At 48.2% G+C, this 57,671-nt stretch carries 39 protein-coding genes (1 of these 39 cut by a window edge); 31 read left to right on the top strand and 8 right to left on the bottom strand.

What is annotated here, in order from left to right:
• Nucleotides 1-278: the 3' end of a PDZ domain-containing protein gene (locus AC0VZ8_RS31085; protein WP_475485358.1), read on the top strand. The gene continues 1,045 nt to the left of window position 1, outside the view; only the last 278 of its 1,323 coding nucleotides appear in the window; its start codon lies beyond the left edge, outside the window; the stop codon is at nucleotides 276-278.
• A gap of 72 nt (nucleotides 279-350) precedes the next feature.
• On the opposite strand, the gene AC0VZ8_RS31080 is transcribed toward AC0VZ8_RS31085, so the two are convergent.
• Nucleotides 351-1,001: a response regulator gene (locus AC0VZ8_RS31080; RefSeq protein ID WP_475485357.1), complete on the bottom strand. Its 651-nt coding sequence runs from the start codon at nucleotides 999-1,001 to the stop codon at nucleotides 351-353.
• A 48-nt stretch (nucleotides 1,002-1,049) separates the two neighbouring features.
• Nucleotides 1,050-2,210 carry a sensor histidine kinase gene (locus AC0VZ8_RS31075; protein ID WP_475485356.1) on the bottom strand — a complete coding sequence of 387 codons (1,161 nt, stop codon included), beginning with the start codon at nucleotides 2,208-2,210 and terminating at the stop codon, nucleotides 1,050-1,052.
• A 190-nt stretch (nucleotides 2,211-2,400) separates the two neighbouring features.
• Here AC0VZ8_RS31075 and AC0VZ8_RS31070 point away from each other — a divergent pair, with 190 nt between their 5' ends.
• Genes AC0VZ8_RS31070 through AC0VZ8_RS31060 form a run of 3 tightly spaced genes read left to right on the top strand, consistent with a single transcriptional unit; the run spans nucleotide 2,401 to nucleotide 5,733 of the window.
• Nucleotides 2,401-3,348, top strand: coding sequence for an ABC transporter ATP-binding protein (locus AC0VZ8_RS31070; protein ID WP_475487790.1), 948 nt, complete (start codon nucleotides 2,401-2,403; stop codon nucleotides 3,346-3,348).
• Between the two features lie 47 nt (nucleotides 3,349-3,395).
• Nucleotides 3,396-4,577, top strand: a complete 1,182-nt coding sequence (locus AC0VZ8_RS31065) for an ABC transporter permease (RefSeq protein WP_475485355.1) — start codon at nucleotides 3,396-3,398, stop codon at nucleotides 4,575-4,577.
• Nucleotides 4,570-5,733 carry an ABC transporter permease gene (locus AC0VZ8_RS31060; RefSeq protein ID WP_475485354.1) on the top strand — a complete coding sequence of 388 codons (1,164 nt, stop codon included), beginning with the start codon at nucleotides 4,570-4,572 and terminating at the stop codon, nucleotides 5,731-5,733. Before AC0VZ8_RS31065 ends, AC0VZ8_RS31060 begins: the two co-directional genes overlap by 8 nt.
• A 207-nt stretch (nucleotides 5,734-5,940) precedes the next feature.
• Here AC0VZ8_RS31060 and AC0VZ8_RS31055 read toward each other — a convergent pair whose 3' ends face one another.
• Together AC0VZ8_RS31055 and AC0VZ8_RS31050 are read right to left on the bottom strand one after the other, a co-directional pair.
• Nucleotides 5,941-6,759, bottom strand: a complete 819-nt coding sequence (locus tag AC0VZ8_RS31055) for a flagellar motor protein MotB (RefSeq protein ID WP_475485353.1) — start codon at nucleotides 6,757-6,759, stop codon at nucleotides 5,941-5,943.
• A complete protein-coding gene (locus AC0VZ8_RS31050; RefSeq protein WP_475485352.1) occupies nucleotides 6,743-7,537 on the bottom strand; it encodes a flagellar motor protein in 795 nt (264 codons plus the stop codon). Before AC0VZ8_RS31050 ends, AC0VZ8_RS31055 begins: the two co-directional genes overlap by 17 nt.
• Nucleotides 7,538-7,839: 302 nt before the next feature.
• Here AC0VZ8_RS31050 and uvrB point away from each other — a divergent pair, with 302 nt between their 5' ends.
• From uvrB to AC0VZ8_RS31015, 7 genes are all read left to right on the top strand, one after another.
• Entirely contained in the window at nucleotides 7,840-9,831 is a 1,992-nt protein-coding gene (gene uvrB / locus AC0VZ8_RS31045) for an excinuclease ABC subunit UvrB (protein ID WP_071219763.1), read from the top strand.
• A gap of 102 nt (nucleotides 9,832-9,933) precedes the next feature.
• Nucleotides 9,934-12,801, top strand: coding sequence for an excinuclease ABC subunit UvrA (gene uvrA, locus AC0VZ8_RS31040; RefSeq protein WP_260069275.1), 2,868 nt, complete (start codon nucleotides 9,934-9,936; stop codon nucleotides 12,799-12,801).
• A 257-nt stretch (nucleotides 12,802-13,058) separates the two neighbouring features.
• Nucleotides 13,059-14,561, top strand: coding sequence for an S-layer homology domain-containing protein (locus tag AC0VZ8_RS31035; protein ID WP_475485351.1), 1,503 nt, complete (start codon nucleotides 13,059-13,061; stop codon nucleotides 14,559-14,561).
• A 248-nt stretch (nucleotides 14,562-14,809) separates the two neighbouring features.
• Nucleotides 14,810-15,019: a hypothetical protein gene (locus tag AC0VZ8_RS31030; protein WP_071219760.1), complete on the top strand. Its 210-nt coding sequence runs from the start codon at nucleotides 14,810-14,812 to the stop codon at nucleotides 15,017-15,019.
• 250 nt (nucleotides 15,020-15,269) lie between these two features.
• On the top strand, nucleotides 15,270-16,346 hold the full coding sequence (locus tag AC0VZ8_RS31025) for a S1C family serine protease (protein WP_260069273.1): 1,077 nt from the start codon (nucleotides 15,270-15,272) through the stop codon (nucleotides 16,344-16,346).
• Nucleotides 16,346-18,280: a copper amine oxidase N-terminal domain-containing protein gene (locus AC0VZ8_RS31020; protein WP_475485350.1), complete on the top strand. Its 1,935-nt coding sequence runs from the start codon at nucleotides 16,346-16,348 to the stop codon at nucleotides 18,278-18,280. Before AC0VZ8_RS31025 ends, AC0VZ8_RS31020 begins: the two co-directional genes overlap by 1 nt.
• Nucleotides 18,281-18,589: 309 nt before the next feature.
• A complete protein-coding gene (locus AC0VZ8_RS31015) occupies nucleotides 18,590-20,548 on the top strand; it encodes a GTP-binding protein (RefSeq protein ID WP_475485349.1) in 1,959 nt (652 codons plus the stop codon).
• A 345-nt stretch (nucleotides 20,549-20,893) separates the two neighbouring features.
• Here AC0VZ8_RS31015 and AC0VZ8_RS31010 read toward each other — a convergent pair whose 3' ends face one another.
• Nucleotides 20,894-22,102: an MFS transporter gene (locus tag AC0VZ8_RS31010; RefSeq protein WP_475485348.1), complete on the bottom strand. Its 1,209-nt coding sequence runs from the start codon at nucleotides 22,100-22,102 to the stop codon at nucleotides 20,894-20,896.
• Nucleotides 22,103-22,697: 595 nt separating this feature from the next.
• Between AC0VZ8_RS31010 and AC0VZ8_RS31005 the strand changes: the two genes are divergently transcribed.
• The gene (locus tag AC0VZ8_RS31005; RefSeq protein ID WP_475485347.1) at nucleotides 22,698-23,795 is read left to right on the top strand and encodes a DNA alkylation repair protein; all 1,098 of its coding nucleotides are present in this window, start codon (nucleotides 22,698-22,700) and stop codon (nucleotides 23,793-23,795) included.
• Nucleotides 23,796-24,426: 631 nt separating this feature from the next.
• Entirely contained in the window at nucleotides 24,427-26,940 is a 2,514-nt protein-coding gene (locus tag AC0VZ8_RS31000) for a U32 family peptidase (RefSeq protein WP_475485346.1), read from the top strand.
• A gap of 56 nt (nucleotides 26,941-26,996) precedes the next feature.
• On the opposite strand, the gene AC0VZ8_RS30995 is transcribed toward AC0VZ8_RS31000, so the two are convergent.
• Nucleotides 26,997-28,043, bottom strand: coding sequence for an acyltransferase family protein (locus AC0VZ8_RS30995; protein WP_475485345.1), 1,047 nt, complete (start codon nucleotides 28,041-28,043; stop codon nucleotides 26,997-26,999).
• A 299-nt stretch (nucleotides 28,044-28,342) separates the two neighbouring features.
• Between AC0VZ8_RS30995 and galU the strand changes: the two genes are divergently transcribed.
• On the top strand, nucleotides 28,343-29,215 hold the full coding sequence (galU, locus tag AC0VZ8_RS30990) for a UTP--glucose-1-phosphate uridylyltransferase GalU (RefSeq protein ID WP_475485344.1): 873 nt from the start codon (nucleotides 28,343-28,345) through the stop codon (nucleotides 29,213-29,215).
• Between the two features lie 75 nt (nucleotides 29,216-29,290).
• On the opposite strand, the gene AC0VZ8_RS30985 is transcribed toward galU, so the two are convergent.
• Nucleotides 29,291-31,750: a Wzy polymerase domain-containing protein gene (locus tag AC0VZ8_RS30985; protein WP_475487789.1), complete on the bottom strand. Its 2,460-nt coding sequence runs from the start codon at nucleotides 31,748-31,750 to the stop codon at nucleotides 29,291-29,293.
• Nucleotides 31,751-31,878: 128 nt separating this feature from the next.
• Between AC0VZ8_RS30985 and AC0VZ8_RS30980 the strand changes: the two genes are divergently transcribed.
• The 17 genes from AC0VZ8_RS30980 (at nucleotide 31,879) to AC0VZ8_RS30900 (ending at nucleotide 56,099) form a co-directional block, all read left to right on the top strand.
• On the top strand, nucleotides 31,879-32,682 hold the full coding sequence (locus tag AC0VZ8_RS30980; RefSeq protein ID WP_475485343.1) for an ABC transporter permease: 804 nt from the start codon (nucleotides 31,879-31,881) through the stop codon (nucleotides 32,680-32,682).
• Between the two features lie 11 nt (nucleotides 32,683-32,693).
• Nucleotides 32,694-33,950: an ABC transporter ATP-binding protein gene (locus AC0VZ8_RS30975; RefSeq protein WP_475485342.1), complete on the top strand. Its 1,257-nt coding sequence runs from the start codon at nucleotides 32,694-32,696 to the stop codon at nucleotides 33,948-33,950.
• 30 nt (nucleotides 33,951-33,980) lie between these two features.
• Nucleotides 33,981-36,164 (top strand): methyltransferase domain-containing protein, encoded by a 2,184-nt coding sequence (locus AC0VZ8_RS30970; RefSeq protein ID WP_475485341.1) that lies wholly within the window; start codon nucleotides 33,981-33,983, stop codon nucleotides 36,162-36,164.
• Nucleotides 36,165-36,217: 53 nt separating this feature from the next.
• Nucleotides 36,218-37,324, top strand: a complete 1,107-nt coding sequence (locus AC0VZ8_RS30965) for a glycosyltransferase family protein (RefSeq protein ID WP_475485340.1) — start codon at nucleotides 36,218-36,220, stop codon at nucleotides 37,322-37,324.
• A 26-nt stretch (nucleotides 37,325-37,350) separates the two neighbouring features.
• Nucleotides 37,351-38,070, top strand: a complete 720-nt coding sequence (locus tag AC0VZ8_RS30960; RefSeq protein WP_475485339.1) for a sugar phosphate nucleotidyltransferase — start codon at nucleotides 37,351-37,353, stop codon at nucleotides 38,068-38,070.
• A 28-nt stretch (nucleotides 38,071-38,098) separates the two neighbouring features.
• Nucleotides 38,099-38,647 (top strand): dTDP-4-dehydrorhamnose 3,5-epimerase, encoded by a 549-nt coding sequence (rfbC, locus tag AC0VZ8_RS30955; RefSeq protein WP_475485338.1) that lies wholly within the window; start codon nucleotides 38,099-38,101, stop codon nucleotides 38,645-38,647.
• 9 nt (nucleotides 38,648-38,656) lie between these two features.
• Complete coding sequence (rfbB, locus tag AC0VZ8_RS30950; RefSeq protein ID WP_475485337.1) at nucleotides 38,657-39,679, top strand: dTDP-glucose 4,6-dehydratase; 1,023 nt, start codon at nucleotides 38,657-38,659, stop codon at nucleotides 39,677-39,679.
• Nucleotides 39,676-40,539 (top strand): dTDP-4-dehydrorhamnose reductase, encoded by an 864-nt coding sequence (gene rfbD, locus AC0VZ8_RS30945; protein WP_475485336.1) that lies wholly within the window; start codon nucleotides 39,676-39,678, stop codon nucleotides 40,537-40,539. Before rfbB ends, rfbD begins: the two co-directional genes overlap by 4 nt.
• Before the next feature lie 78 nt (nucleotides 40,540-40,617).
• On the top strand, nucleotides 40,618-41,541 hold the full coding sequence (locus AC0VZ8_RS30940; protein ID WP_475485335.1) for a glycosyltransferase family 2 protein: 924 nt from the start codon (nucleotides 40,618-40,620) through the stop codon (nucleotides 41,539-41,541).
• A gap of 88 nt (nucleotides 41,542-41,629) precedes the next feature.
• Nucleotides 41,630-42,529 (top strand): glycosyltransferase family 2 protein, encoded by a 900-nt coding sequence (locus AC0VZ8_RS30935; protein ID WP_475485334.1) that lies wholly within the window; start codon nucleotides 41,630-41,632, stop codon nucleotides 42,527-42,529.
• On the top strand, nucleotides 42,526-43,926 hold the full coding sequence (locus tag AC0VZ8_RS30930; RefSeq protein ID WP_475485333.1) for an undecaprenyl-phosphate glucose phosphotransferase: 1,401 nt from the start codon (nucleotides 42,526-42,528) through the stop codon (nucleotides 43,924-43,926). The genes AC0VZ8_RS30935 and AC0VZ8_RS30930 overlap by 4 nt, the downstream gene beginning before the upstream one ends.
• Nucleotides 43,927-44,044: 118 nt before the next feature.
• Entirely contained in the window at nucleotides 44,045-44,917 is an 873-nt protein-coding gene (locus AC0VZ8_RS30925; RefSeq protein ID WP_475485332.1) for a phosphatidylinositol-specific phospholipase C/glycerophosphodiester phosphodiesterase family protein, read from the top strand.
• A 423-nt stretch (nucleotides 44,918-45,340) separates the two neighbouring features.
• Nucleotides 45,341-46,030, top strand: coding sequence for a heptaprenylglyceryl phosphate synthase (gene pcrB, locus AC0VZ8_RS30920; protein WP_260069247.1), 690 nt, complete (start codon nucleotides 45,341-45,343; stop codon nucleotides 46,028-46,030).
• 282 nt (nucleotides 46,031-46,312) lie between these two features.
• Nucleotides 46,313-48,643 carry a DNA helicase PcrA gene (pcrA, locus tag AC0VZ8_RS30915; protein ID WP_475485331.1) on the top strand — a complete coding sequence of 777 codons (2,331 nt, stop codon included), beginning with the start codon at nucleotides 46,313-46,315 and terminating at the stop codon, nucleotides 48,641-48,643.
• Between the two features lie 136 nt (nucleotides 48,644-48,779).
• The gene (gene ligA, locus AC0VZ8_RS30910; RefSeq protein WP_475485330.1) at nucleotides 48,780-50,795 is read left to right on the top strand and encodes an NAD-dependent DNA ligase LigA; all 2,016 of its coding nucleotides are present in this window, start codon (nucleotides 48,780-48,782) and stop codon (nucleotides 50,793-50,795) included.
• 360 nt (nucleotides 50,796-51,155) lie between these two features.
• Nucleotides 51,156-55,658, top strand: coding sequence for a S8 family serine peptidase (locus AC0VZ8_RS30905; RefSeq protein ID WP_475485329.1), 4,503 nt, complete (start codon nucleotides 51,156-51,158; stop codon nucleotides 55,656-55,658).
• A gap of 249 nt (nucleotides 55,659-55,907) precedes the next feature.
• Entirely contained in the window at nucleotides 55,908-56,099 is a 192-nt protein-coding gene (locus AC0VZ8_RS30900) for a hypothetical protein (RefSeq protein WP_260069243.1), read from the top strand.
• 63 nt (nucleotides 56,100-56,162) lie between these two features.
• Here the strand turns inward: AC0VZ8_RS30900 and AC0VZ8_RS30895 are convergent, their stop codons facing one another.
• Nucleotides 56,163-57,419, bottom strand: coding sequence for an MFS transporter (locus tag AC0VZ8_RS30895; RefSeq protein ID WP_475485328.1), 1,257 nt, complete (start codon nucleotides 57,417-57,419; stop codon nucleotides 56,163-56,165).
• Nucleotides 57,420-57,671 lie beyond the last annotated feature (252 nt).

Genomic DNA, 57,671 nt, shown 5'->3' with positions numbered 1-57,671 from the left:
TGCATAGCGCCCTTCGTCAGAATTCGGCCTTCTGTAAGCTGGAGGTTCAGAATCATCAAGGGGAGAGCAAGTTCCTGCAGCGTGCGATTTACGCGGGGGATCATCATCAGCTGGGAGCTATCGTGGCGCCTGATCCGAGAGATGGTATAGCGGTGAGATTGAAGCCGGTAAGCTTGATCACGCTGCTGGCGAATAAACTTCATATTCGCAGCAAGCGGAGTTCTTCCGGCAGCACAACGACCGGCGGTTCCGAAGAAACAGGTTTCCATTCTTCATGATACTGGAAGCGGGCCTTTGTCCTATATCGGACAGTGACCCGCTTTTTTGGTTGCAAAATGCTGTATATGGAGTTAGCCCTGCACTTTTTTTAAATAAAAAATGGCGATTTGCGTTCGGTCCCGAAGATTGAGCTTTCCCAAGATTTCGGTGACATAGTTTTTGACGGTACCTTCACTTAAATAAAGCTGTCCGGCAATTTCCTTATTGGACAGACCTTCCGCAATAAGGACGACAACCTTTTTCTCGGTCGGGGTCAGTCCGAATTGTTCCAGCTCAGCAGATTTAGGGGCGGGCTGCGCCGTTGGACGAAGCATGCCGGTCAGCTTGCGCGCGATATCGGGATGAATCAGCATGTTTCCGTCATTCACTGTTTTAATCCCCTGGATGATCCGGTCCGGCGGAATGTTCTTCAGCAGATAACCGCTGGCCCCGTTCCGCAGAGCTTCGACAATATATTCATCATCATCGAAGGTGGTCAGCATAAGCACTCGTACATCCGAGTGACGTTCACGAATCCGCCGCGTTCCCTCTACGCCGTCACATACCGGCATGCGAATGTCCATGAGCACGACATCGACAGGAAGTCCCTCCTCCAACAAAGCCAGCGCTTCCTCTCCGTGCTCTGCGACAGCCGATACTGCGATATCCGGGTCCATCCCCACCAGCAGTTTCAAGCTTTCCCGAATGAACGGATCATCATCTACAATTAAAACAGATATCATGGATGTCCACGACCTTTTCGATAAAATAAGATACTGCGTCTTGTTAAATTACATAATTTCACGCTTCCGGTAGACAGGCAGCCGGGTGATGACGGTAAAAGGCACGGTTCTCCGTACCTCCAGCGTTCCACCCACCACTTGGGTTCGTTCGAGCATGCCACTCATTCCGATACCTTGACGGTTCGGTGAAGCTTCGTCGCCTGCCGGGTTGTGGACTGCACCGTCGTTGGAAACCTCCATCCGGACGTCCTGTTCCCCGTAATGCAGGATGATCTGGACCCGTTTAGCCTCGCCATGGCGGATGGCGTTCGTGATAGCTTCACGGGCATTTTTGTATAACACCACCTGTTGACTGGGATAGAGCGGATAGGGAAAACCCTGTAATATAAGCTCGGTCTCGATCCCGGTCTGCCTGCCTGTCTCCTCCAGGAGCCGATCGAGGGAATAGTCGTCTGTAATCCGCCGGACCGGATTCATCTGTTTCACGGCCGTTCGCATCTGCTCCATGCTCTCTCCCAGCTGGTCACGGATTTGACGGAGCATATCCATGCCGCGCGCGGAATCATGCGGAACGGTGAGGAGGGCTGCTTCCATCATCATTTTAACGCGAATCAGCCGGTGGCCGATGTCGTCATGCAGCTGGCGGGAGATCCGGTTGCGCTCCTCTGCCTGCGCCGCACTCTCTACCTGATGAGCGAATTGCAGCAATTGTCTGCCGGCCTCGTCCTGCTGGAAATGCAGTCTTTTCAGCTCGTCGTATAACTGAATATGATCCGCTTCCTTCTGCTTCATTTCATGGATGTGGTTGAACGTTACCGTCATGAACAGAAACAACAGATTGGCGGTCGTCAACAGCAGCGCATCGTAATCGATAATAGCCATGTTGAGCAGCAGGAGGTGACCGAACGCCGCCCATAGCCTGCCTGGCCGCTCGAACAAGGGCAAATAAACACATAGGGTGGAGATGGATAGGAACACCATCATGAAGCCGTATTGATGGCATAGCCACAGAGATAGTGAAATTTCCAGCAGAGCGGCTGCCTTCAGATAAGTAGGCGATGGCAAAAAGCGGCTTAGCACCGAAATCGCCAGAAACAGCAATATGTACACCATGTATGCCCCGTAATCATCGAGCTGCTGCAAAAAGATGTCCGCGGCGGCCGGAAGGAGAATGAAGCCATACCTTAGATAGGTGAGTGGGGATGTCACGTGCGATCAAACCCTTTTCCTTAGTGAAATCAAACCGTTCAAACCATTGGCATCATTATATCACATGGATGTTTTCAGTAAGGAGATGACTTTCGTCACCCTATAAAGTGACTTCTTCTACCTTAAAAATCCGGCGATTCCAGATAGAATAAAAATCAACAAATGGATACGAGAGATTTGAGAAATGGAGATGGTGAAGATGGCGGTCTTTCTGCAGATGAAGGATGTCGTGAAACGATATGGAAACAAGCTGTCGGTGGATCATATGAACCTGGAAGTGAACGAAGGGGAAATCTTTGGGCTTCTGGGACCGAATGGGGCGGGCAAAAGCACGTCCATCAATATGATCTGTGGACTCCTTCCCAAGGATCAGGGCAGCATCAAGGTGGACGGCATCTCGATTGAAGAGCAGCCGCTGGAAGTGAAGCGGAGAATCGGGTTGGTGCCGCAGGATCTGGCTCTGTACGAAGAGATGTCGGCTTGGGACAATGTTGCTTTTTTTGCAAAATTATACGGACTGCGCGGCCATCTTCTGAAGGAACGAGTGGAAGAGGCGCTGGAGTTTGTCGGCCTGCAGGATCGGGCGAAGGAAAAGCCGTCCACCTTCTCCGGGGGGATGAAACGAAGACTGAATATTGCATGCTCGATCACGCACCGTCCGAAGCTGATCATTATGGATGAGCCTACGGTAGGGATTGATCCACAGTCCCGGAATCATATCCTGGAATCCGTGAAGACGCTGAACCGCATGGGCTCTACCGTTATTTATACTAGTCATTACATGGAGGAAGTTGCTGCGATCAGTGATCGGGTGGCCATTATGGATCAAGGCCATGTTATCGCCTGCGGGACGCAGCAGGAGCTTCGGGCACGCGTTGCGCATGAGGAAAAAATCATTCTTACTGCCGATGGGGTCACACCGGAAATGGTGGAGGAGCTAACCATTCACCCGCGCGTTCGGCGCGTCACGCAGAATGATAATGAGATCGAAGTTTATGTCCCGTCAGCTCAGGATGAGCTGCAGGATATTTTGTTCATCTGCAGTAAACACCATACGACGCTTCGCTCCCTGCAGTGCGAGGAGCCGGGGCTTGAAACGCTGTTTCTCAGCTTGACCGGGCGCACGCTTCGCGATTGATCATAAGGGACACGTGCAGAGGAATCCATGAAGGAGGAATACCGAAGATGAATACGATGATTATCGCCTGGTTTGAGCTGAAGCGGATGGCTACCAGCCGAACGGTGCTGATCAACCAGTTTTTGCTGCCGCTCATCCTTATTTTTATATTGGGAAACGCGCTCTCGGGCTGGTTCGGCAACGATCAGGAATTTAAACAGCCATCGGTCAGAGTGGGATTTGTGTTGGATGCTGCGGATGGAGGCCAGTTGCCGGGGAGTATTCAGGCTCTAACCGGCTCGCCGGAGATCCAGGAGATTCTCGTTCATGAGATGGCAGCCAGCCGTGAAGAGGTTGAAGGAAAGCAGCGCAGGGGCGAGGTCGATTACGCGGTGGTGATCCCCGCATCCTTTGATGAACGGATGGGCCAGGGGGCGGACGTGAAGCTTGAATTGCTGCCCGGAAGAGACCGTAATCTCAACCTGGTAGCAGACACGATCTTTAAGACCTTTATCGCAGATGCCAATCACAAACAGGCTGAGGTTATCGTTATGGGCGGAGATCAAGTTCTTGCGGCTCAAGCGGCAGCATCTGTGGAAACCTCGTCTGGCCCGAACGTAACCATCGGGAAACTGGGCGAGAAAGGAGCCACATATTCAGCAGCCCAATACTACGCTGCCTCCATGCTGATTATGTTTCTGTTGTATTCGGGTCTGATGGCAAGCAGCAGCCTGCTGGGAGAGCGGGAAAGCAGGACCCTGTATCGCCTGCAAAGCGCACCCGTCACCCCCGGAACCGTATTTGCCGGTAAAATTATCGGCTGCAGTCTGATCACGCTTGTACAGGCAGCAGCCATTGTGCTTGGTTCCATGTGGCTGTACGGCGTGAAATGGGGGCCCCACCCCCTGCTGCTTATCGTTGTCTGCGTATTAATCACATTATCGTCCATGACCATTGCCACGTTTATCACCCTGGTCTCCTCAACGGCGGCAGGAGCCAGGGGGCTGATGCAGGCGATTATTATCGCCATGACATTTGTGAGCGGGGGATTCATGCCGCTTCCCGTGGAGTTTTTCCAAAAGATCGCTTCCTTCACCGTCAACCATTGGGCCATGCAGAGCATGCTGCGGATGATGCTGAACAGCGACGTGCACTTGATCGTCACCTGCCTCGGCATGCTGGCGGCGATTACCGCAGCTCTGTCAGCTGCAGCCATGATTACGTACAGAAAGGTGGGATACCATGCATAGCCTAACCATTGCCTGGCATATGGTGCGACGCACGCTGGGGCGAAAAAGAGGCTGGATCGTCTACCTGCTGGTTCCTTGCGTGGTCGTTACCTTGACGGTGTTTCTCTTGGGGCAGACCTCGGCTGCAAGCATCCTGGTCTCATATGTGAATGAAGATGAAGGCCCGGCAGGTCAGTATCTGATGAATGAGCTGGAGCGCAGCGGCCAATACGTACTCAAGGAGTCCGAATCCGAGAATACGCTGAGAGAAGACTTGGTGGAGAATAAAAGCACCGTAGGCGTTTATATACCGGAGGGCTTCAGCGATGGGTTGATTGAAGGACAGCAGCCGCTGGTTCAGATATACGAGGTCTCAACTTCGGAGGCTTCGGTGATGATACGAATGACGGCAGACTCTGCGGTCACACGTCTGAGCGGCACAGCTGCTTTGATCCGGGTAACCTCGGAGCCGGATGTTGACCGAATGCTGATGCTGCAAGATGTGCTCAAGCAATCCGCAATGAATCGGGTGGATACGGAGGTCACGGATTTGAATCTGTACGCCAAGCCAGGCCTATCCAACGTAACGGGTTTTACCCTGATGTTCATGATGACCCTCATCTCCAGCGTGGTCTCGATGATGATCGATGACCGCAGGCAGCGAACGCTGTCCCGCATGTACACGGCACCAGTGCGTGCCTATCAGATTGCTTTAGGCAATTTTCTGGGCAGCTTGGTGGTCGGCTCGCTGCAGGTGATCATCGTGCTTGTGCTGAGCCGGTATGTGCTCCGTTACGATTACGGAGTTCCTTTATTACTGCACTTCCTTATTCTGATGGCCTTTATGCTGGTATCGTTAGGCGTGGCAAGCACGGTGGCCGGGTTGATCCGGAACGGGCAGAATGCGGCCATGATCAATTCCATGATCGTCACGCCGACCTGTATGCTGGGCGGGTGCTTCTGGCCGCTTGCCATCATGCCGGAGTTCATGCAGAAAATCGCCAACTTCATCCCGCAAAAATGGGCCATTGAGGCGGTTGAGATAGCGGCCACCGGTGGCACCTTATCCGATATCGCCCTGCCGCTGGCCGTTCTCGGCTTGATGGCGATCATTCTGCTTGCCGTCGGTTCTGCTATCCTGCGGCCAAGCGAGAGCGGAGTTGGGCACGGCGCATAAACGGGTATGCTGGATACCGCATGGCTCTTAGGAAAGTTGTCAGTGATCGAATCATTTTTTTGAAAAAAAACGAAAGCGCCCGGCCAGATCTGAATGCATGTCCATTCAGTCTGCCGGGCGCTTATTTACTATAGGTGACGATGGGATAAGGGTTTTCGTGAGGCAAGGCAGGGCAGGGAGGCGGGTTTTGCCGCATGACGCCTCTTCCTACTCCTTAAGCTGTCGTAGAACGGTAATTTCAACCCGCCGATTCTTCTGCTTGCCTTCGGCAGTCGCATTATCCGCGGCTGGTCTTGTATCGGCATAGCCTGCGTATTGGAAGCCTTCCGGGTCCAGCTTGCTGTTATCGAGGAAGAACCGCAGCACCGACATCGCCCGGGCACCGGAGAGCTCCCAGTTGTCCTTGTAGCTGGAGTGGCGGCCGATCGGCACATTGTCCGTATGCCCCTCGATGCTCACCGTGGTGTTTAAATCGCTGAACAGGCTGGCTAATTTGCCCAGAACCGGAGCGGCTCCGGGTTTAAGCTCGGCCTTGCCGACATCGAACAGGAAGCGGTCGCTCAGCGTAATGGCAATCCCTTGCGGCTCGTCCGCGATGAAGATATCCTCTTCGAGCTGGTTGTCCTTCACGTATTGCTGAATGAGCCCCATAAAATTCGCCAGCTCCTCCTCCTGGGCACGGAAAGCGAGCTCCCGCTCGGTTAGCGGTTCCGCCGCCGTATCCTTATCCTCGTTGCCCTCCTCTTCGGCAGCAGGCTTCGGCGGAGGATTCTTATGGTTCTCCGTATCGGCTGTGCCGCTAATGCCGGAGCCCATCTCCAGGATGCTGTCTCCGCTCTGGAAGGTGGCCTGCAGGGATTGGGTGACGAGTTTGTATTTTTCCGTATCGAGCCGGCTCATGGCATACATCACCACAAAAAAGATCAGGAGCAGCGTAATCAGGTCGGCATAGGTGATCATCCAGCGTTCGCGCTGGTCGCCTTCCGCCTGCTTGCGATGACGGCGCCGTCTATTCGGCTGTCTCATGCGCGATCCCCCTTGAGGACGGAATGTCCGTGGTGCCTGCGGAAGCGAAGGAGGCTAGCTTTTTACGAACCAACAGCGGGTGTTCTCCGTTCTGAACAGCCATAATTCCTTCGAGCAGCAGCTCCATATTTGCAATTTCTTCTTCGGAACGTGCTTTAATCTTCGACGCAATGGGCAAAAAGATAATATTGGCACTCGCGACACCGTATAAAGTGGCGGTAAACGCGACTGCGATCGAAGGTCCGAGACCGGTTGGGTCTTGCAGACTGCCCAGCACGTGGATCAATCCCATGACGGTACCGATGATCCCCATGGTAGGAGCATATCCCCCGGCGGACTCGAAAATTTTGGCATATCCTTCGTGCTTCTGCTCGGCGGCATTGATATCGAGCTCCAGGATTTGACGAACCATTTCCGGGTCGTTGCCGTCCACGACCATCTGCATGCCTTCCCGCAGGAACGGGTCCTCGTGATCGGCCGAGATGCGCTCCAGCGCCAGCACCCCGTCTCTTCTGGCTGTAACCGACATATTGACAATGGCGTCAATCAGCTCGTCCGACGAACGGTTGCTGCGACCGAAGGCCAGCTTGAGGGCAGCCGGGATGGTACGGAGCCGGGTAGCGGGGAAACTGACGATGACGGCGGCGATGGTGCCGCCGAATACGATAAGCGCCGCCGCACCTTGCAGCAGGCCGCTCAGATGCCCGCCTTCCCATAAAAACCCTCCGATCAACGCGGCCAAGCCGGCGAGAATGCCAAGAATAATCGTAATATCCATAACGCTGTATCATCTCCTTAAGGAAGTTAATTAACAATCATCGGTTCGCCTCAAGCTTGTCCAACATGGATTCCGGAGCAGCCGGACGGAAGGAAGCTGAGGCTTGGAACATTCGTGCTGGAACTTATTAAAATTTAATTAAACTGTTTGCATCAAAAAAACGTAAAGGGTATAATGAGACGGGAACAAATATTCTTATTCCTTACGTAGACACCACTAATTTCCCATAGTATATCATCGGGAAGTTTCGACATATCTTTTAGCATGAATTTCATTTTAGAGTATGAGGGTGATGAAGGGCAATGAGCGATTTAGTTGTCAGTACCAAATCCTTTGAGATCCAGTCTGAATTCCAGCCGCAGGGCGATCAGCCCACGGCTATTGATGCGTTGGTCGAAGGACTCCGCCAAGGGAAAAAACATCAGACGCTGCTAGGTGCAACAGGAACGGGGAAGACGTTTACGATCGCGCAGACAATCGCCAAAGTAAACCGTCCCACACTCGTTATTGCGCATAACAAGACGCTGGCTGCACAGCTGGCCAGTGAGTTTAAGGAATTCTTCCCGAACAACTCCGTGGATTATTTTGTGAGTTATTACGATTACTATCAGCCGGAAGCTTATATCCCTTCCTCCGATACGTATATCGAGAAGGACTCCAGCATTAATGAAGAGATTGATAAGCTCCGCCACTCTGCAACGAGTTCGCTGTTTGAACGGCGCGATGTCATCATTGTGGCGAGCGTATCTTGCATATATGGCTTGGGTTCGCCGCATGAATACGGCGAAATGCTGCTATCGCTCCGGGTAGGCATGGAGAAGCCGCGGAATGAGATTTTGTCGCGGCTGGTTGATATCCAGTATCAGCGGAACGATATCAACTTCGTTCGCGGTACCTTCCGCGTTCGCGGGGATGTCATCGAGATTTTTCCTGCCTCGAAGGGGGAACAGGCCGTTCGCGTCGAGCTGTTCGGAGACGAGATCGAGCGGATCACGGAGATCGACGTCTTGACGGGCGAACTGGTTGGAGAACGCGAGCATATCGCCATTTTCCCGGCGTCTCACTTCGTTACCCGTGAAGAGACGATGCGGGTCGCGCTCGTGAACATTGAACGCGAATTGGAAGAACGCCTTGAACTGCTGCGCTCGGAAGGCAAGCTGCTGGAAGCGCAGCGCTTGGAGCAGCGTACCCGTTACGACATCGAGATGATGAAGGAAGTCGGATTCTGCTCCGGCATCGAGAACTACTCCGGCCCTCTGACCTTCCGGGAGCCTGGTGCTACGCCATATACGCTCCTTGACTACTTCCCGGACGATATGCTGTTTGTCATTGATGAATCGCACGTTACGCTCCCGCAAATCCGCGCGATGTATAACGGTGACCGGGCACGGAAAACCGTGCTGGTCGATCACGGCTTCCGCCTGCCATCCGCGCTGGATAACCGGCCGCTGAAGTTCGAGGAGTTCGAGGAGAAAGTGAACCAGATCATCTACGTGTCGGCCACGCCGGGACCGTATGAGATGGAGCACTGCGATACGATGGTTGAACAGATCATCCGGCCGACAGGCCTGCTTGATCCGATCATCGATGTGCGTCCGACTGAAGGGCAGATCGATGACCTGATTAGCGAGATCCATGACCGGGTGGAACGTGACGAGCGTGTGCTCGTGACGACCCTGACGAAGAAAATGTCAGAGGATCTGACCGATTATCTGAAGGAAATTGGAATCAAGGTTCGTTACATGCACTCCGATATCAAGACGTTGGAACGGATGCAGATTCTGCGCGATCTGCGGCTTGGTACATTCCACGTGCTGGTGGGTATTAACCTTCTACGGGAGGGTCTTGACCTTCCGGAGGTTTCCTTGGTAGCGATTCTGGATGCGGACAAGGAAGGCTTCCTCCGTTCGGACCGCTCGCTCATTCAGACGATCGGCCGGGCAGCCCGGAACTCGGAAGGTAAAGTTATCATGTACGGCGATAAGATCACCGATTCGATGGATCGGGCGATCAAGGAAACCGAGCGCCGCCGCAGCATCCAGGTTGCCTACAACGAGAAGCACGGCATAACGCCGCAAACGATCCGCAAGAAGATCCGCGATGTCATCGAAGCAACCAAGGTTGCGGAGGGCAAGGCGGATTATCTGGTGGGCGAAGGACAGAAGATGTCGAAGAAAGATCGTCAGAAACTGATCCAGCGTCTCGAGGCCGAAATGAAGGAAGCAGCGAAGAATTTGCAGTTCGAGCGTGCGGCCGAGCTTCGTGATGCGCTGCTGGAGCTGCAAGCCGAATAAATTTGGAGAGATGAATGACAGGGGGGACGGCCTAAGTGGTCGTTCTCTTTGTGAAAATATAAGCACCACATGCATGCCATATGGAGTAGGAGATGATATCGTTTGGCAAGTGAAAATATTGTGATCAAAGGCGCACGTGCACACAATCTGAAAAATATCGACGTCACGATACCGCGTGACAAGTTCGTCGTTCTTACGGGGCTTAGCGGCTCGGGCAAATCCTCTCTCGCATTCGATACGATTTATGCCGAGGGTCAGCGACGTTACGTGGAATCCTTGTCCGCTTATGCACGCCAGTTCCTCGGACAGATGGAGAAACCGGATGTCGATTCCATTGAAGGCCTATCGCCGGCGATATCAATTGACCAGAAAACGACGAGCCGCAACCCGCGCTCTACGGTAGGTACCGTAACGGAAATCTATGATTATCTGCGTCTGCTGTTTGCCCGGGTGGGACACCCGCACTGTCCGGAGCATGGCGTGGAGATTACCTCCCAGACGGTCGAGCAAATGGTAGACCGCATAATGCAGTATCCCGAGAAGACGAGACTGCAAATTCTCGCGCCTGTCATTTCCGGGCGCAAGGGCGAGCATAAGAATCTGTTTGCCGATATTGCGAAACAGGGCTTCGTTCGGGTGCGCGTCGATGGAGAGCTGCGCGATCTGTCGGAAAGCATTGAACTGGAGAAGAACAAAAAGCATACGATCGAGGTGGTTGTGGACCGGATCGTAGTTAAGGAAGATATAGAGGCACGTCTGGCCGATTCGATCGAGACGGCACTGAACCTGTCAGGCGGTCAGCTCCTGGTTGATATCATGGGTCAGGAGGAGCTGCGGTTCAGCTCCAACTTTGCTTGCCCGATCTGCGGCTTCAGCATGGAAGAACTGACGCCGAGGATGTTCTCCTTCAATACTCCATTCGGCGCTTGTCCGGATTGCGACGGACTTGGCGTCGAGATGATTGTGGATCCGGAGCTGCTTGTACCGGATACGAGCAAAAGCGTGGAGGAAGGCGCCTTTGCTGCATGGAGCGGGGGCACGTCGACTTATTATCCGCAGTTTCTCAAATCGGTCTGCGCGCATTTCGGCATTCCGCTGGACAAGCCGGTCAGTACCTTTAGTCAGGAACAGATGAATAAACTGTTGTACGGCACGGGCAATGAGAAGGTTCACTTCCGTTATGAGAATGACTTCGGTCAGCGCAAGGAAGCGCATGTGACCTTCGAGGGCATCATTCCGAATCTGGAACGTCGCTATCGCGATACCAGTTCCGAGGGTATTCGCGAATACATCGAAGGATATATGAGCAGCAAGCCATGCGATGTTTGTAAAGGTCATCGTCTCCGGAAGGAAAGCCTGGCGGTTACGATCAATGACCGCAACATGGCCTATGTCACCAGCCTGTCGATCGGAGAATCCCTGAAATTCTTCGATCACCTGGAGCTTAGCGAGAAAGAAAAGCAGATTGCCAATCTCATTCTGAAGGAGATTCACAGCCGTTTGGGCTTCCTGGTCAATGTAGGCCTGGATTACCTGACTCTCAGTCGTTCGGCGGGAACGCTGTCGGGTGGGGAAGCGCAGCGGATCCGGTTAGCTACGCAGATCGGCTCCAGCCTGATGGGCGTTCTTTACATTCTGGACGAGCCCAGCATCGGGCTGCATCAGCGGGATAATGACCGCCTGATTTCGACGCTGGAGCATATGCGGAATCTGGGCAATACGCTCATTGTGGTCGAGCATGACGAAGACACCATGATGGCCGCGGACTATATCATCGACATCGGCCCAGGCGCAGGCATTCATGGCGGCCAGGTCATCGCGGAGGGAACCCCGAAGGAGATTATGAACGACCCTAACTCTCTGACGGGCCAGTACCTGAGCGGCCGCAAGTTCATTCCGGTCAGCAGCAAGCGCCGCAAGACCGATGGACGCTGGCTCGAGATTAAAGGTGCGAAAGAGAACAATTTGAAGAATATCAACGTGAAAATTCCGATTGGCGTCTTTACGGCGGTAACCGGTGTGTCCGGTTCAGGCAAGTCGACACTGGTCAACGAGATCCTCTACAAGACGCTCGCTCGTGACTTGAACAGAGCCAAAGTCCGTCCGGGGCAATACCGCGAGATGAAGGGTCTGGAACATATCGAGAAGGTCATTGACATCGACCAGTCACCGATTGGACGTACACCACGCTCCAACCCGGCGACTTACACGGGCGTCTTCGACGATATCCGGGATATCTATTCCCAGACGAATGAAGCGAAGATTCGTGGATACAAGAAGGGCCGCTTCAGCTTTAACGTGAAGGGCGGTCGCTGCGAGGCCTGCCGTGGAGACGGCATTATCAAGATTGAGATGCACTTCCTGCCGGATATCTACGTGCCTTGCGAAGTGTGTAAGGGCAAGCGTTACAACCGCGAAACGCTGGAAGTTAAATATAAAGGCAAGAATATCGCTGAAGTACTGGAGATGACCGTAGAGAATGCAACGGATTTCTTCCAGAACATTCCGAAGATTCACCGGAAGATGCAGACGCTGATGGATGTCGGTCTGGGTTATATTACTTTAGGTCAGCCTGCCACCACGCTGTCCGGTGGTGAAGCCCAGCGCGTGAAGCTGGCTTCCGAGCTGTATCGCCGCAGCACAGGCAAAACGATGTATATTCTGGATGAACCGACCACCGGCCTGCATGTGGACGATATCGACCGTTTGCTCGTTGTCCTTCATCGCCTGGTGGAATCCGGGGAATCCGTCCTTGTCATTGAGCACAATCTGGATGTCATTAAGACAGCAGACTATCTAATCGACCTGGGTCCGGAAGGCGGCAGCGGCGGTGGTACCATTATCGCTACCGGAACGCCTGAGGATTTGGTGAAGGTACCCGAGTCTTATACAGGGAAGTACCTGAAGCCAATCCTGGAACGCGATACGAAGCGAACTAAGGAATTGCACAAGGTGGAAGCGGCACGTTAATAGCTGCTCCCTTGCTTCTGCAAGGGAGACCGCATGAATTGGCAGTGTCTTAGACGAATCTGTCCCATGCTGGAAGTGAACTGTGAAGCACACACCTTATTGCATTTCATATTCAGCAGATGAACAAGGTTAGCGTAATAATGGAGTCCCCCGTGCATGAATGGGGGCTCTTTTTTTATTTTCATATCATCCTCCAATATCTTCGCATTCCAGGATATGGTATGATCTTGATGATTGCGAAAAATTGGAGGGATTGTATGAAGAGGATCACCTGTTCCGTTCTGATAGCTCTGGCAGCAAGTGCTTTATACATAAACTCATCCGATAGCGTTCAAGCAGATGATGGTATACCCATACCCGTCTCAGATAGGGGGCGCTTCGATTCACAGGAAGTCATTCACAGGTTAACCGAAGGAGAACTCCAGCCTGCTGACGGTAGAGCGGATCTCCATTCGAAAGTGGGCATCAGCCGGCAGGATTTTGTCATAATGATTGTCAATGCTCTAAACCTGAGCGCGGCTGAACCGCCGGAAGTGGCTACCTTCAAGGATGTACCTAACGATCACTATGCTTTCTCCGCCATCGAAGGTGCGGTTCATGCAGGGCTGGTGAAAGGGGTAGGGAACGGTAGGTTTGGAGTTGGACAATCGCTGACACGTCAGGATATGGCTGTGCTGTATCAAAGAGCTCTGCAAGGGATTACTGATAATGAAAACTCGGACGAGGAAGCCAAGCAGCTGGAGTTATATGAGGGCTCCTTCAGCCCTTATGCTAGGGAAGCTATCGAACTGGCCATGGAGTTAGGCCTCTTTCAGGAATCCGCGGCCGATGCTTGGAATCCCAAGGGCATCGTTACTCAGGAAGAAGCGGCTTTGCTTACCGTGAAGTGGTTGAAAGCCGTGGAGCACATCAGCTCCAATACTGCGGAGGATGAGGTAGAGACACTACCAGAAAGTTCTCACCCGGTCATCCATGGTATCGTAACCTCATCATCGGGATCAACATCCACAACGCCTTCCGTTCCCGGAACAGCACAGTCCCATGCGGGGACAGAGAACTTGGCATCTCAGCCGGATTTGCCGACAACGGCACCAACTGCTCCGACGGATCTGAAGTTCCGATATGAGAAGGGGCAGATTCAATTAACCTGGACAGAGCGGCAAGGGGAAACCTACAATATCTATTTCAGCGAGAAGTCCGGGACGGGTTATACATTATTGTCAGACGGAGCGAATGTGGAGACAGGCAGTTACGCAACATCCGATGTGCGTTTTCAGGAGACGGCTTACTATGTGGTCGAGGCAGTGAACAGTTTCGGCAAGAGTGGTTATTCTAACGAAGTTTCGAGCCGTCCGAATAAAATATCCGGTCTTCAGGCCATCCTAAATGAGGAAGATGAATCCATTGGTTTAACCTGGACAGATGTGCAGGAAGGCGTAATCTATCATGTATACTACATAGGACCTGACGGAGTACTGTATCGTTTGAATGAGGAACCGTTAGTGAGCCGTGCATATCTTATTCCGAACCGTAATATGTTAGTAGGTCCGTCCGGCCGGTATGCGATCCATGTCGTTGCTGTGAACGAATTAAATGTAAGCAGCGAATCGTCCAATGAGGTTGCGCTGGAGGTCAAGAAGGACCCAGAGGATCGGATTACGATCACAGATCCTTCCGTCGCGCTGCCAAGTGAAGACTTGGAGGAGGAAACGGCAACAGAGCAGGTATCGACTCCTGAGGAGTATGAGGCACAGGAGTGAATGTTTTCCTGTTCGGAGTACTTGGATATACGAAGCAGCCTATGCCTGAATCCATTACGCAAGCTTGATTTAACCTCTGCCGTGATGAAAGTCATGCTAATATCTGAAAATTTGGTTAAAAATGAGAAAATTCTATGACTTTTTTTGATTTTTAGGGGCGGAGGGCTTGCATCTGGACGGGCACATGGATAACATAGAAGAAGATATGTAAATTTGCCCGAGAAGAAACCCACGAGGAGGTACGTTTCATGATCCTTGCAGCAGCATCGGATGCGAGCGCGACATTTAAGACATTTGATATTTTCATGATCCTGTTTACGATTCTGATCTTTGTTGGTGTGGTTCGCTTGTTGATGGCCCGCCAAAAAAATAAATTCGCAATCGCTTTCGGTCTCGTCAGCTTATTTGTGTTCTTGTACTCTGACTATGCCATGATTACAGGATGGTTTAACAATTAGGTTGTCTTAAGTACCTTATTTAAAGCGGCTTCATATGACGAATGTAATGAAATACATACAAACAAGACGCCCGTCTGCTGTTCGCAGTGTGGAGGCGTCTTTTTGTTTCTTCGGGGAAAAGTTACACGGTCCGCAGGAAAACCGTAAAAGAAATAGGTCTAGAAGCAATGGCTACAAATGGAAAAACATGATAAATTGAGGAGTACAGGTTGGTTGGGTAGAGGATGGAACCGGGGGAGGAACAAAAGAATTGAAGAATATACAATGGCAAAAACGATCGACGGCTTTACTGCTGGGGGCCATCATTATGGCAGGAAGCGGGAATGCGGTTATGCATACAGACGTTGCGGCTGCAGCAAGCGCTAAGCCCAAGAGTACATATGAACAACATGCGGTGCCTCAGGTTATCAGCCGGATGTCGCCATCGGTTGTTGGCATTATCGGAAAGGCAGCACAAGGAAGCAGCGAAGTGGATGACAGATACAACCTGGCGCACGGTACGGGGGTGATCTGGAAGTCAGACGGCTGGATTGTTACGAACGCTCATGTAGTGGACGGGCTTACCGGAATCACGGTCGTGACGTCAGACGGCAAATCCTATAAAGCCAAGGGCGTATACAGCGATCCTATGAGTGATATTGCCTTAGTCAAAATAAACGCCAAGTCTCTGAAGCCGGCCAAATTTGCCGCATCCGCGCAAAATGCGCTGGTTGGAGAAACGGTGGTTGCCATTGGTACGCCAATCTCTTTCTCGTTACGAAACTCGGCATCCGTAGGTGTGGTAAGCGGCCTGAACCGGAGCGTCGACGGCTCTTATCGCCTGATTCAAACCGATACCGCCATTAACCCGGGCAACAGCGGAGGGCCGCTTGTCAATCTGAAAGGCGAGGTCATTGGCATCAACAGCAAGAAGTTTGCCGCCGTTGGCATTGAAAATATGGGCTTTTCCATTCCTGCGGAAACGGTTCATTATATTGTGGATCATTTATTGGAATACGGCGAGGTTCGAAGAGCCAGCCTTGGGTTGGAACTGGAAGAAAGCTGGTCCGCCATTGTGGGTCTGCCTTCAGACGATCCATTGACCGTTACGAAGGTGCTGTCCGAGCAAGCCCGAAAAGCTGGAATCCAAGAAGATGACGTGTTATATGCAATTAACGGAAAGCGCATCTATTCCGTCGTGGATATCAACGAACGGTTAAAGCCCTTCATCCCAGGCCAGCAGGTTCAGCTGCTGATGCAGCGGGATGGAGATATTGTAAATGTAAAACTGACGCTCAGCCAGGATGGTAATCAAGCTGCTTCGTCAAGCGTTGGGGAGGCCGAGTAATGGTGAAGAGAGTAAGAACGGAGTCAAGCCAGCGTTTGCGGCAGATGACAGCTGGTACCTTATCGGCTTTGATGCTATTCACGTCATTATCCCTTCCCGTATGGGGAGATGACGTTGTGCCGGAGAAGCGTATCCTGACCGTGCAAAGCGGCAGCAGCTCAGCTTCGGTCAATGGCACCTCCTATACGATTGCCAAGCCGCAGCTGAAGCAGGGCGTATTGATGGTGCCGCTGGGCGTGTTTAAAAAAGCGTTTGGCAGCGAGATCAAGCTGGAGGGCGAGAACCGGGTTCGACTGCTGCAAGGACCGCATACGGTTGTGCTCGTTATCGACAACAAGACTGCCTGGATTGATGGGAAAAAGGTACAGCTGCCGGTAGAACCGACGATGGTGTCCGGAACGCTGATGGTACCGCTGCGTCCGGTTGCCGCGGGGATTGGCGCCAAGGTAAGCTCCTCCCAAGGCAAGCTGTCCATCAGCCTCATGGTCACGGATAAGGAAGAGAAGCATGACGAGGGCGAAATCAACAATACGACTGGGAAGACTCGAATCGGAAATAGCTACTATGAATGGAGTATGAATTATCCTTCCTGGATGATCGTTGGGAGAGGAACGGACGACGAGAGCGGTGCGGCTTTCAACGATGCTACGGGCCGCTATTATCTTGAGGTTCATGCCTCCTCCCAGAAAGTAAAGCTGAGTCCGGACGATCTGTTAGAACGGCTCCTGAAAGAACTGAACGATTCCGGAGATGTTGTGCTTCACCAAGAGACGGTCGCAAGCGGAGCTGTGCCGTATGCCAGAGTCATTTCCCGCGATATCGACGGCGTCCTATGGGAAGGCCGGCAGTATTATGCCAATGACCGCGTCTATGAGCTGTATTTTGCCGATGCGGAAGCGGTTCACTATAAGGATATGGACAAACATGCGAGCTTGCTGGGTTCTTTCAGAACGACCTACCAGGCGGGAGACAAATCATTAAAAGACGTCTCTTCCATCGTCGGTGGGCTCCGCGAAGCTGGGAATGAGGAATACGGCATATGGTTTGGCATTCCTGCAGGCTGGGAAATCAACAATAAGGATATGTTATACGGCAGCGAAGGAGAAGGTTATCTGTCCGTCTCGGTGACATCCGTACCGACAGGGGTTGAGGGCACGCTCGCAGCTTGGGGGCAGCGGCTTAAAGACTGGCTGTCGGAATCCTTCGTCCAAGATTCATACGAATACGTGGGACTTACGCCGGTGGAGATCTCGGGCGTCAAAGGGCAGATTCAAGAGGTTCGGTACAACTTCGGAGATAAATGGGTGACGGAATATGAAGTGATGATCCAGAAGAACGGCTACCGTTATTATCTGGAATATGCGGTACCGGATGGCCAAGAGAAGACGGCTGCCAACTGGAAGAAGGTGCTGGATTCGATCGAGATCGATTATGATGTGGTACCTGAGAACTTCGGCCGCATTGGCGAAGAAGGCTACCTGACCGATAAAACCAAGATGCGGAGCAAAAACTCCGAAACGTACCGCTATCATATCGACATTCCAAAGTACTGGGAACCGCTGAATGATCAGTTCGAGCAGGGAACGGTCGAATATGGATTTGCCGGAGGCGGGTTTGAAATTAATGCTCAGAAGGATACATCCGCAGACTTCATCGTCAGCAACCTGAAGCGTTATTATAATGAAGCCAGCACGGCTTCAGGGACGACGGTGAAATTGCTTGGCGAGGATAAGATCACGTTTGCCGGTGTGCCTGCCGTGTTGTTCAAGGTGCATCAGGTGAAGAACGGCGTTGGCTTTACCACCCAGGAGATTGTCTTTGAAAGCGGAAATATCGCGTACACGATTACGACAACGTTGAATGATGCTAATGCTACGGACATGCAGCAAGCCGCTTTGGAGCGTGCGCTATCCTCGTTTGAGCTGGTGAAGTAGTCCGAAGGATGGAATATAAAACGCATATCACATTTTAGTGGGCAATCATATTTTTGATAACGCGGATAGCTGTCCTGCTGCATCCATAGGGGTGCCGGCAGGCAGCTATTTTGGTTTATAGAGGTTGTTCAAAACCTTCTCGGTGCTTGACAATCGACCTTTTTGAACACGCACATATAGAGAAAAGGAGCGACTCTCCCTCGAAAATATAGAACATATGTGCCGCTCATGCGATCTGATATGGTAAAATTAAATCGAGAGAGCAAAGGATATGTAATTAAACCGGCTTACAGAAGAGGGAATAAGCGGATGAAAAAAACGATAGGCATGTTCGCCCATGTGGATGCAGGCAAAACCACGTTGGCGGAGCAGTTGTTATATATGACCGATACGATTCAGGAGCGCGGCCGCGTGGATCATCAGAGTGCTTTTCTTGATCGGCATGACATTGAAAAGGAACGGGGCATCACCGTATTTGCCGATCAGGCCACCATGCATTTTAACGGGTCCACTTATTATTTAATCGATACGCCGGGTCACGTCGATTTCTCGCCGGAGATGGAGCGGGCGATTCAGGTCATGGACGCCGCCGTCGTCGTTATAAGTGCCGTGGAAGGTGTCGAAGGGCATACGGAGACGGTATGGCAGTTATTGCGCAAGCATGGTGTTCCTACGTTCTTGTTTATTAATAAAATCGACCGGGAAGGCGCGGATGTGGCGCGTGTGTTTGCAGAGATTCGGAGTGAGCTTACCGAAGACGTCTGTATGATCACAGAGGAGGATATGCTGCACGAAGGCGTGATGCAATCCTCGGTCATTGAGGCTATCGCGGAGCGGGACGAGAAGCTGCTGGAGCTATATATGGAACAGGGATATGAGGTTTCACGGTGGCTGGATACGATGACCCAGATGGTAAGAAAAGGGCAGCTATTCCCCTGCTTCAGCGGATCAGCTCTGCAGAACGTGGGTGTGTCCCATTTCTTGCATCAGCTGGATCTGCTGACGGTTACGGACTATGATCCCGGGGCTGATTTTGCCGGAAGAGTATATAAGATTCGCCATGACGAACAGGGCGCAAGATTGACCTATATCAAAGCCAAGGGCGGAACGCTGCGGGTGCGCGACGAAATGACTTATTTCTCCGGAACGGAGGCGATCACGGAGAAGGTGACGCATATCCGTTTGATTAATGGGGGGCGCGTGACGAATGTCGATCAGGTGCATGCGGGTGATCTGTTTGTCGCTACGGGTATTTCTTCAGCTGCGGCAGGGGATGGGCTTGGGACTCTGGGTGGTGGCCGGACGGTATATGAGCTTGTACCGACACTGAAGTCGAAGGTGCAATTCGACTCCTCGATTCATCCCAAGGATATGCTGCGCGAATTCCGTCTGCTGGATGCGGAGGATCCTTCCCTGTCTGTGCAGTGGGATGAGCATGCTCAGGCGATCCATATCCATGTGATGGGGATCATTCAGCTTGAAGTGCTGGAACGCATCGTGCTCGAGCGGTTCGGTTACCGGATCACCTTCGGTGAACCGGAGATTCTATATAAAGAGACCATAACGGAGCCGGTTGTGGGCTGTGGTCATTTTGAACCGTTGAAGCATTATGCGGAGGTGCACCTCCGGCTGGAGCCTGGGGAGCGGAACAGCGGCATCGTGTTCGCCAATGCTTGTCATCCCGATGTGCTCCCGGTCAATTATCAGCATCTGGTCGCCCAGCATGTCGGCGAGAGGGATCATCACGGGCTGCTTACAGGCTCACCCGTCACGGACATCAAGATTACCCTGCTGAAGGGGCGGGCGCACAACAAGCATACGCACGGCGGGGATTTCAGGGAAGCCACCTACCGTGCGTTACGCCAAGGGCTGGAGAAGGCAGCCAATATGCTTCTAGAGCCTTACTATCACTTCAAGGTAAAGGTGGATGCCGAGTATATCGGACGGTTGATGTCGGATCTGACCCAGGCGAAGGCAAGCTTCGAGCCGCCGGAAACGGCAGGAAACAAAGTGTCGGTCACAGGATCGGCTCCCGTATCGACCATGATGAATTACAGCATGGAATTAGCCGCCTACACGAAGGGAAGAGGTGCAATATCCCTGGTTTACGGCGGATATGGCCGGTGCCATAACGAGGCCGAGGTCATTGAACGTAAAGGATACGATAAAAATGCGGACCCGGAATACAGCTCCTCTTCGATATTTTGTGCGAAAGGAAGCGGTTATGCGGTGCCGTGGGATGAAGCGGACCGTCATATGCATGTGTAAAGTGGCGGAGGAGAATAGGCGTGCAGGCAAGATGTGCGCGCTAGTGGAATATTCGCCGATTTCATATTGCTCGTGACAAGTTGAATGGTGCAGCAATGAACTGAATGATGTGTAGCGAGGCAGAATGCTGCTGTGAAAGGCAATCATGCGTAAGCGAAGCCGTTATTAGCAGGATTAAATATTAATGACATTAATAATGTAATGAAGTCTGTAGACATTCGAGCGATTAGATTATGAGTTAACGATGTTGGACTATATAAGCACCCCGATGATTCAATTTAAATCCGTAATGAAATACGCACGCGTGATATGAATGACACCCCGCGTGCGCAAAGTAGTGAGACTTTATGAAGAGAGTGTTCCTTTTTCAACGGGCTGCCGGCGCGAAGGCCGCATCGTCCAATAAGTAATGGCGGTTGTAATTAGCATTAGGACGCCTGTCATTAAGAATACCGAGTGAATGTTAAAGATGCCGCTGATCATGCCGCCCGCGAGCGGGCCGGCCATCCCGCCAATCTGGTTGGCTGTCTGGTTGAGGCTAAATGCACGCCCGCGGAACTCGCTTGGCGTATGTTTAACAACAAGGCCGTTGAGTGCCGGGAATACGGCACAGAAGAAGGCGCCGTAAGCAAAGCGGATGGCCGAGAATGCCCAAATGTTGCTGAACAGGATTTGGGCGAGCGATCCAATTCCGCCGGCGAGCAGACCGATCAGCAGCACCTTTTGGAACCCGATTTTATCGGATAAGCGTCCCCAGCGGGCCGCAAACAGGATGCTGGCGATCCCGACGATGGAGAACACAAAGCCGGCAATCATCGAGGTATGTGATGAAGAGCCGCCGATCTGAGCGATATACAGCGGCAGTACGGGCTCGATCGTCATGACGGAGAATTGCGTCAGCACCGTAAGCATGAGCACGGTCAACAGCGCCTTGTTATGTCCGGCGACCTTAAACGTGTTTATGACGGAGACGCGCTCTTTGCTGGGCACGAATTTCTCTTCCTTGACCCAGAATATGACAAGCAGCGTGGCTGCGAAGCACAGCATCCCTGCCAATCCGAATGCCATTCGGTTGCTGAACAGGGAGGCCAGGGTGCCTCCGATCATCGGGCCCATAATGCCGCCGGTTGCGGTTGCCGTGGACATCATGGAGAGGGCGTAGCCGACCTTTTTCTCGGGGGTATTGGTGCCTACAATGGCGATTGCACCCGGGATAAAGCCGGAGAGTAGGCCTTGCAGCAGGCGGAGAATCAGCACCTGATACTCATTCGTGACGAATGCCATCAGAATATAGATGACAAAGAGCACCAGCCCCGCGCGGATAATCATCGGTTTGCGTCCATATTTATCGCCGACGGCTCCCCAGAAGGGAGAGGACAAGGCGCCCGCAAAAAAAGCGGAACTGAACAGCAGTCCCGACCACATTTCCGTATGCTTGGTAACGCCGAGCTCAATCAGAAAAAGCGGGAGAAATGGTATGACCATCGAGAAGCTTGATGAAACGATAAATGAGCCGAACCATAATATCCATAAATTCTTTTTCCAGCTTTCCATGTCTTCTTCATCTCCTGATGTGCGATTTGTTATAATCCTTCGAGCTTCGCCTCCTGTCTTTTGAATGGGGTAATAATGTATGTATTACATTTTTAGAGATAGCAAAAGTATAAACTTCGAGACTTGAGTCCTTGTTCACCGAGAAGCTGCAGGAGTTCCTGCAGCAGAATCCGTCGGTTTATCGTCGGATCTTGGAGAAGGCGCTGCGCTTATCTCGAAAGAAAACTTCCTCTACTTGCGGTCTGTCATCTGTGAAAGTACGTCGATAGACGTTTTTCTGTAGAGATAAGAAAGTTGTTCATGTATACATTGTGACGCCCCAACAACGGGAGGCCGAATTCGGATAAAGCAAAACGCCCCACTAATTTAGCAAACTGGAATGAACCAGACTGCCGCGCTAAAGCGAAAGGCGTGCAACTTCATCCTACACCACAAGTTTTGGATTGGGAAGAGGCGGGGAACGGGGTTAGAGCGGTCGGCGGCTCTTTTGGAGAAGGGTTGGAACCGCCGGGTTATCGCATAAATAAAGGGCTTTCAGGATTCCATGAGACGTGGATACAATATCGTAAAAATTATTTTTCTAGGGAGATCTTATATGAGAGAAACGCTGAAGGATCTATATTCAAATACGTTGTTCCAGCAAGTGACCGACCGGTTGAAGGAGGTTTATCCGGCATTCGATTCGAACCGGTTCATGGAGCTGATTCATAATGAAGCCTGGGGACAGGAGGAGTTCAAGCAGCGCATCCGGCATATTACGCTGGCCTTAACGGACACGCTGCCTGCTTCTTACCCGGAAGCCGTTCAGATTCTGAAGCAGGTAGCCCCGCATTTTAGAGGCGTGGAATATGTGTTCTTCCCTGACTATGTTGAAGTGAACGGGATGGAGGATCTGGAGACCTCGATGGAGGCTTTGGCGGTATTCACGCATTCTTCCACGGCGGAGTTTGCGGTTCGACCTTTTATCATCCAGGATCAGGAACGGATGCTGTCTCAGATGATGACATGGGCACAGTCCGATGACGAGCATCTGCGCCGGTTGGCGAGTGAAGGCTGCAGACCACGCCTGCCTTGGGCGCCGCAGCTGCCGGCCCTGATTAAGGATCCGCGTCCGGCGCTGCCGATTCTGGAGCAGTTGAAAGAGGATCCTTCCTTATACGTTAGAAAAAGCGTCGCCAATCACTTGAACGATATCTCCAAGGATCATCCAGGGCTTGTGCTTGAGATCGCCGCCAAATGGTATGGCAAACATCCGTTAACGGATTGGATCGTACGGCATGCACTGCGTTCGCTCCTTCGGAAGGGGGATATCCGGGCACTAGCTATTTTCGGGTATGAGGAGCTTGAAGAGCTGGCGGGACTTGAGGTGCGCGAGCTGCGGATCAAGCGTTCCGTGATCGCGATGGGGGATGATCTGGAGTTCGCTTTTCAGGTGGTCAACGAAACCGGCAATCCGATGGCGCTCCGCATCGATTATGAGATCGATTATATGAAGGCAAGCGGCAAGCTTGCGCCGAAACGCTATAAATGCTCGGATAAGATCTATGGGCCGGGAATCTGGAAGGTCGAGAAGAAGCAGTCATTTAAACCGATCTCCACGCGTCGTTTCTACTCCGGAGATCACCGTCTTCACATTGTTGTGAACGGCAAGCGGTTGGCGAGCATGGATTTTGTGCTGGAGGGTGCGGAATAAGAGTAGGGGGCGTGATGCAGGACGATGTATTGACAAACTTGAGGGCAGGTCGTGCACTGGCAAACCTATGATGAAGAAATCCTGGAACCAGTTGACGGTTGGGGCGATTCCGTTCCAAAGTTTTGTACATCGTGCGCACGGTGCGTGGTTGTTGGTTGGAGCATTCTTGGATGGCTGTCATCCGCTGAGATGTTAAGGAGGCTCTGACTTCAGGATATGGGGATCAACATGCAGTATCCCAGCTCCCTGATAAAGGAAAGGGGAAGTAATCCCCATATGCAAAAGAAAGAAATAACAACACTAGCCCCGCACGGTGATCATGCGCCAGTAGTAGTCGCTGCGGATGATGTGAGGCAAGCCTTCCGATGGGAGGGCTTGTTTGTTTTTACGAAACAAAGTGCTATGCGGATTATGGCAACACTATCAAAAGTGTGGAAATCAAGTTAGCAGGTAGAAGATAAGCCGGACTTTTGGTAAACTAGATAAGTTGAAAAGCTTTCAAAGTATTTACAAAATCAATTGATATAGATGTCGGACGCCTGTTCTATGAAAATAGAGTATGGCTTGCAGGTTTCAATGAAAGAATAGTAGTACACAGCACGCCGGCTTGAACCGGCCTGGGAGGATATAGATGGACACGAAAGCACTACGAAGAGAAGACGTGGAGCTGCTGGCACCGGCAGGGGATTGGGATTGCATGCGGGCCGCGGTGGCGAATGGGGCGGACGCGATCTTTTTTGGGGTCGAGAAATTTAATGCGCGCGCACGGGCGAACAATTTCCGGATGGACGAGCTGTCCGAGATTATGGCCTTCTTGCACAGTTATGGGGTTAAGGGATTCCTAACCTTTAATATTTTGGTGTTCGAGAACGAACTGGAGGATGCCAAGGAACTGATCGATGCATGCGTGGATGCCGGCGTGGACGCGGTGATCGTGCAGGATTTAGGTTTGGTAAAAATGATTCGCGAGATTTCCCCGGATTTCCCGATCCATGGTTCTACGCAAATGACGATTACGTCGCCGGAGGCCGTTGAGTTCACGAAGCCGTTCAATATGGAACGTGTCGTACTGGGACGCGAGAACAATCTGAAGCAAATCCAGAAGATCGGGGAGCAGGCGAAGCTCCCAATGGAAGTATTCGTGCATGGTGCGCTATGCGTATCCTATTCGGGCCAATGCCTGACTTCCGAAATGTGGGGCGGCCGGTCTGCCAACCGCGGAGAGTGCGCGCAGGCTTGTCGTCTGCCGTACGATCTGATCGTGGATGGCGAGCAGAAGCCAATGGGCGACGTTGCCTACTTGCTCTCACCGAAAGATCTGGCGGCGATCGATCTGATGCCGGAGCTGATTGAAGCGGGCGTGACTTCTTTCAAGATCGAGGGCCGTTTGAAGAGCCCGGAATACGTGGCTAACGTCGTGAGTAAGTACCGGAAGGCGATTGACCGGTATTTTGACGGCGAGGATGCGAGACCGAGCAAGGAAGAGGTGCGTGAGCTGCAGCAGAGCTTCTCCCGCGGCTTCACCCATGGCTTCCTGGATGGAACGAACAATAAAAAGCTCGTCGAGGGTACGTTCCCGAAAAGCCGCGGCGTGTACCTCGGCCGGGTAGAGCAGATTCTGCGTGACGGTGTCGTCTGCAAGCTGGACGCGCCACTGAAGCGCGGGGACGGTATCGTATTCGATGCTGGCGACCCAACGAAAAAAGAAGAAGGCGGACGCGTCTACGACGTACGCCGCAAAGGCGTCAAGCTGGAGGGTGAAGCGCAGGAAGGCTGGATCGTCGATATCGTTCCCGGCCGGAGTGACGTGGACCTGCGAAAACTGCATGTCGGCGACCGGATATGGAAGACGAACGATCCGGCGCTGGATAAGCGCCTCCGTCAGACGTACGAGACGGAGAAGTCGTACCGGGTATTCCCGGTACATGTGCGTGTCAGCGGCCGTCCAGGACAGCCGCTGTCGACCTGGTGGACCGATGTGCAGAAGGGCACGACGGTCCAGGTGGATTCGGAGCTGGAACTGGAGATTGCCCAGAAGCGGCCGCTCAGCCAGGAGATCCTGGAGGAGCAGCTTGGCCGCCTGGGCGGAACGGTGTTCCAGCTTGAGGCACTTGACGTCGACCTGTACGGCGACGTCATCGTGCCGATTCGCGAGCTCAACAGCATCCGCCGCCGTGCGGTGGAGCTGCTCGCTGGCGAGCGGCCGAAGCCGCCCGTGTACGTGAAACGGGCGGTGTCGGTGTATGGCAATGCGGCTGTGCCCGCAGCGCCCGTGGCTCGCGGTGAGGCGAAGCTCACCGCGCTGTGCCGCAGCCTCCCGCAGGTGGAGGCTGCGCTTGCGGCCGGCGTCGAGATGATCTACGCCGACTTCGAGTTCATCAAGCAGTTCCCGGCAGCGGTGGAAGCCGTGCGTGCAGCCGGCAAGCAGATTGCGTTGGCAACGCCGCGCATTCACATGCCGGGTGAGAACGGCTACCATAACAACATCCTGCGCCTCCAGCCGGACGCCGTGCTGGTGCGCAACACCGGTGCGCTGTATTTCTACCTGCGCCACCGGATGGAGAACCCGGGGGCGAAGCATCCCCGGTTGATCGGCGACTTCTCCCTGAACATTGCCAACCACAAGGCGGTTGACCTGTTCGCCGAAGCCGGATGCGACACCGTCACGCCTTCCTATGACCTGAACATCCAGCAGATGGTGGATCTTCTTGGGAAGGCGGACACGTCCAAGATGGAGATCGTCATCCATCAGCATCTGCCGATGTTCCATACGGAGCACTGCGTGTATTGTACGTTCCTCAGCGAAGGAACGGACTTCACGAACTGCGGTCGTCCTTGTGAAGAGAGCCGCGTATCCCTGCAGGACCGGATCGGCATGTCCCATCCGGTACGGGTCGATGAAGGCTGCCGTAACACCGTGTACAACGCCATCGAGCAATCCGGCGCCGAGTACCTGGCCAACTTCATGGAGCTGGGCGTATCCAGCTACCGCGTAGAGTTCCTCGAGGAAACATCGGAGCAGGTCCACGAGGTCATCGATCTCTACAACCGTGCCCTGCGCGGCGAGATTAGCGGCACCCAGGTGTGGAAGAAGCTGAAGGCGACCAACCAGCTTGGCGTAACGCGGGGGCAGTTGGTGAAGTAAGGAAGCAGCACGCGTATTGCGTTTATACCGAGATAATATGAGGGAGTGATGCCAGGTTAGGCATCACTCCTTTTTGCGTCGGAACGCTTCGTTTCAGCTCGTTCATGGCGGTGCTTAGATCGATAATTAAACAGAAAACCGACGTTCGGCTCGACGATCCAACCGAAGCCGCGTTTGATCCAGGACGAGGATAGCAACCAGGTTAAGAGTACGCCGAACAGGATCATCAGCAGCTTGCCTCCCCCGGAACGGAAGGCTTCGAACCAGTTTAGATGCAACATCGTTTTGACGATGAACCCGTGTAGCAAAAAGACGTACATGGTATTAACCCCACGGTCCGTGAAGGCCGTATCCGACTCCGGAATGAGGGAGAGGACGCACAGTCCCATGATGACGGTGAAAGCGTAGGTGATCATACGGTAGAAGCCTGCATACCACGAGTCCAAGCCGAACTCCAGGTAAGGCATCGCCCCGTAGAACCAGTTGGTTGGCAGGATCGGCGATATGACGTACAGCAAGACAAGTCCGGCGGCGAGTAGGATGATCGATAGCAGTTGAAATGGCCGGGCCTTGAAAGCATCCAGCCATTCCCTTTTGAAAACATATCCGATGAGAAAAAAGGGTAGGAAGTACAGCGTGCGCGAAATGCTCGCGTAATAGTCGACATCGATCGAGTACCCGAGCATGATGGACATCGCGAAACAGACGACGAGCGGGTATTTGAGCATCAGCAGGTACGGCAGAAGCATTTTCCACAGCATCATGCTGAACAGGAACCACAGGATCCAATTGGGGTAAAAGTACGTGAAATCGAGCCGATCCAAGCCTTGCATGTAATAGTCGAACAAGGTATAGAGCGTCTCGAATATGAAATACGGCACGACCAGTCCCGACAGCAGGCCGACGTATTGTTTGGGGGAATGAATGCATTTGGCGAAATAACCGGCCGCAAAAATAAACAGCGGCATATGAAACGAGTAAATGAACTGATAGATCGTTCCCATCGCTGCTTCGCCGTTAAACGGCTCGATGAGATGCCCCACGACCACCAACAGGATCAGTATGAATTTGAGGTTATCGAAATAGACGTCTCTCTCTTTCATCAGTAACCAGCTCCTTTGGCTTTTTGGTCCATCGAAGTTTCGTACTAGTATATCGGAGGGGTCTTGGTCATTTCCATGGATAAAATTGGAATGTATGATTTCCAGTTATCGGCCCTACCTTGAAAAAACCGCATCAAAACCAATAAGGTGAAAGAGAAAGGTAACGCGGCCTAAGCGGCTAAACTTACGGACAATAAGTTGCCTGCCTTTGACAAAAACCGATTTTAATCGATGGGTTGGCCGAACTCATGGTACAATGTCATCAATATGTGGAGACTTACGGGAATGGAGAAGATAAGATGAACATTCGTAAAGCGATCATACCCGCCGCTGGACTTGGTACGCGGTTCCTTCCAGCCACGAAAGCGATGCCGAAAGAAATGCTCCCCATTGTGGACAAGCCGACCATTCAGTACATCATCGAGGAAGCGGTTGCTTCCGGCATTGAGGACATTATCATTGTGACGGGTAAGGGGAAGCGGGCGATTGAGGATCATTTTGATTCTTCATTTGAGCTGGAACATAACCTAGCTGAGAAAGGGAAATGGAACCTCCTCGAAGAAGTGCGCAAGCCCTCCAACATGGCAGATATCCATTATATCCGTCAAAAGGAGCCTAAGGGGCTGGGTCATGCCATCTGGTGCGCACGCAAGTTCATTGGAGATGAACCTTTTGCGGTATTGCTAGGCGATGACATTATAGAGTCAGAGACTCCATGTCTCAAGCAGATGATGAAAGTCTACGACACCTACCAATCTGCCATAGTTGGCGTACAGCCAGTTGATTGGAACGAAGTGGACCGTTACGGGATCGTAGATGGACTTCAGAAATCAGATAGAATCTATGAAACATCAAGATTGGTAGAGAAGCCCTACCGTGCCGATGCGCCTTCCAACTTAGCCATCATGGGCCGTTATATTTTGCCGCCGGAAATCTTCGATTTGCTGGAGAATCAGGAGGCTGGAAAGAACGGTGAGATTCAACTGACCGATGCTCTCTCCAACTTAGCTCATCGGAGCCCGATCTATGCGTATCATTTTGACGGGATGCGCCATGATGTCGGCGAGAAGTTGGGATTTATTGAAACCAGCATTCATTATGCATTGCAACGGGAAGATTTGAAAGATGATTTGATTGCATATTTAAGCGGGGTTTTGGCGAAAGTTCGGTAAAAGCGATTTTATAACATAAGAAAAAAAGGGGGCAGTTGGGTAGAAGATTTCTACCACGAACTGCCTCCTTTTTAATTAGAATTGAAGATTAGCAAGTTGTTGAACATTGTCCTTCGCATTAGGATCAACTTGGGTTAGTTTCCCCATAAGGGCATCATCACTCAAGTTTTGTTTTTGTAATGCTGCCAGATACCAACGTACAATTTCCTGTTGGGTTGTCTGCGAGAGATCTTCCTGTATGCCCAGCTTAAGTGCTTCTGATGCTTGCTCCGGTTGATTCAACATGAAGTGCATTTTGCCTGTATGAAGGATCATCTCTGGTGTGTTTTCAAATGAGCGCCCTTGCAATTGTCCTTCCGGTAATGTAGCCAAATGCTGAATACCTTTCTGAACCTTGGTAAATGCTTCGGTTGCTTGCTTGAAGTACTTGTCTTTCGTTGCTGCGTCTCCAGCTCCAAGTGCCTTCATCCCAAGATCATAACCTTTATTGATAATCTGTTCGGACCAGCTAATGTCCCATTTAAATTTATAGGCATTATTGATAAGTACTTCATAGGCTTGCTCCGGTTGCTGTTTCATTTCGTAACTTTCAATTAATCGACTAAGCATAGATTTGTTATATGGTTCAGCTCCTAACGCTTTATTTAGTAGATCAACAGATGCGCTATAAAAATTCTCATCTTGATTTTGCTTATATATTGTCTGATAGAGTGATGCGGTTAACAGTACCGAGTCGGGATGGCTCGGGCGTATGCTCAAGTCTTTATCAAGGGGAGCCTTAATTTCCTCAAATGAAGTGCTAACCTGAACGATTCTGCGTGCTTCCATTCCCGAGTCGGCGGCTTGTACATACCGGATGGATGTAATCATGACAAGAGCAGCGCAAAGCCCGACGATTGCACTATATACACCTCTAGCGGTTGAATCTTTGAGGCTCCATTTTTTCACGGGTTTATTATCCATCACGGCAGCCATTCCGCCAAGTCCCAGGAATACAAGAATTCCCATGAACACATAACTCATGTTAAAGTCCAAAATGCTGTGGATCAGTATCGATAGAACGAGAATGAAATATAGAAAATGGCTGTTGCGCTCTTCTTCATTACCCTTGATATAACCGCGAATATACTTGTAGAAAATATACAGGATAAACGACATGAATATCACGAATCCGACAATTCCGACTTCGATCAAGTACTGTAAAAAGAAGTTATGCGCTTGACGGCTTGTATATGGGTTGTTCTGATACTGCTCATAGAGTGAAGCCCATGCTCCGCCTCCGGCTCCGATGATCGGGTAGTCAGCGAGTACCTTCATGGCGTCTTTATAGAATGTAAAACGTTCCAGAACACTGTGCTGATTAAAGTTAATATTTTCGAGTCGGACGCTGATGTTTTGCGGTAGTATATTTTTCAATCCAGCACCGATGAATAGGAAAATCAGCAGGCCTCCAATTGCAACGGAACCGAGTGGAATCCATAAGCTGGAGGTTTTTCTATCCGACCAATTGCCTAACGACTGTTCAAGTTTGGGAGCAATAAAACTTTGTATGACCCATCCGAGAATTCCTACAATAGCGGAAGCACCAAGCAAAATGCCCCATCCTTTAAGGGCACCAGTGCTGCTAAAGGCTTCATTTAACTTCAACCCCAGCTCTGTTACCGGTTTGGAAATGATTAGTGAAGTTACGCCTGCTATACCGCAGTATAGGATCCACAATAATTGTTTAGCTGGCTTTAGGAATAGGAGTAACAAAACAAATACAACAGGTAACATCACCAGACCGCCCCGAGACAACGTCAAGAGCAGCGATACAATGATGGGTACCAGCATGAAGCTATGAAAGGCTTGCCCGTACCATTTTCGAGATGTCGTAACGAAAAAGACTGCTGCGAAAAGGAATGCCATTAGAAAAGCCGCATAAGTATTGGCGTATTGGAATACGGAAGTGAGACGTAGACCGTTAGAGTCAGTCATGACGGCATGGGTGTATGTGCCATTTAAAACGGTATTGGAAAACCATTTTGCAATGGAACCCGCAGTCTTACCTTGCCCGAACCAATGGAGCAAGCCGAATCCCACTATAAGGTATGAAACCGTCATAATCGTGATTTGAATGATTCGATTCCCCAAATTTTCGCGTAACACGTATAAACCAATAATAAACATAATTGCGTAGATACAATTAATGATGACCATATTCATAGCAAGAACATGGGAGGCGGCGCTAACGAGTGAGAGTATGTAAGTTGCGGGAAGTAAAAGCACACTCACAGCTAGCCAATCTCTTTGATCTTTTAGTTGTATGCTTTTATAGGAATAAGCAATCCAGAGAATTATTAGTAGACAAGCTAAGATAGCAGCCCAGAAAATCGGTTTCTCAAATTCTAGCATTTGTCCATTAAATAGAGCAGTTTGGAACGGCGTCCAAGCTAGGAACAGGATGAAACCTATTTTAAACAACCAAAATTTTGATATATAATGCGTATCTTTTCTCGACGAGGTGTTTTTTTTAACGTATACTGGCTTCGACAACATAAAACCCCCTCTTCTTTCCTATGCAGAGATATTTTATCATGGTTTGGCGAATAGTTTATCGAAATAATATATCGTCGAGTGAAATTGTTTAAAGCCGCCCAACACGCTAGAGAGGAACGTAGAAGATGATTGAGAACTTTAAGATATTTTTAAAGGATATGTATAGATATAGACAGCTAATATTCAGTTTGGCGATAAAGGACTTTAAATCAAAATACCTAGGAAACTATCTGGGTATTACATGGGCATTTATACAGCCTACTTTCATGATATTAATTTATTGGTTTGTTTTTCAGGTCGGCTTTAAAAGCACCCCTGTAGAGGATTTTCCGTTTGTATTATGGCTGATATCCGGACTTATACCATGGTTCTTTTTCGCTGATGCCACAACCAGCGCAATGGGTTCTATAATAGAAAATAGTTATCTTGTTAAGAAGGTTGTTTTTAAAGTAAGTGCTCTCCCCCTAGTTAAAATTATCGGTTCATTATTTATTCATTTATTTTTTGTGTTGGTATTGTTTCTAGTATTCTTTCTGTACGGTTACTCTCCAGATTTATATCACTTACAAGTGTTTTATTATTTATTTTGTACTATTGCTTTGGTTCTGAGCTTATCATGGATTACTTCGTCTCTTGTTATTTTCCTGAAAGATTTTGGCCAAATTATTACAATGCTCTTACAAGTTTTCTATTGGATGACTCCTATTTTTTGGTCATTTAATGTTGTTCCCGAGAGATATCAGATTCTGTTTAAATTCAATCCCTTATTCTATATTATTGAGGGATATAGAGATTCATTGATCCACAAAATAGGATTTTGGCACCATCACTATCAAACCTTATATTTTTGGGGAGTTGTAGCTATTCTCTCCTTAGTAGGTATGTTCCTTTATAAGAAACTCAAGCCACATTTTGCAGATGTTTTATAGGGAGGGAGCGTATGTCTTCAGACATTTCAATCAAGGTAATTAATGTTTCTAAAGTCTATAAACTCTATAATAAGCCAATTGAACGTTTAAAGGAAACTCTTCATTTAAACCGCAAGAGATACCACCAAGAATTTTTTGCACTAGATAATCTGTCATTTGAAGTTAAGAAAGGGGAAACGGTTGGGATTATCGGAAAAAATGGCTCTGGGAAATCAACGCTCTTGAAAATTGTTACAGGGGTTTTGACACCTTCACAAGGAAATGTTTTTGTGAGTGGAAAAATCTCGGCTTTATTAGAGCTCGGAGCCGGGTTTAATCCAGAATTTACGGGGTTGGAGAATATATATTTGAATGGAACCATAATGGGGTTTTCAAAAGAGGAGATGGATGCAAAAGTACAGAATATTTTATTATTCGCAGAAATTGGCGAATTTATTAATCAACCTGTAAAAATGTATTCCAGCGGAATGTTTGCTAGATTGGCCTTTGCAGTCGCCATTAATGTAGATCCAGAAATATTAATTGTAGATGAAGCACTGGCAGTTGGCGATGTGCGTTTTCAAACTAAATGTTTTAATAAGTTTAAGGAGCTGAAAGAAAAAGGGATTACAATATTGTTTGTGAGTCATGATATATACTCAGTAAGGAATTTTTGTGATAGAACTATTTGGATAAATGAGGGGAAATTACAGAAAATCGGAACAACGTTCGAAGTTACCGCAAGTTATGTTGAATATATGAATAATGAAAATCAAGAACAATTAGTAAGTAATGAATTTGTAAAGAATAATTATCAAATGACTGAAACTAAATTTAATCCTATTAATAGATGGGGGAAAAATGTAGGGCTAATCAAATCGGTAACACTTTCAAACTACCTTAATCATGATACAGATTTACTTGAGGCAGGGGAACCTTTTACGATAAAAATATCCGCATTTGTTCCTCCTGAAGTTGATCTCGATACATTTAGTGTAGCCTTTTCTATAAAAAATACAACCGGATTAGATTTAATTGTCTCAACTACCTTTGATAGCGGTGTGAAATTATTTAAGAATAACGATTGTATCATTGAGGCTTCGTTTACACTTCATAACTATTTGAATCAAGGTGACTACATCTTGATTGCTGCACTAGAGGATAGGGTAAGCTCAGTGCCTGAATACTATGATTATATTGAAGGTGCCTTATATTTTAAAGTGAGTTCCAGAAAGCAGTTGTTTGGTCTTTTTAACGTTCCAGTCGAGCAGACTATAAAAGTTCTCTAACTTTAACAATACGATTAAGGAGTAATTGTTATGAGTAATGAAATTATAAATAGTAAAGATTACTGGAACAACAGGTTTATCACGAATTGGGAGGAGAACAGGGGCAGAAGCCAAACAGCATTTTTCGGTCAAGTTGCTCTTGATGCATTTCCGGAATGGCTGATTAAAGAGATTAAGGATAACAGCCTTAGTATAGCTGACGTCGGTTGTGCGGAGGGGGATGCAACTCATATTCTTTCGCAGCAATTCTTCAATTCGGTAGTTGTAGGAATTGATTTTTCAATTGAAGCTATAATTAAAGCTAGATCTCACTACCCCGATATAAAATTCGAAACGGAGGATATTTTTGAGTTTAAACAAGAATATGATGTGATTTTTTCATCTAATACTTTGGAACATTTTAAAGATCCATTAAGCATCATGGAGAAGCTAACAACAAATTGTAATAAATTCATGGTATTACTGCTCCCTTTCCAGGAGGATGCTCCTAGCGACGAGCATTTTTGTACTTTTGATTATAAAAGCTTTCCCATAAGACTTGGGGGGTTCTTACTAGCATATTTTAAGGAAATAGATTGTACAATTTATGAGGATGACTATTGGATGGGGAAGCAAATAGTGCTTATTTATTGTAATGAGGAAACAGTAAATACTAATAACTTTAATATAGAATCAGTGGATGGCAATATAGGCCTAATTAAAGGATTTGAGAATCAGCTCAGCGTTTTAAAAGAGGAGTCGAAAAAAGGGAGAATTAAGTTCGACGAATTACAAGAACAAGTGGATGTTCTCACCCAGGAAAGAGACGCTCTATTTGCTGAGATAAGAGAAAAGTCGAAATTAGTGGAGCTTGAACAACAAAATTCGAAAGATATTGAATTCGAAAACCGATTACTAAGTCAAACGAATCTGAAATTAGAGCAACAGCTAACTCAGATATACCAATCTGACTTTTGGAAAGTTTCCAATATTTATTATAAAATTAGAGATTCTTCTTCATTACGATATGTTCACAAATCAGCTAGAATCATTCGAACTTCAGGAATGAAAACTTTTCTACAGAAAGCTTATAACAAAATGGTTTTAAAGAATAGGAAGCTTCATTCTATAGACCACCATATGCAACTAAGAAGGATAATGAAAAAACATAAAGATAAACCAATTATCGTGTTTCCATACTTAGTTGACTGGAATATCCCCTTGTTTCAAAGGCCTCAACATCTTGCGCTGAAACTGTCAAGTCAAAATTTCCTGTATTTTTACTGTTCTCCCAACAGCTATGATAATGTAAATGGTTTTGAAGAGATTCAAGATAACTGTTATTTAACCAATAGGCTCGATTTGTTGATGGAATTAAACTCAAGAAAGATACTACATCTGTATTCCACTGATATGAACCCTACAAATACGATGATTGATGAATGTCTAAATAAGGGTGATTTGATTTTATATGAATACATAGATGAAATCCATGAAGAACTTTCAGGAGAGGTCCCCGAATATGTATGGGACAAACATAAGCAAATATTAAAAAATGAAAAGTGTATTGTAGTTGCTTCAGCGGACAAGCTTTATAAAGAAGTAAAGGATTTTAGATCTAATAACATGGAAATGGTTACGAATGGTGTTGATTACGATCATTTCAGCAAACAGTTTCAGCCTGAGGATGTTCCTGAAGAAATAAAGAGGATTACAGTTAGTGGAAGACCTGTTATTGGTTATTACGGCGCATTTGCTAGTTGGTTTGATTATGAATTAGTTAAGGAATTGGCAGTGCAAAAACCACAATATGAGATACTTCTGATAGGTTGGAATTATGATGGAACCATGGAAAAATCAGGTTTGGAACAACACGGGAATATTTCTGTCATTGGGCCAGTCGACTATAAGGATTTACCACGTTATGCTTTTTGGTTTGACGTGTCTATTATCCCATTTAAATTAAATGAGATAACAGAATCCACGTCTCCAATTAAACTGTTCGAATACATGGCGCTGGGACATCCGATTGTAGCAACAGATCTACCGGAATGTAGAAAATATGAGTCTGTCTTAATTGCGCAAAACTACGAACAATTCATCGAATTAATTGAACACAGTCTTAACGTTAAGAATGAAGAAACCTATCTTAGTCTTTTGAAAAAAGATGCACTTAATAATACTTGGGACGCTAAAGCAAAAGTCATTACAAAATTATTAAGAGCAAATTTATAATAACAATTGTAGGATTAATATTTCTCACTTTCAATATCGGGAGATGAGATGTTTTGGCCAAATTAAAAATAGCTTATCTGATGCATGTTGATTGGAATTGGATTAAACAACGTCCGCATTTTATTTATGAGGAACTGACAAACTATTTTGATGTAGATTTATTCTATATAAATAAATTTTATGATTCTTCAAATAATGTTGATAACCTTGTGACCTTTAATAAGTTGCACAAAAAGAATATTATAAGAAAATTGCCGTACTCAAGCAGAGTAAAATCTATTAAAAGAATTGAGAACTTTTTAAATTATTATAAGTTTGATGATTTAGAACTGTATGATTTTGTATGGATTACGTCTCCACTGATCCTCGAATACCTCCCGGTAGATAAATTAAAAGGAAAATTTATAGTTTATGATTGTATGGATGACTTTCCTCAATTCTATCCAATTAGGTCTACGAAGCAGGTTAATGCTGAAAGATTAGAATCGGAATTAATTGGTATTTCAGGTATGATTATTGTTTCTTCGGCGTATCTTCGAAATAAGATATGTTCAAAATATAGAGATCAATTAAAGGTGGAACCTTTAATTATAAACAATGGGGTATGCAAAGAATGGATAGAAAATTCAAACAATATAAACACTCTCCCTGTTAAAGACCATATCAATATTATGTATATCGGTACCATTGGGGATTGGTTTGATTTTAGTTCGATCCATACGATTTTGCGGGAATTTTCGAATATTAGAATTTCTTTAGTAGGCCCTGTAGATACTAAAAATATAGAACAGCATCCTCGATTAAGATACTTTGGATCTGTAGATCATAGGTTGTTACCGTTATATGCTAATGAAGCAGATGCATTTATTATGCCGTTTAAAATAAATGAATTAGTAAGATCGGTGGATCCGGTGAAAATTTATGAGTATATTAGCTTTCGTAAACCTGTTATCTCTATTAGTTATAAAGAAATTGAAAAGTTTTATGGTTTCGTAGAGTTATATTCCAATCAAGAAGAACTCATCACTTTAGTACATAAGCTAAACGAGAGTGAAATTCTTATACCTTCATTTCATGAAATTGAGCAGTTTCTTATGCAACATACATGGGATAAAAGAGTAGTAAAGATTGTAGAGGAGTTATTTAGTAATTCTTATTAATTCTGAAATGATGAATCGGAGGTCTTATGAAAGCTGTTATTTTGGCAGGTGGGAACGGATCCAGGCTCTTTCCCTTGACTAAGGTTACCAATAAGCACCTACTCCCTGTGGGTAAGTACCCCATGATTTTTTATCCGATTTATAAACTAAAACAAGCGGGACTTACGGACATCCTAGTTGTTACTGGTAAAGAACACATGGGGGATGTTGTAAACTTGCTTGGAAGTGGACAAGAGATGGGGGTATCGTTCACATATAAAGTGCAGGACGAGGCTCGTGGGATCGCACAAGCTCTCAGCTTGGCAGAACAGTTTATCGGTGAGGATAAAATGGTGGTTATACTTGGTGATAATGTGTTTTCAAATGATATTTCAGAATTTGTTGTTAAGTTTGCGAAACAACAAGTGGGCGCCAAAATCCTTATTCAACAAGTACCAGATCCAAAGAGATACGGTGTACCCGAACTTAAAGATGGACGCATAATTTCTATTGAAGAGAAACCTAACGAGCCTAAATCAAGTTATGCTGTTACCGGAATATATATGTTTGATAACGTTGTATTTGATATCATTAGATCTTTAAAACCTTCAGCTAGGGGTGAAATGGAGATCACTGATGTAAATAATGCATATATTGAACGTGGGGAGCTAACGTTTGAAGTGTTACATGGTTGGTGGACCGATGCTGGGACACATGGTTCACTTGCGAGAGCGAATGAGTTGGCAAGGGATTTCGTACTCGGATAATTTTCAAGAAAATTAAGGGGGTGAAGTTTTGAAGGTAACTCCTCTTAGCTTAAATGGTGCACTTATTTTAGAACCAGAAGTTCATCAAGACCTTCGTGGTTATTTCATGGAAAGCTACAATGAAGCACTATTTCGAAAACATGGAGTGAATAACCAATTTATTCAGGATAATCATTCTTTATCAATTGAAGCTCATGTGCTACGCGGCCTACATTATCAAATATTACCGAAGACACAAGCAAAGTTAGTGCGAGTACTTTCGGGCGCAATTTTTGATGTAATTGTAGATCTTAGGAAAAAATCACCTACTTTCGGCCAATGGGAAAGCGTTATTCTGAGTGAACAGAACAGGCGGCAATTATTAGTGCCAAGAGGCTTTGCCCATGGTTTTTGTACGCTTGTGCCAAATACACAAGTGTTCTATAAGGTAGACGAATACTATTCCCCCAATCACGATTGTGGAATATTATGGAGTGACCCATCGATAGGGATTGTTTGGCCAACATCAAATCCAATTTTATCAGTTAAAGATCAACAACATCCATTGTTACAGGATGCACACATGATTTTTGAGTAGGGGGCTACTATGAAATTACTTATTACTGGTGGTGCAGGTTTTATAGGTAGCAATTTCATAATGTATATGATGAAACATTACCCTAGTTACCACATTATTAATATGGATGCACTCACTTACGCAGGCAACTTGGAAAATCTGGAAAGTGTTCATGATAGGTCTAACTATACCTTTATTAAGGCGAACATTAAGGATAAACATGAAGTTGACAAGGTTTTTCAGCAGGGTTTAGATATGGTTATAAATTTTGCAGCGGAATCCCACGTTGATCGAAGTATACATGAACCTGATGCGTTTGTTAATACGAATATTTTAGGTACTCAAGTATTATTAGACGCTGCAATAAAACATAACGTAAGAAAGTTTATTCATATATCAACGGATGAAGTATATGGCTCCCTCGGTGAGACCGGACTTTTCTCAGAGAAGACTGCATTAGCACCTAACAGCCCCTACTCTGCGAGCAAGGCAGGTAGTGATCTGCTGGTCCGTGCTTATCATGAAACCTTCGGACTTCCAGTGAATATTACTCGTTGTTCTAATAATTATGGTCCTTATCAGTTTCCAGAGAAGTTAATTCCACTTGTGATTTCTCGTGCATTGAACGACGAGCCCATACCTATTTATGGCGATGGTATGAATATTCGTGATTGGCTATATGTCGAGGATCATTGCAGCGCTATCGATTTAGTTATCCAAAAGGGAATTGTTGGGGAAGTTTATAATATTGGTGGTAATAATGAACAAACCAACCTTCATATTGTAAAAACTATTTTAATGGAGCTAGGCAAATCTGAATCCTTAATTATGCATGTCAAGGATCGGCCTGGTCATGATCGCAGGTACGGCATAGACGCTACTAAGATAAAAAAAGAGCTCGGCTGGAAACCAAAGTATAACTTGGAGACGGGAATAAAAGAAACTATTCAATGGTATTCGAACAATAGAGAATGGTGGAACAAAATTCAGTCAGGTGAATACAAAGATTATTTTATGAAACAGTATAATAGCCGAATAGGTGAAGAAAAATGAAAGTTCTTGTAACAGGAGCAGAGGGCCAGCTCGGCTATGATGTTGTTCGCTTTTTCAGAGAACGAGGAACAGAAGTATACGGCTGCGGAAGAGCTGAGATGGATATTACCGATTTGAATCAGTGTAAATCAGTTATCTCAAAATATCAGCCAGAATGTATTATTCACTGTGCTGCTTACACTTCGGTTGATGCAGCAGAGGCAAATATTGATGAAGCATATCTCGTTAATACAGATGGTTCGAGAAATGTCACAATAGCTGCCCAAATGATTGGGGCTAAGTTGGTATACCTGAGTACGGATTATGTATTCGATGGGAGTAATAATGAGCCATATCATGAATACGATAATACGGAGCCTCAAAGTATTTATGGGAAATCCAAACGTGCGGGAGAATTACTTGTTCAAAATTTATCTACTCGATGGTTTATTGTGAGAACCTCTTGGGTATTTGGTTCGAACGGTACCAACTTTGTGAAATCCATTTTGAAACTAGGACAGGAGAAATCATCATTGCAAGTTGTGAATGATCAACAAGGCTCGCCAACATATACACTGGACCTAGCTCGATTTCTTCATGAACTTGTTCATACTGAGAAATATGGAATATACCATGCATCAAATTATGGCGCCTGTACTTGGTATGAATTTGCTAAAGTGATTTTTAGTGAGGCCAACAATATACGTGATACAGAGATAACTGCAATGCTAGAACCCTGCACAACAGAGCAGTTTCCAAGACCCGCAAAACGCCCAAAATATTCTGTGATGGATAATATTGCGATCCGAACAAATGGCTTTCAGGTATTAAGACCCTGGGAAGAAGCAGTGCGTGATTATATAGTTCATATGAGAACCTGATTTCACTATTTGAAAGCCTGATCCCATAGATCAAGGCTTTTTTATATAATTAAATTAAGGAGATCAAAACTTATTACTATGGAAAAAGTACAAGTGCTTATGTCTAGTTATAATGGAGAGCATTATATTGAGGAGCAACTAGAAAGTATTATTCATCAAACTCATTCAAATATGTCAATATTAATTAGAGATGATGGATCGACAGACAACACCATAAAGTGCATAGAACAGTTTAGAATGGATCAGTTTGAGAATATTGTTGTTTATAAACAGGATAATATGGGCGTTGTGAAAAGTTTCTTTGATTTATTGTATAGGTCAGATGATGATTCCGATTACTACTGTTTATGTGATCAAGATGATGTTTGGAAGACTCATAAGGTTGAATCGGCTTTGAAATTATTGAAACCTTTAGACGGTAAACCCGCTATGGTATTTACATCGACCGAGCTAGTAGATCAAGCATTAAATATTCAAGGTATATGGCCAATGGCCCCTGCTAAACCACCTTCTTTTTATAATGCAATCATTCAAAATATAGCCGTTGGGGCAACAATTATCCTTAACAAGGCAGCAAGGGATAAATTTGTAAACGGGCCAAGAGTTAATGCTGAAGAAGTCATTATGCATGATTGGTGGCTATATCTCATGGTTTCAGCATTTGGATATACAATCTATGACAAGCAACCATCAATGTTATATCGTCAACATGATAATAACGTAGTTGGTGGCACTAATTCACCGTTAGGAAATATTAAGCGGAAATACAGGAGTTTTATGAAACATAGGGGGAAACATTTATTACAGCGTCAAGCAGAAGAATTTAAAAGGGTATATGGCAATCAGTTGGATAATGAAAAGAAGTATCAACTTGAGATTTTCCTCTCCCCTAGAAAGCATCTATTTCAAAAAATGAAGTTTTTGATGGAAAGTAAATTGTTTCGTCAGTCTGTTCTGGAACAACTTCTTTTTAGGATTCTAGTTCTGACGGGTTACATATAGATTTTTTAGTAGTAGTATATAATCCTCGAATGTTTGTCTGTGTTATAATGTTTACACATATAACTATTTTTTCCCAGGAGACTATGCAATGGATGTGAGCATTTTAATTGTCAACTACAATACATGTAAGTTAACGGTTGATTGTTTGCAATCTGTATATGCCTCAACTGATAAATTTACATATGAAGTCATTGTTATAGATAATAATTCTCAAGACAACTCAGTTCAGACAATTAGAGAGCAATATCCGCAGGTGAAATTAATTGTTAATAATCATAATGTTGGTTACGCTAGAGCGAATAATCAAGGATTGAAAATTGCACAAGGACGCTATATGCTTCTCTTAAATTCTGATACGATAATTCAGAAGAATACGATTGAGATAATGGTTGCATTTATGGATCGAAACTTAACCATCGGTGCATCAGGCTGTAAAATTATTCTTCCTAATGGGTCACTAGATAAAGCTTGTAAAAGAGGCTTTCCTACTCCCTCATCTTCCTTCTACTACGCCTTTGGTTTCAGTAGGTTGTTTCCGAATAAACCCCGATTCAATCAATATCAGCTTGGATATCTTGATCCTGACACAGAGTATCCAGTAGATTGTTTAGTTGGAGCGTTCATGATGGTTCGTTTGGAGACATTTAGGGAAGTTGGTGGATTGGATGAGGATTTTTTTATGTATGGAGAAGATATCGACTGGTGCTATCGTATCAAGCAGGCAGGATGGAGTGTCCACTATTATCCACGTACGACGATTGTGCACTATAAAGGTGCCAGCGCTCGTCGTAAACCTTACAAAATTGTTTATGAGTTTCATCGTTCCATGATTCTTTTCTATCGCAAACATTACCGCAAGAGGTACAATATCCTTATAAACGGAGGAGTATATACAGGAATTATTGTGAAAATGTTAATATCACTGCTCATGAATCGCATACGTTCAATAACAAGTGACTCTTACGATGAAGTGAGACCAAAATCATGATTTATAAAAATCAGGTTTTTATGACTAAGTTATTCATGGTCATCGATTTCGTTTTTATCCAACTTTCTTTCCTGTTTGCATGGTGGCTTAAATTCGAGAGCGGCTGGATTATTTATGAAAATCCTCTCCCCTATACAACTTATGCAACATGGAGCTTTGTGTATGGTGGGATAGCTTTGGTTGTTGGAATAATGCTCTCCTTATATTCCTCAAAGAAGAAAAAGAGATTTGTTGATGATTTTATAAAAATATTTCATATCCACTTTATTGGTATGTTTGCTCTTCTTAGCTTAATGTTTTTTGTGAGACAAGTGGATATTTCTCGTTGGTATTTAGCGATATATATGACGCTAATCGTTTTGACGAACATATTTTATCGTTATATTCTTAAAAGATTTGCATACTATTTTCACAAAAAGGGCTACAATCGCCAGTTTGTATTAATTGTTGGAAATGGAACGTTGGGTAAACGCTTCTACGATAACCTGCAATTGTATCCGGAACTTGGTTATGAGGTTATAGGATTCATTGAAGATATACATACGAGTAATGAAAATGAGGGGGAAGATTATAAACCTATTCTCGGTTCGGTCGGCGATCTACATAAGGTGTTAAACGAAAAGCTCGTGGACGAGGTCGTGCTTGCACTTCCGCTAAATGCGCACCACAAATACCCGGAGATCATAGCCGCATGTGAAAAGGCCGGTGTCCGAACGCTGATTATCCCGGACTTTTTCGATTACCTCCCGGCACGGCCGGTGTTTGATAACTTTGCGGGGATGCCGATGATCAACGTGCGTGATATCCCGCTGGATCTAGCGGCAAACCGACTGTTTAAGCGAGCATTCGATATTGTATTCTCCTTAGTAGCGATTATCCTGACCCTGCCGGTGATGATCGGGATTTACCTGGGTATTCGTTTGACTTCTCGGGGACCCATCATTTTCAAGCAGGAGCGGGTCGGGCTGAACCGCCGAAACTTTTATATGTATAAATTCCGTTCGATGAAGCCGCTGCCGGAAGGGGCGCCGGATACGGGCTGGACGGTGGAGAATGATCCTCGCCGCACCAAGTTCGGTTCGTTTCTCCGGAAGACCAGTCTGGATGAGCTGCCGCAGTTCTTTAATGTCCTGTTCGGACATATGAGCGTTGTGGGCCCAAGACCGGAACGACCTTATTACGTTGAACAGTTCAAAGAGGAAATTCCGAAGTATATGGTGAAACACCACGTACGCCCGGGCATCACGGGGTGGGCGCAGAGCAACGGCCTGCGCGGGGATACTTCGATTGAGGAGCGGATCAAGCACGATATTTTCTACATCGAGAATTGGTCCATTCTGTTTGATATCAAAATCATTCTGCGCACGATCCGCAACGGATTTAAGAACGCATACTGATTTTAATGAATGTAGACGTCATTTGGCAGCCGCCAAGTGGCGTTTTTTTGTTTTGCCCACCCTTCAACCGGGTATTTACCTAGCAACAGCGATGAACGAAACAAGGGGTGGGGATACCATGAAACGGATCGCAGCTGTCCTTCTATTATTTTCCGCCATTATGATACTGCTTCTGACTCATCTGGAGTTGGAAGAGGAAGAACCGCAAGGATTCGCGGCCTATCGCCTGATTGCTCATGCCATGGGAAGTATCAGGGAACAGCCCTACACGAACGCCTACGAAGCTATGGTCGTTAACTACGAGCAAGGCACCCGGGTATTCGAGATTGATTTGATGCTGACGGAGGATCGCAAAGTCGCAGCCAGGCACGAGTGGACGGAGAGCATGACACAGCAGCTGGGTCAGAAGGAGAAACTCCCCGAGGATAAGCAGGCGGCCCGCCTGAGCCATGAGGAATTCATTACTACGCCGATTTTGGAGCAATACCAACCGATGGATATTGAGGGGATTATGGATATGATGGAACGTCATCCCGATATCTACATCGTGACGGATACGAAGGAGCAGAAGGACCGGGATATACAGTACCTGTTCGAGGAGATTGTAAACGCTGCTAATGAGAGGAACCCGGCACTTCTGGATCGGGTGGTCATCCAAATATATAATGAGCCGATGCTCGATATGGTCATGGACATCTATCCGTTTAAGTCGATTATCTATACGCTGTATGCCACGCAGGATTCACCCGCCGAGATCACGGCCTTCGTGCAGGAAAACAGCATTGACGCCGTTACCATGCCGGAGTACAAGGTCAGCCCGAACTTCGTAGCCAAGCTGAAGGAAGCGGGTGCCGTGACTTATGTCCATACCATCAATGACACCAACACCGTGAATAGTTATGAAAAATGGGGCGTGTATGGCGTTTACTCGGACCTGCTGACAGAGCCCGAGTTAGAGCAGAACAGCTTGAGATATACCATAAAAAAGTGACTGACATAGTGCTGCACGGCTTATTTTATGTTGCATGGTCCGCCTATGGAATAGGCTTTTCTTCATATATAGTGATGCTGAACATCGAAGTCCGTTGTCTTCCAAAAAGACGCGGACTTTTTCATGCTATCAGAAAGCATAAACTTGGATGCTTGGCCTATTTAATATCACAGAAAGCCACCATCTATATGTCTGGGATTGTGCGTTATGCGGTCTGGGATTGTACGTCGGTAGACGCATTTCTAAACTAGGTATCCGCCAAAATCCCTTTCCAGCGGCGCGGTTCGTATATCGGCTGAACCGATAGATGACAATTACCAAAAAAATGTTCGTATTTTATGCGAACATAAATTGACTTGCTTACCGTGCTAGCATAGACTTATTTTAGTATAATAGTAACCCGTGAACGTGGAGGAATGACGCTTGAAAGAGATGATACAATCCTGGAGGCATGTGTTTAAGCTGGACCCCGACAAGGAGATCGATGACGAGACCCTTGATGCGGTATGTTTGTCAGGAACCGATGCCATTATGGTCGGAGGCTCAACCGGAGTCACTTATGAAAATACCGTGGATTTGCTGTCCCGAGTTCGGCGTTACGAGCTGCCGTGCGTGCAGGAAGTATCCGATCTGGAAGCCGTTGTACCCGGATTTGATCTATATATGGTCCCGATGGTTTTGAATACGCAGGATCCAACCTGGATCATGGGCCGGCATCGCGAAGGAATCGAACGCTACGGGTATATGATCCCGTGGGATCTGGTTGTGACCGAGGGGTATATCGTGTTGAACGAGAATGCCGCGGTGGCGAAGCTGACCGGAGCAGAAACTTCGATTGGAGCGAGCACTGTCGCCGCTTATGCCCAGATTGCGGACAAGCTGATGAATCTGCCGATCGTGTACCTGGAATACAGTGGCGCATATGGGGATATGGAGACCGTCCGTACGGTTCGAAGATCGCTTGATAACGCCCGTTTGTTCTACGGTGGCGGAATAACGAGCGCCCAGCAAGCGACGGAGGCAGCTGCTATCTCTGATACGATCGTTGTTGGCAACGTTGTGTATGATCATCTGGAGCAGGCGCTCGAGACGGTCAAGGCCGTGAAGGGCTGACTTGTCTCTGTTTTAGATCTGCCCGAAAATATAGAGGCGCGTTAAGCCAGCTCAGGCTCTACAATAGTGTTTTCTCCATCTGCCTTGTGACGGTTAAGCATGCATTTATTTTATATTCCATTTAACCAAGCAAGCAGAACTCACAGTGTCTCAGATACAGATATATCTATATTCATTCTCTTTAAATTTTATCTATCAGCCAGACCCTATCCCATTTTTTCGCTTTTCATCGTTAACCAAGTTTCTCCCTTATCAAATCTACACCTATTAGGAGGCAATACTATGCATTCCATTGATATACACGAAGCCGTCAGACGGCTGAATCCACAGCAGCGCCAAGCCGTTGAAGCAACCGACGGACCGCTGCTCATTATGGCAGGTGCCGGCTCCGGTAAGACGCGGGTACTGACACACCGGATCGCGTACCTGATCGCCACTCGCAAAGCTGCACCATGGAGCATCCTGGCGATTACGTTTACGAATAAAGCAGCCCGTGAGATGCAGGAGCGGGTATCCAAGCTGGTCGGCCGGGAAGGTCAGGACATCTGGGTATCGACGTTCCACTCGATGTGCGTGCGGATTTTGCGTAGAGACATTGAACGGATTGGCTTTACATCGAATTTCAGTATTCTAGACTCGACGGATCAGCTGTCCGTTATTCGGAACGTGATGAAGCAGCACAACATCGATCCGAAGAAATTCGAGCCGAAGGCAATTCAAGCGGCCATGAGCGCGGCCAAGAATGAGCTGATCTCCCCGCAGCAGTATGAACAGAAAGCCGGAGACTATTTTGAATCCCTTGTAGCCAAGGTCTACACCGAATACCAGAAGCGCTTGAAGAGCAACAACTCGCTCGATTTTGACGATCTGATCATGACCACGATCCAGCTGTTTAAGGAAGTGCCGGAGGTTCTCGACTTCTACCAGCGGAAGTTCCAGTACATTCACGTGGATGAGTATCAGGATACCAACCGGGCGCAGTACATGCTTTGCCGCATGTTGGCAGACAGCCATCACCGCATCTGCGTTGTCGGGGACAGCGATCAGTCGATCTACCGCTGGCGTGGCGCGGATATCACGAACATCCTGAATTTTGAGCAGGATTATCCCGAGGCGCGGACGATTCTGCTGGAGCAGAATTACCGTTCTACAGCGAATATTTTGAACGCTGCCAACAATGTGATTGGCCTGAACACAGGCCGCAAACCGAAGAATCTGTGGACCGAGCAGGGTGAAGGACCGAAGATCAAGGTGTTCCGTGGAGATACGGAGCATGATGAGGGGTATTTTGTTACCTCGGAAATCAGTAAGAGCATTACCGCCGGCAAAAGCTATCAGGACCACGCGATTCTGTATCGGACCAATGCGCAGTCCCGGGTGATCGAGGAAATTCTGATCAAGTCGGATATTCCGTACCAGATCGTCGGGGGCATCAAGTTCTACGATCGCAAAGAGATTAAGGACCTGCTCGCCTACCTACGCCTGATCTCCAACCCTGACGACGATATCAGTTTAACGCGGATCATTAATGTGCCAAAAAGAAGCATCGGCGACACGACCGTCGCGAAGCTGGCTGCTGCAGCCGCAGAGCGGGGCATCTCAATTTTCCGGGTACTGGAAATCGTGGACGACCTCGGCTTTGCCGGACGGACGCGCAATGCGCTGGTGAGCTTCTACGACATGATTGCCGCGCTCAGCCGAATGGTTGAGTTTCTGTCGGTCACCGAGCTTACGGAAAAAATACTGGAAATGTCCGAGTACCGGCTCGAGCTGCAAAACGAGAATACGATCGAATCCAGATCCCGCCTTGAGAACATCGACGAGTTTCTGTCGGTTACGCAAGAGTTCGAGAAGAACAACGAGGATAAATCGCTCATCTCCTTCCTCACGGATCTTGCGCTGATCGCGGACATCGACTCGATGAACGATGACGAAGAAGATCGTGACGACGCTGTCGTGCTCATGACCATGCACAGTGCCAAAGGTCTGGAGTTCCCTGTCGTGTTCATCATCGGCATGGAGGAAGGAGTATTCCCGCATAGCCGTGCCTTCATGGATAACGAAGAGCTGGAAGAGGAACGCCGACTTGCTTATGTAGGCATCACGCGCGCCGAGAAGCAGTTGTTCCTATCCTGTGCACGTATGCGTACCTTATTTGGCCGCACGACGGCGAACATGCCTTCGAGATTCCTGGAGGAAATCCCGGAAGAGCTGAAGGAAGACACCCAGATGGCACATGACCGATACCGCCGCGGCGGCGGTAGCAATGTGGGCGGATCTTACGCAGGTCGCGGCTTCGGCGGAGGCGGAGGCAGCAACTTTGGCGGCGGCCGCAGCGTGGACCTCTCCCTCAGCGGATCGACCGCTTCCGCGCAAGCTGCGCCGAAGAGCCGGGTGACGATGACAACTGGTGCGTCATCCCGTCCGGCTGCGGCTTCGGGCAGTGGGGAATTTAAAGCCGGCGACAAAGTGGCCCATGGCAAATGGGGAACCGGTACGATCGTAGCGGTAAAAGGTAGTGGCAACGACATGGAATTGCAGATTGCATTCCCGGCGCCTGTGGGCGTGAAACGTCTGCTTGCCGGCTTCGCGCCGATTACGAAGGTGGAATAACCGCGGGTGATGGCGGTTGCTCATTTTTAAGAGCAGGATGTTTGGACAACAATGTAATACAATGATTAAACGACAGTCCACATAACGTAACGCAACTTATTATGGCCTTATATTATTGAAGGAGGATTGCCCCTGCATGGATTTCAAGGAAAAGATGGAGAAGCTCATTGCGGAGCTGAACAATTACAATTACCATTACTACACGCTGGATCAGCTGCTTGTAAGCGACAAGGAATATGACGCCCTGTACGACCAGCTGGTAGCGTTGGAGGCCGAGACCGGAGTGACGCTTCCGGATTCTCCGACCCAGCGGGTGGGCGGGGAGATTCTGAAGGGTTTTGCCCCGCACCGCCATTTGGCTCCGTTATGGAGTCTCGATAAAGCCCAGAACATCGAGCAGCTCCGTACCTGGCATGATCGCGTGGTCAGGCTGGTCAATGACTATAATACGAAGAATCCCGGCAATCCTCTCAAGGCGCCTTGTTATGCACTGGAGCTGAAGTTTGACGGGCTCACGCTGAATCTGACCTATCAGGACGGCAAGCTGGTTCAGGCGTCAACACGGGGCAACGGTGCAGTTGGCGAAGGTATTTTGGCTCAGGTGAAAACCATCAAGTCGGTGCCGATGACGATCCCGTACACGGCAGGTACGATTGAAGTACAGGGCGAAGGTATCATGAACCTGTCCGTGCTGGACAAATACAATCAAACCGCGGCCGAGCCGCTCAAGAACGCGCGTAATGCCGCCGCAGGGGCGCTCCGCAATCTCAATCCCAAGGTAACGGCCGAGCGTAAGCTGAACGCTTACTTCTATAATGTAGGTTATTCGGATGGAATCACCTTTGCCGATCACAAGGAGATGATGGATTTCCTGCGCGAGAACCGGCTCAAGGTCAATCCGTACATTTTCTATTTTGAACAGTTTGATGATGTAATGGAGCAATTGGCCGATATCGAGAAACGCCGTACCGAACTCGATTACCTCATTGACGGAGCGGTGGTGAAGGTGACCGATTTCCGCATCCGCGAGGCTCTTGGATATACCGATAAGTTCCCCCGCTGGGCAGTCGCTTATAAATTCGAAGCGGAAGAAACCACGACCGTGCTGCAGTCGGTAACCTGGAATGTGGGGCGGACCGGAAAAATCACGCCGTTAGCGCGTGTAGAGCCTGTTGAGCTTGCCGGGGTCACGGTGCAAAATTGTACGCTGAACAATATCGGGGATATTGAGCGCAAGAACCTCAAGTTCGCACTGGGCTCCCGAGTCTTCATTCGCCGTTCGAATGACGTTATTCCCGAGATCCTCGGCAAAGTAACGGAGGAGCAGGACGGAGAAGAGATCCTGTATCCGGAACAGTGTCCATCCTGCGGATTCCCGCTGGAGCAGCGCGGCGCCCACCTCTTCTGCAACAACAAGACGGGGTGCAAGCCGCAAATCGTGGCTCGGATCACGCATTTTGCCTCCAGGGACGCCATGGACATTGAAACGTTCAGCGATAAAACCGCGATCCAGTTATATGATGAACTGGGTGTAAGAGAACCGGCTGATCTTTATACGCTGTCGTTTGACAGTTTGCTGAAGCTGGAGCGCTTCGGCGAGAAAAAAGCCCAGAATCTGCTGGATGCCATCGAGAAGAGCAAGGAGCGGGATCTTGCATCGTTCCTCTTTGCACTGGGTATCCCGAATACCGGCAAATCCACAACCAAAATGCTGGCCGATCACTACCGTGATCTGCACCGCGTGATGGCGGCGACCGCAGAAGAATTGGTCGAGCTGCCGGACGTGGGCGGCATCGTGGCCGAAAGCATCGCTGGATACTTCGCGGACCCGTTTGCCCAAGCAAGCATTCAGAAGATGCTCTCGCTGGGTGTCCAAGCGAAAGCGCCAGAAGCACCGAAGCCGCTCAGCACGGATTCCTACTTCAGCGGCAAAACGGTGGTGCTGACAGGCACCCTCCATCTGCTGACCCGCGAAGAGGCAACCGAACGCTTGGAAGCGCTCGGCGCCAAAGTCACCGGCAGCGTGTCCAAGAAAACCGACCTCCTCATTGCAGGCGAAAAAGCAGGCAGCAAGCTGGCGAAAGCCCAGCAGCTCGGCATCGACATTCTGGAGGATGAAGAAGAGTTCGTGCGATTGCTAGACGAATCATAATACAACTTGGATATATCTTGCAGAATCAGTTGCAACTCCATGTGAACCGAGGCTATCGATGCCTCGGTTTTTCTTTTTCCCCGGTTCCCTGACTTCTCCCTTACTTGCGATGTAAGCCATATTTTCTATGAATCTATGACGTTTTCGACCATTCGCCAAAAGCTCCTAAACATTCGACTGAATTTAACAAAAGCATACAGAAAAGGATGAAGGAATCTAATTTTTGATTCTAGAATAATTTACCACGGGTCAGTCTTATGCGGAAAGGAGTGGATACCATCGTTAGGCAGCGCAGATATGCTGATGACATCCCAGACCCTAATGTGATTGGGAAATCTATCTTATGGGAGGGGCAAAGCCTTGAGTAAAAAGTTATGGTCCGCACTACTAAGTTTTGTATTAACGCTATCACTCGTTGCACCAGCGGCTGGGGCCGCTCCGTCAGAACGGCAGATCGAGCTGGACAATCAGCTCAGCGCCGATGAAGCTGGGCAGATAAAGGATATTCTGAAACAGCGAGCTAAGCTTGCGGAGTTTCCGGTGCTTGATCAAAGTCTGCAGAGATCTGCCGGGGGTCCTACAAGAGTCATTGTAGAGCTGTCTACTGAGCCGGTGGCCTTAGCCAAAGGGCTTTCCTCTATTCAGGGTCAATCCTTTAGTTCTTCCGCAGAGGCGAAGGTTGAGGCACAGGTGCAATTGGAGCAGCAAACTTTTATACGCAGCCTGAGCACGAAGAATATAACGCACGAAATTTCGGAGCAATATAGTTACGCATTCAACGGAGTGTCCATGGAGATCGACGGCAGCAAGGTTGAAGCGCTGCTTGATCTCCCTGGCGTTCTAGGCGTATATCCCGATCTGGAGGTAACGGTTGGACCGAAGGGCGAAGTGAATCCATACATGAAGGATACGGGGCCGTTCATCGGTGCTCCGGAAGTATGGGATCTCGGTTATACAGGTAAAGGCATTAAAGTAGGCGTTATCGATACGGGTATTGATTACGTACACCCTGTTTTGAAGGATGCTTATAAGGGTGGATATGATTTCGTAGACAATGATAACGATCCCTATGAGACGACTCCGCTCGACTGGGAGAATGACCCTTCCAATCCCCCACAGGTCGATGACAGGGGGAGTACGTATTGGACGGATCACGGAACGCATGTAGCGGGTACCATCGGGGCCCGTGATGCCGGCGAATATGGAGTCGTGGGCATTGCGCCGGAAGCGGATATCTATGCTTACCGTGTTCTTGGGCCATACGGAAGCGGCTATTCCAGCTGGGTACTGGGTGGTATTGACCGTTCCGTTCAGGACGGAATGGATATAATCAACCTCTCGCTGGGCAATTCACGCAATGATCCGGACTATGTGACGTCCGTAGCACTCAATAATGCTGCGCTGGCCGGTGTCACCCCAGTCGTTGCAAGCGGCAATTCGGGGCCTAACCGCTGGACGGTTGGCTCGCCGGGGGCGGCGGCTTTTCCGATTACGGTAGGAAACTCAACGGGCCCAAGTGACGAAATTGCGGCAACAGCGCACTTTTTCACGGATTCGGAATTGCCGGGTGAGCCAATTGATAACAATGAGGGTCCGTTGGAGCTTGGAGCTGAGCCGACACATCCCGTTACGCCTGAAGAGCAGACGGATGTAGGAGCGCAGGCAGATGAAGCCGCTGGGCCAACATCGACGGATGACACCGCTGCTATGGGTGAGACGGAGCCTTCCGTCGATACGGAGCAAGATCTAGAGCCGGCTTTACCGAATGAAGGAGCTGGAGAGGAGCCGGTCACGGAAGAGGAAGCTGTTGAACCTGTCAAGGATAAGGAACTGCCCTCGGCAGACGATGCCGCTCCGATCACGGTGTCAGATGCAACGTATAAGCTTGAATTAATGGCCTGGAATCTGGCCGAAGATCCTGAAGTTGCCCTGGATGGCGATTTCGAACTGGTTTATGCGGATCTGGGTAAGCCAGAGGATTTCGCAGATAAAGATGTTGCAGGCAAAATCGCATTGATTAAACGCGGCGAAATTGCCTTCGTCGAAAAAATTGCCAATGCTAAGGCGGCAGGCGCGAAGGGTGTTATTGTGTTCAACCAGAACCCTGGACCTATCGGTGTGTTGCTTGGAGACAGTTTTGCCTTCATTCCAACCTTTAGTATGAGCAAAGAAGACGGGGATTATATCAAATCGCTGCTCGATGCCAACCCGAATATGAAAGTGAATTTTACGGATTTTATCAAGAACCGAACCGCAGGCGATGAAATCAATGATTCCAGCTCCCGCGGCCCGGCTAAAAAGACGCTGGACATTAAACCTGACGTGGTTGCACCGGGAACCAGCATTTTGTCATCCATTCCGGCGTACGGTAGGGACATTGCCGATGCAGATTACAGTCAATCCTATGATCGCTTCACGGGCACCAGTATGGCATCCCCGCATGTGGCAGGGCTTGCAGCTCTCATATTGGAGAAGCACAACGACTGGACTCCATTCGACGTCAAAGTCGCAATGATGAATAACGCCAAAGTGCTGAATACCGAATCCTACGATGTAACGGATCAAGGAGCCGGGCGCGTACAAGCACTTAATACCATCCAGGCAGAGGCTCTGGTGAAGGTCTTGGACAAGACCTCGTATCAGGAGAACGGAACAAGTAAAGAGCAGGATAACATTACGGGAAGCATCAACTTCGGTAATTTCACGGGCAAAGCTGCCAAGACCGTTCAGAAAAAAATAAAGGTAGAGAGTATTGGAAATGCGGGCGGGACTTTTAACGTGGAAATCAATAACACACAGGTCACGCCGGGAGTAAGTGTTACAACCGATAAAAGCACCTTCACCCTAAACGGTCAAGAAGAGGTCACAATAACCCTTCAAGTGCCGGAAGGGATAGAGGGCGTATCAGAACAACAAGGGTATATTACCTTTACGAATGGAGCCTACACCTATTCAGTTCCTTACGTTGCGTACTTTAACCTTGAGATCACAGGTGTGAAATATACAAAAGCCTACAGTGACAAAGAGAATTACTTACCGCATGTTCCGTTGACCGTGACGGGTGAATTGGGCAAGCTCAACCTGGCTTTCGAATTTTACAATCCGATGCAGATCGTCATTGTGGACTTGTATGACAGTCTTAATCCGGGCGCGGGTGTTGACGGCGACGGTATTATCGGCCAAATATTCGGAGGGGAAGCCTATTTTGATGCGAACACCTCGTTTACGATCGGCTGGAACGGGAAGTATGCCGATTATGAGACCGAGAAAGAGGTAGAGGTTCAGGACGGTCTGTACTCGATAGAGCTTTTATCCCTTGGTACGGATGGAATCGTTTATTCCGATTATGCAACTGTTCCATTCTTCGTTAAAACCAAAGCACCAATCATTAACACGAGCGCGGATGTCAAAATTTCTGGCAAGAGTAATCCTGCATTAACCGGCACGGTCGATGATCTCTATGTAACGGCTGTTCCGGCTCTGTGGGATGAGTGGGCAATTGATTTTGATGTGAGCGAATGGCTGGATGCCAGCTATGTCATTAAAAGAGCTAACAAAACGGTCGCCAAGCAAGGTGCCTTTGATGTTGAACAGGATGGTGCATTTAACATTGCCTTAGACGGATTGTCTTCTGGCAACTATACCGTTGAGCTTTCCGTTAAGGACCGTCAAGGACTTCAAGGAACGGCTTCCGTATCTTTGCAGTTGACGGGCGCGCCTGGACCAGGGAATCCGGATCCAGGTAACCCAGGTGGCGGTTCTGGAGGAGGCGGTGGAGGCGGCTCGTCCTCCGGTGGGGGATCCACAGGAACTCCAACCACTCCGACTCCTGAAGTTTCAGGGGATGCCAAAGTAACCACGAAGAAAAATGCAGATGGTACCGAGTCTGCAACGGCCGCTCTGTCTGAAGCAGCGGTTACAGCAGGAATTACCGGAGACGGCAAGGAAGTGAAGCTGGATGTATCGAAGCTTGATTTCAGCAAATATAGCGATGTAGCCCTTACCCTCGGTAAGGCTGCCGTGGATAAACTGAAAGCATCCGGCAAACCGCTTGTTATTGCGGGTAACGGATTTAGCCTGACGGTTCCTGCTGATGCCTTGGATGATTTCACAACGAGCAGCGGATTCAGCTTAGCGGTTTCCGTAGCTGCAAGCAAAGCGGGATCCGGAAACACATTGAACGCTGTATCCCCGATCGTTTCGGTTAAACACGGAGACAAGTTTAAACATCCGCTTTTGCTGACATTGAACTATGACCCAACAAAAGTGAAGGATGCGCGCAAGGTAGGTGCCTACGTGCAGTCGGAAAAAGGAGACCTGCAATTCGCTGGATTGCTGCAATCGACTGCGCGTGGATCGATCACGTTCCGTGTTAACGGTCCAGGTTCATATGTGGCTGCCGAGAATAACGTGACCTTTAACGACATCGTCAGCCACTGGGCTAAGGATGAGATCGAGGTTGCTGCCTCGCAGCATATCACGAACGGTACAGGTGCAGGCCGGTTCTCGCCAAATAATGCAGTGACTCGCGCCGAATTTGCGACGCTGCTTGATCGTATTTTTGAAACAGGCATCGATTGGGAAACACGCAGCAAAGAAGCGGGAGCGAAAAATCCGCTGACCCGTGAGGATATGGTGGTCATGATTGCGGAAGCGCTGAAGATTGATTCCGATGCAGGCTCCTTGTCATTCAATGACAATAACTTAATCTCTGAGGATGCACGTGCGGCCGTAGCCTTTGCTGTGAAGGAAGGTCTGGTGAAGGGAGTGAATGGCAACCGCTTCGGACCGGGTGAGACTTCCACTCGGGCTCAGGTATCTGTGATTGTGTACCGTTTGCTGGATTATCTGAACAAAATCTAATGAAGGCGAAGCTATTTCAACTAAAATACAATTGTAAGTGAACAAAAGAGGAGCTGCTCTATGTCATGCGAATTGACGGGGCATCTCCTTTTTTTATATGCGCTTGCTTTGATACATCAATACGTCAACGCTAACATCCTTGCTGCCTTTTAAGGAGGTCCCGTTTTATTCGAACCATCAACAAAAATATTGATTAGACAACCTGTAATGTATAATATGCTTGTGAAATCAGGTGAAGGGAGGATAGGGATGAGATATAGCACTGTCTTCTATATAACCATTGGAATAGTTCTATTTTTTATTATGGTTACCGTGCTCGGGGATATCGCGGCTGAGGATGCTGCTGGAATGATTCGCATGAGCATCGAATGGCTGACGAAGTACGTGCTCCCATGGATATTCCTGTACTGGTTCATTAAACTTGTCAGAAAAATAAAGTGAAAAGACACTCACCGCTTGCACGTATTGTGCAGCACGATGAGTGTCTTTTTCCCATAATCTCGATTATTCCTTCGACCACTGGTCCAGCTTATCATCACCGGGAAGAAGCAGGGCAAGCAGACCAAGCAGTGGTAAGAAGCCGATCGCGATCATAACATTGCCGATTCCCCAAGCATCCCCGAGATTACCGAGCACAAGCGAACCGACCCCGCCCATGCCAAAAGCAAACCCGGTAATCAGCCCGGATACCGTACCGATATTGCCCGGATGCAGCATTTGGGCATATACGACGGTGACCGAGAAACTGGACAATAGAACAAAGCCGCCGATCAGCAGCAATACAGCCGCCCAGAACGGGGAGGCGAACGGCAGAATCAACGCAATGGGTGCTGTGCCGATCATGGAGAGCATGATCATGTTGCGGCGGCCAAAGCGGTCGGCCAGCGGACCGCCGAAGAAGGTACCCACAGCTCCGGATGCGAGAAATAGAAAAATATAAATCTGAGCGTTATCAATCGTGATCTTGTACGCATCCATGAGGTAGAACGCATAATAGCTGCTAATGGCTGCGCCATACCAGGAGCGGATAAACACGAGAATGACGAGAACCAGCGTTGCATTGCGTACGCTTTTGCGACGCGCGGGATCAAGCGTGCGTCCTGCAGCTTTCTTTTTAAACGTGTAACCAGCTTTCAGCATGCCGTGATACCAATGGGCAACATAGGATTGCACGATGATACCAGCCGCGGCAACGAAGGTGAAGCCAATCGCGCCAAACTGTCCGAACGGTACGAAAATGTATCGAGTCAGGAGCGGAGCAAGTGATTGCCCGGCATTGCCTCCTACTTGAAAGATCGATTGGGATAACCCTTTTCGCATACCTGCAGCCATATGAGCCACCCGCATTCCTTCAGGGTGAAAGGTCGCCGAGCCTAATCCGATCAGAACGACCGCGAACAGAACAAGGATATATGTATGTGCATACGCAAGAATGAATACGCCTGCAAACGTGAAACACATACCGATCGGAAGCAGAATGGGTGTCGGTCTTCGATCCGCAGCATACCCGATAACCGGCTGGATAATGGATGAAGTAAAATTAATGGCAAAGGAGATCCAGCCGATCTGCGTAAAGGTAAGCAGTAGGTTATCCTTTAATATAGGAAAGATAGCAGGGATCACGGACTGGATCGAATCATTAAACAAATGAACGAAACTGATGGCGATTAGAATTTTATATACGGTAGCCTGATTTGCCTCTCCGTGCGCAGGACTTGGAGTATCTGTGGGCTTTTGGAGAGCGATGCTTTTGTCTGCCATTCGGCGAACTCCTTTCTTATGTATGTAGTCGGGCTTCGGAAAAAGCGATGAACTAACCTTAAAACCTTTTCTATAGGAAATCAATTACATTTCGAGATGATACTTCATGAATTTAAAGTCTACGATGGAGCAAATTTAAAGCAAGGTCGCCGGCAGGCAGGGTTAGATATCGTTCTCTATAAGGTATAAATCTTGATAGGAACGATGTTATGCGAAACTTTACATATTTTCTTTTAAAAATGCTTGCTATAT

The organism is Paenibacillus sp. QJM3NY_38 (assembly GCF_056173265.1).
The sequence above is the reverse complement of the archived record's forward strand: the minus strand, read 5'-3'. Positions and strand labels throughout refer to the sequence as shown.

Coding starts and splice junctions, on each gene's coding strand:
- AC0VZ8_RS30980 (WP_475485343.1), top strand. CDS start 31,879: ATGATTGAGAACTTTAAGATATTTTTAAAGGATATGTATAGATATAGA.
- AC0VZ8_RS31060 (WP_475485354.1), top strand. CDS start 4,570: ATGCATAGCCTAACCATTGCCTGGCATATGGTGCGACGCACGCTGGGG.
- pcrA (WP_475485331.1), top strand. CDS start 46,313: ATGCATTCCATTGATATACACGAAGCCGTCAGACGGCTGAATCCACAG.
- ligA (WP_475485330.1), top strand. CDS start 48,780: ATGGATTTCAAGGAAAAGATGGAGAAGCTCATTGCGGAGCTGAACAAT.
- AC0VZ8_RS31015 (WP_475485349.1), top strand. CDS start 18,590: ATGAAAAAAACGATAGGCATGTTCGCCCATGTGGATGCAGGCAAAACC.
- AC0VZ8_RS31005 (WP_475485347.1), top strand. CDS start 22,698: ATGAGAGAAACGCTGAAGGATCTATATTCAAATACGTTGTTCCAGCAA.
- AC0VZ8_RS30895 (WP_475485328.1), bottom strand. CDS start 57,419: ATGGCAGACAAAAGCATCGCTCTCCAAAAGCCCACAGATACTCCAAGT.
- AC0VZ8_RS31080 (WP_475485357.1), bottom strand. CDS start 1,001: ATGATATCTGTTTTAATTGTAGATGATGATCCGTTCATTCGGGAAAGC.
- AC0VZ8_RS30970 (WP_475485341.1), top strand. CDS start 33,981: ATGAGTAATGAAATTATAAATAGTAAAGATTACTGGAACAACAGGTTT.
- rfbD (WP_475485336.1), top strand. CDS start 39,676: ATGAAAGTTCTTGTAACAGGAGCAGAGGGCCAGCTCGGCTATGATGTT.
- AC0VZ8_RS30975 (WP_475485342.1), top strand. CDS start 32,694: ATGTCTTCAGACATTTCAATCAAGGTAATTAATGTTTCTAAAGTCTAT.
- galU (WP_475485344.1), top strand. CDS start 28,343: ATGAACATTCGTAAAGCGATCATACCCGCCGCTGGACTTGGTACGCGG.
- AC0VZ8_RS30935 (WP_475485334.1), top strand. CDS start 41,630: ATGGATGTGAGCATTTTAATTGTCAACTACAATACATGTAAGTTAACG.
- AC0VZ8_RS31050 (WP_475485352.1), bottom strand. CDS start 7,537: ATGGATATTACGATTATTCTTGGCATTCTCGCCGGCTTGGCCGCGTTG.
- uvrB (WP_071219763.1), top strand. CDS start 7,840: ATGAGCGATTTAGTTGTCAGTACCAAATCCTTTGAGATCCAGTCTGAA.
- AC0VZ8_RS31010 (WP_475485348.1), bottom strand. CDS start 22,102: ATGGAAAGCTGGAAAAAGAATTTATGGATATTATGGTTCGGCTCATTT.
- AC0VZ8_RS31065 (WP_475485355.1), top strand. CDS start 3,396: ATGAATACGATGATTATCGCCTGGTTTGAGCTGAAGCGGATGGCTACC.
- AC0VZ8_RS30940 (WP_475485335.1), top strand. CDS start 40,618: ATGGAAAAAGTACAAGTGCTTATGTCTAGTTATAATGGAGAGCATTAT.
- AC0VZ8_RS31000 (WP_475485346.1), top strand. CDS start 24,427: ATGGACACGAAAGCACTACGAAGAGAAGACGTGGAGCTGCTGGCACCG.
- AC0VZ8_RS30960 (WP_475485339.1), top strand. CDS start 37,351: ATGAAAGCTGTTATTTTGGCAGGTGGGAACGGATCCAGGCTCTTTCCC.
- AC0VZ8_RS31035 (WP_475485351.1), top strand. CDS start 13,059: ATGAAGAGGATCACCTGTTCCGTTCTGATAGCTCTGGCAGCAAGTGCT.
- AC0VZ8_RS31055 (WP_475485353.1), bottom strand. CDS start 6,759: ATGAGACAGCCGAATAGACGGCGCCGTCATCGCAAGCAGGCGGAAGGC.
- AC0VZ8_RS30900 (WP_260069243.1), top strand. CDS start 55,908: ATGAGATATAGCACTGTCTTCTATATAACCATTGGAATAGTTCTATTT.
- AC0VZ8_RS31030 (WP_071219760.1), top strand. CDS start 14,810: ATGATCCTTGCAGCAGCATCGGATGCGAGCGCGACATTTAAGACATTT.
- AC0VZ8_RS30930 (WP_475485333.1), top strand. CDS start 42,526: ATGATTTATAAAAATCAGGTTTTTATGACTAAGTTATTCATGGTCATC.
- AC0VZ8_RS30925 (WP_475485332.1), top strand. CDS start 44,045: ATGAAACGGATCGCAGCTGTCCTTCTATTATTTTCCGCCATTATGATA.
- AC0VZ8_RS31020 (WP_475485350.1), top strand. CDS start 16,346: ATGGTGAAGAGAGTAAGAACGGAGTCAAGCCAGCGTTTGCGGCAGATG.
- AC0VZ8_RS31070 (WP_475487790.1), top strand. CDS start 2,401: ATGGTGAAGATGGCGGTCTTTCTGCAGATGAAGGATGTCGTGAAACGA.
- rfbB (WP_475485337.1), top strand. CDS start 38,657: ATGAAATTACTTATTACTGGTGGTGCAGGTTTTATAGGTAGCAATTTC.
- AC0VZ8_RS30995 (WP_475485345.1), bottom strand. CDS start 28,043: ATGAAAGAGAGAGACGTCTATTTCGATAACCTCAAATTCATACTGATC.